Annotated in this window: 55 protein-coding genes, 4 pseudogenes and 1 other annotated feature (1 of these 60 running past the window's edge); of the genes and pseudogenes, 30 read left to right on the top strand and 29 right to left on the bottom strand. The window is 65.4% G+C overall.

What is annotated here, in order from left to right:
• From L632_RS0102195 to L632_RS0102150, 10 genes are all read left to right on the top strand, one after another.
• Positions 1–89: the end of an NAD(P)-dependent oxidoreductase gene (locus L632_RS0102195; protein ID WP_232220948.1), read on the top strand. 730 nt of this gene lie to the left of the window's left edge; 89 of the gene's 819 nt are visible here — the last part of the coding sequence; its start codon lies beyond the left edge, outside the window; it ends in the stop codon at positions 87–89.
• Positions 86–1600 (top strand): aldehyde dehydrogenase (NADP(+)), encoded by a 1515-nt coding sequence (locus L632_RS0102190; RefSeq protein ID WP_028716288.1) that lies wholly within the window; start codon positions 86–88, stop codon positions 1598–1600. The genes L632_RS0102195 and L632_RS0102190 overlap by 4 nt, the downstream gene beginning before the upstream one ends.
• A gap of 65 nt (positions 1601–1665) precedes the next feature.
• On the top strand, positions 1666–2415 hold the full coding sequence (locus L632_RS0102185) for a FadR/GntR family transcriptional regulator (RefSeq protein WP_028716287.1): 750 nt from the start codon (positions 1666–1668) through the stop codon (positions 2413–2415).
• A gap of 42 nt (positions 2416–2457) precedes the next feature.
• On the top strand, positions 2458–3540 hold the full coding sequence (locus L632_RS21940) for a dienelactone hydrolase family protein (protein WP_051476360.1): 1083 nt from the start codon (positions 2458–2460) through the stop codon (positions 3538–3540).
• A gap of 40 nt (positions 3541–3580) precedes the next feature.
• Positions 3581–4321 (top strand): FadR/GntR family transcriptional regulator, encoded by a 741-nt coding sequence (locus L632_RS0102175; protein WP_084648046.1) that lies wholly within the window; start codon positions 3581–3583, stop codon positions 4319–4321.
• 65 nt (positions 4322–4386) lie between these two features.
• Positions 4387–4701 (top strand): cupin domain-containing protein, encoded by a 315-nt coding sequence (locus L632_RS0102170; protein WP_028716285.1) that lies wholly within the window; start codon positions 4387–4389, stop codon positions 4699–4701.
• Between the two features lie 109 nt (positions 4702–4810).
• On the top strand, positions 4811–5833 hold the full coding sequence (locus L632_RS0102165; RefSeq protein WP_028716284.1) for an ABC transporter permease: 1023 nt from the start codon (positions 4811–4813) through the stop codon (positions 5831–5833).
• Positions 5830–6708: an ABC transporter permease gene (locus L632_RS0102160; protein ID WP_028716283.1), complete on the top strand. Its 879-nt coding sequence runs from the start codon at positions 5830–5832 to the stop codon at positions 6706–6708. Before L632_RS0102165 ends, L632_RS0102160 begins: the two co-directional genes overlap by 4 nt.
• Before the next feature lie 4 nt (positions 6709–6712).
• Positions 6713–7552, top strand: a complete 840-nt coding sequence (locus L632_RS0102155) for an ABC transporter ATP-binding protein (RefSeq protein WP_028716282.1) — start codon at positions 6713–6715, stop codon at positions 7550–7552.
• Positions 7549–8298, top strand: a complete 750-nt coding sequence (locus L632_RS0102150; protein WP_028716281.1) for an ABC transporter ATP-binding protein — start codon at positions 7549–7551, stop codon at positions 8296–8298. The genes L632_RS0102155 and L632_RS0102150 overlap by 4 nt, the downstream gene beginning before the upstream one ends.
• 147 nt (positions 8299–8445) lie before the next feature.
• Here the strand turns inward: L632_RS0102150 and L632_RS0102145 are convergent, their stop codons facing one another.
• The 3 genes from L632_RS0102145 to L632_RS0102135 form a co-directional block, all read right to left on the bottom strand.
• On the bottom strand, positions 8446–10044 hold the full coding sequence (locus L632_RS0102145; protein ID WP_028716280.1) for an ABC transporter substrate-binding protein: 1599 nt from the start codon (positions 10042–10044) through the stop codon (positions 8446–8448).
• A gap of 73 nt (positions 10045–10117) precedes the next feature.
• Positions 10118–10747 (bottom strand): SGNH/GDSL hydrolase family protein, encoded by a 630-nt coding sequence (locus L632_RS0102140; RefSeq protein WP_028716279.1) that lies wholly within the window; start codon positions 10745–10747, stop codon positions 10118–10120.
• A 15-nt stretch (positions 10748–10762) separates the two neighbouring features.
• A complete protein-coding gene (locus tag L632_RS0102135) occupies positions 10763–11911 on the bottom strand; it encodes a mandelate racemase family protein (RefSeq protein ID WP_028716278.1) in 1149 nt (382 codons plus the stop codon).
• 550 nt (positions 11912–12461) lie between these two features.
• On the opposite strand from L632_RS0102135, the gene L632_RS23400 reads away from it, so the two are divergent.
• Positions 12462–13082, top strand: a complete 621-nt coding sequence (locus L632_RS23400) for a TetR/AcrR family transcriptional regulator (RefSeq protein WP_051476359.1) — start codon at positions 12462–12464, stop codon at positions 13080–13082.
• Between the two features lie 63 nt (positions 13083–13145).
• Here L632_RS23400 and L632_RS21930 read toward each other — a convergent pair whose 3' ends face one another.
• Entirely contained in the window at positions 13146–14390 is a 1245-nt protein-coding gene (locus L632_RS21930) for an MFS transporter (protein WP_198021791.1), read from the bottom strand.
• A 351-nt stretch (positions 14391–14741) separates the two neighbouring features.
• Between L632_RS21930 and L632_RS0102120 the strand changes: the two genes are divergently transcribed.
• Positions 14742–16241: a GMC oxidoreductase gene (locus tag L632_RS0102120; protein WP_028716277.1), complete on the top strand. Its 1500-nt coding sequence runs from the start codon at positions 14742–14744 to the stop codon at positions 16239–16241.
• Between the two features lie 47 nt (positions 16242–16288).
• Here the strand turns inward: L632_RS0102120 and L632_RS0102115 are convergent, their stop codons facing one another.
• Positions 16289–16681, bottom strand: coding sequence for a DUF6379 domain-containing protein (locus L632_RS0102115; protein WP_028716276.1), 393 nt, complete (start codon positions 16679–16681; stop codon positions 16289–16291).
• Between the two features lie 11 nt (positions 16682–16692).
• Complete coding sequence (locus L632_RS0102110) at positions 16693–17691, bottom strand: sugar phosphate isomerase/epimerase (RefSeq protein WP_028716275.1); 999 nt, start codon at positions 17689–17691, stop codon at positions 16693–16695.
• 120 nt (positions 17692–17811) lie between these two features.
• On the opposite strand from L632_RS0102110, the gene L632_RS0102105 reads away from it, so the two are divergent.
• The 7 genes from L632_RS0102105 (at position 17812) to L632_RS0102075 (ending at position 26066) form a co-directional block, all read left to right on the top strand.
• A complete protein-coding gene (locus L632_RS0102105; RefSeq protein WP_051476357.1) occupies positions 17812–19215 on the top strand; it encodes an MFS transporter in 1404 nt (467 codons plus the stop codon).
• Positions 19216–19329: 114 nt separating this feature from the next.
• A complete protein-coding gene (locus L632_RS0102100; RefSeq protein WP_028716273.1) occupies positions 19330–20451 on the top strand; it encodes an LLM class flavin-dependent oxidoreductase in 1122 nt (373 codons plus the stop codon).
• On the top strand, positions 20448–21041 hold the full coding sequence (locus tag L632_RS0102095; protein ID WP_028716272.1) for an NADPH-dependent FMN reductase: 594 nt from the start codon (positions 20448–20450) through the stop codon (positions 21039–21041). The genes L632_RS0102100 and L632_RS0102095 overlap by 4 nt, the downstream gene beginning before the upstream one ends.
• Positions 21041–23407 carry a glycoside hydrolase family 3 protein gene (locus L632_RS21925; RefSeq protein WP_051476356.1) on the top strand — a complete coding sequence of 789 codons (2367 nt, stop codon included), beginning with the start codon at positions 21041–21043 and terminating at the stop codon, positions 23405–23407. The genes L632_RS0102095 and L632_RS21925 overlap by 1 nt, the downstream gene beginning before the upstream one ends.
• Positions 23408–23572: 165 nt before the next feature.
• Entirely contained in the window at positions 23573–24556 is a 984-nt protein-coding gene (locus tag L632_RS21920) for a VOC family protein (RefSeq protein WP_051476355.1), read from the top strand.
• Entirely contained in the window at positions 24553–24939 is a 387-nt protein-coding gene (locus L632_RS0102080; protein ID WP_230376552.1) for a Rieske (2Fe-2S) protein, read from the top strand. Before L632_RS21920 ends, L632_RS0102080 begins: the two co-directional genes overlap by 4 nt.
• Positions 24936–26066 (top strand): FAD-dependent oxidoreductase, encoded by a 1131-nt coding sequence (locus L632_RS0102075; RefSeq protein ID WP_028716270.1) that lies wholly within the window; start codon positions 24936–24938, stop codon positions 26064–26066. The genes L632_RS0102080 and L632_RS0102075 overlap by 4 nt, the downstream gene beginning before the upstream one ends.
• A 256-nt stretch (positions 26067–26322) precedes the next feature.
• Here the strand turns inward: L632_RS0102075 and L632_RS0102070 are convergent, their stop codons facing one another.
• From L632_RS0102070 to L632_RS21910, 5 genes are read right to left on the bottom strand one after another with little or no spacing between them, the layout of a single operon-like run.
• The gene (locus L632_RS0102070) at positions 26323–27459 is read right to left on the bottom strand and encodes a Gfo/Idh/MocA family protein (protein WP_028716269.1); all 1137 of its coding nucleotides are present in this window, start codon (positions 27457–27459) and stop codon (positions 26323–26325) included.
• Positions 27456–28529: a sugar phosphate isomerase/epimerase gene (locus tag L632_RS0102065; protein WP_028716268.1), complete on the bottom strand. Its 1074-nt coding sequence runs from the start codon at positions 28527–28529 to the stop codon at positions 27456–27458. Before L632_RS0102065 ends, L632_RS0102070 begins: the two co-directional genes overlap by 4 nt.
• Before the next feature lie 51 nt (positions 28530–28580).
• Entirely contained in the window at positions 28581–30209 is a 1629-nt protein-coding gene (locus tag L632_RS0102060) for a GMC family oxidoreductase (RefSeq protein WP_028716267.1), read from the bottom strand.
• Positions 30210–30218: 9 nt separating this feature from the next.
• Positions 30219–31220, bottom strand: coding sequence for a sugar phosphate isomerase/epimerase (locus L632_RS21915; protein ID WP_051476354.1), 1002 nt, complete (start codon positions 31218–31220; stop codon positions 30219–30221).
• A 1-nt stretch (position 31221) separates the two neighbouring features.
• On the bottom strand, positions 31222–31596 hold the full coding sequence (locus tag L632_RS21910) for a DUF6379 domain-containing protein (RefSeq protein WP_051476353.1): 375 nt from the start codon (positions 31594–31596) through the stop codon (positions 31222–31224).
• Positions 31597–31789: 193 nt separating this feature from the next.
• Between L632_RS21910 and L632_RS23395 the strand changes: the two genes are divergently transcribed.
• A complete protein-coding gene (locus L632_RS23395; protein WP_051476352.1) occupies positions 31790–32497 on the top strand; it encodes a TetR/AcrR family transcriptional regulator in 708 nt (235 codons plus the stop codon).
• Positions 32498–32529: 32 nt separating this feature from the next.
• Here L632_RS23395 and L632_RS0102040 read toward each other — a convergent pair whose 3' ends face one another.
• From L632_RS0102040 to L632_RS0101990, 12 genes are all read right to left on the bottom strand, one after another.
• Positions 32530–33303 (bottom strand): cyclase family protein, encoded by a 774-nt coding sequence (locus L632_RS0102040; protein WP_028716266.1) that lies wholly within the window; start codon positions 33301–33303, stop codon positions 32530–32532.
• Positions 33300–34259 carry a fumarylacetoacetate hydrolase family protein gene (locus L632_RS0102035; RefSeq protein ID WP_028716265.1) on the bottom strand — a complete coding sequence of 320 codons (960 nt, stop codon included), beginning with the start codon at positions 34257–34259 and terminating at the stop codon, positions 33300–33302. Before L632_RS0102035 ends, L632_RS0102040 begins: the two co-directional genes overlap by 4 nt.
• Positions 34256–35416 carry a S9 family peptidase gene (locus L632_RS0102030; protein WP_028716264.1) on the bottom strand — a complete coding sequence of 387 codons (1161 nt, stop codon included), beginning with the start codon at positions 35414–35416 and terminating at the stop codon, positions 34256–34258. Before L632_RS0102030 ends, L632_RS0102035 begins: the two co-directional genes overlap by 4 nt.
• 190 nt (positions 35417–35606) lie before the next feature.
• Entirely contained in the window at positions 35607–36683 is a 1077-nt protein-coding gene (locus L632_RS0102025) for a hypothetical protein (RefSeq protein WP_028716263.1), read from the bottom strand.
• Between the two features lie 109 nt (positions 36684–36792).
• Positions 36793–37701 carry a LysR family transcriptional regulator gene (locus tag L632_RS0102020; protein WP_028716262.1) on the bottom strand — a complete coding sequence of 303 codons (909 nt, stop codon included), beginning with the start codon at positions 37699–37701 and terminating at the stop codon, positions 36793–36795.
• A complete protein-coding gene (locus tag L632_RS24810; protein WP_232220947.1) occupies positions 37677–38114 on the bottom strand; it encodes a DUF2200 family protein in 438 nt (145 codons plus the stop codon). Before L632_RS24810 ends, L632_RS0102020 begins: the two co-directional genes overlap by 25 nt.
• A 28-nt stretch (positions 38115–38142) precedes the next feature.
• Positions 38143–38505: a hypothetical protein gene (locus L632_RS0102015; RefSeq protein WP_028716261.1), complete on the bottom strand. Its 363-nt coding sequence runs from the start codon at positions 38503–38505 to the stop codon at positions 38143–38145.
• 174 nt (positions 38506–38679) lie between these two features.
• Positions 38680–38811 (bottom strand): plasmid pRiA4b ORF-3 family protein, encoded by a 132-nt coding sequence (locus L632_RS24805; RefSeq protein ID WP_232220946.1) that lies wholly within the window; start codon positions 38809–38811, stop codon positions 38680–38682.
• A 30-nt stretch (positions 38812–38841) separates the two neighbouring features.
• Positions 38842–39357, bottom strand: coding sequence for a hypothetical protein (locus L632_RS0102005; protein WP_028716260.1), 516 nt, complete (start codon positions 39355–39357; stop codon positions 38842–38844).
• Positions 39358–39536: 179 nt separating this feature from the next.
• On the bottom strand, positions 39537–40019 hold the full coding sequence (locus L632_RS0102000; RefSeq protein WP_232220945.1) for a bifunctional 2-polyprenyl-6-hydroxyphenol methylase/3-demethylubiquinol 3-O-methyltransferase UbiG: 483 nt from the start codon (positions 40017–40019) through the stop codon (positions 39537–39539).
• Positions 39977–40387 carry a VOC family protein gene (locus tag L632_RS0101995; protein WP_028716258.1) on the bottom strand — a complete coding sequence of 137 codons (411 nt, stop codon included), beginning with the start codon at positions 40385–40387 and terminating at the stop codon, positions 39977–39979. Before L632_RS0101995 ends, L632_RS0102000 begins: the two co-directional genes overlap by 43 nt.
• A 401-nt stretch (positions 40388–40788) precedes the next feature.
• Positions 40789–40986: a DUF1127 domain-containing protein gene (locus L632_RS0101990; protein ID WP_028716257.1), complete on the bottom strand. Its 198-nt coding sequence runs from the start codon at positions 40984–40986 to the stop codon at positions 40789–40791.
• A 363-nt stretch (positions 40987–41349) separates the two neighbouring features.
• Positions 41350–41407 (top strand) — a sequence feature (sul1 is cis-regulatory element that is thought to sense ions involved in sulfur or methionine metabolism; They are found in Alphaproteobacteria).
• 74 nt (positions 41408–41481) lie between these two features.
• Here L632_RS0101990 and L632_RS0101985 point away from each other — a divergent pair.
• The 7 genes and pseudogenes from L632_RS0101985 to arsH all read left to right on the top strand — a co-directional run bounded on the left by L632_RS0101985 (position 41482) and on the right by arsH (position 46766).
• Positions 41482–42972, top strand: a complete 1491-nt coding sequence (locus L632_RS0101985) for a SulP family inorganic anion transporter (protein ID WP_028716256.1) — start codon at positions 41482–41484, stop codon at positions 42970–42972.
• 11 nt (positions 42973–42983) lie between these two features.
• Positions 42984–43362 (top strand): annotated as a pseudogene (locus L632_RS23730) (universal stress protein).
• A gap of 305 nt (positions 43363–43667) precedes the next feature.
• Positions 43668–44030 (top strand): helix-turn-helix transcriptional regulator, encoded by a 363-nt coding sequence (locus L632_RS0101975; RefSeq protein WP_028716255.1) that lies wholly within the window; start codon positions 43668–43670, stop codon positions 44028–44030.
• Positions 44023–44520 (top strand): annotated as a pseudogene (locus tag L632_RS24570) (arsenate reductase ArsC); the annotation flags it as partial. The gene L632_RS0101975 and the pseudogene L632_RS24570, both read left to right, overlap by 8 nt.
• A gap of 30 nt (positions 44521–44550) precedes the next feature.
• Positions 44551–44976, top strand: a complete 426-nt coding sequence (arsC, locus tag L632_RS24565; protein ID WP_028716364.1) for an arsenate reductase (glutaredoxin) — start codon at positions 44551–44553, stop codon at positions 44974–44976.
• A gap of 12 nt (positions 44977–44988) precedes the next feature.
• Complete coding sequence (arsB, locus tag L632_RS0101960; protein WP_028716254.1) at positions 44989–46062, top strand: ACR3 family arsenite efflux transporter; 1074 nt, start codon at positions 44989–44991, stop codon at positions 46060–46062.
• Positions 46059–46766, top strand: coding sequence for an arsenical resistance protein ArsH (gene arsH / locus L632_RS0101955; protein WP_028716253.1), 708 nt, complete (start codon positions 46059–46061; stop codon positions 46764–46766). Before arsB ends, arsH begins: the two co-directional genes overlap by 4 nt.
• A gap of 213 nt (positions 46767–46979) precedes the next feature.
• On the opposite strand, the pseudogene L632_RS24170 reads toward arsH, so the two are convergent.
• Positions 46980–47389, bottom strand: a pseudogene (locus L632_RS24170) (transposase).
• Between the two features lie 469 nt (positions 47390–47858).
• Complete coding sequence (gene ampC / locus L632_RS0101935) at positions 47859–49031, bottom strand: class C beta-lactamase (protein WP_084648042.1); 1173 nt, start codon at positions 49029–49031, stop codon at positions 47859–47861.
• A gap of 126 nt (positions 49032–49157) precedes the next feature.
• On the opposite strand from ampC, the gene L632_RS0101930 reads away from it, so the two are divergent.
• A complete protein-coding gene (locus L632_RS0101930) occupies positions 49158–50033 on the top strand; it encodes a LysR family transcriptional regulator (protein ID WP_028716251.1) in 876 nt (291 codons plus the stop codon).
• Positions 50023–50358 (top strand): con, encoded by a 336-nt coding sequence (locus L632_RS21885; RefSeq protein WP_232220944.1) that lies wholly within the window; start codon positions 50023–50025, stop codon positions 50356–50358. Before L632_RS0101930 ends, L632_RS21885 begins: the two co-directional genes overlap by 11 nt.
• 224 nt (positions 50359–50582) lie before the next feature.
• Here the strand turns inward: L632_RS21885 and L632_RS0101920 are convergent, their stop codons facing one another.
• The 4 genes from L632_RS0101920 to L632_RS0101905 form a co-directional block, all read right to left on the bottom strand.
• Positions 50583–51656 carry a serine/threonine-protein kinase gene (locus L632_RS0101920; RefSeq protein WP_028716250.1) on the bottom strand — a complete coding sequence of 358 codons (1074 nt, stop codon included), beginning with the start codon at positions 51654–51656 and terminating at the stop codon, positions 50583–50585.
• The gene (locus tag L632_RS0101915) at positions 51653–52705 is read right to left on the bottom strand and encodes a serine/threonine-protein kinase (protein ID WP_028716249.1); all 1053 of its coding nucleotides are present in this window, start codon (positions 52703–52705) and stop codon (positions 51653–51655) included. The genes L632_RS0101920 and L632_RS0101915 overlap by 4 nt, the downstream gene beginning before the upstream one ends.
• On the bottom strand, positions 52689–53795 hold the full coding sequence (locus L632_RS23710) for a PP2C family serine/threonine-protein phosphatase (protein ID WP_232220943.1): 1107 nt from the start codon (positions 53793–53795) through the stop codon (positions 52689–52691). Before L632_RS23710 ends, L632_RS0101915 begins: the two co-directional genes overlap by 17 nt.
• 72 nt (positions 53796–53867) lie before the next feature.
• Positions 53868–54191: a DNA-binding transcriptional regulator gene (locus tag L632_RS0101905; RefSeq protein ID WP_028716247.1), complete on the bottom strand. Its 324-nt coding sequence runs from the start codon at positions 54189–54191 to the stop codon at positions 53868–53870.
• A gap of 1076 nt (positions 54192–55267) precedes the next feature.
• On the opposite strand from L632_RS0101905, the pseudogene L632_RS21875 reads away from it, so the two are divergent.
• Positions 55268–55466: pseudogene (locus L632_RS21875) on the top strand (IS21 family transposase); the annotation flags it as partial.

The raw sequence follows: 55466 nt of genomic DNA, 5'->3' as shown, positions 1-55466 counted from the left end.
TGCCCCGTCCCGCGCCCGACGAGGCGGTGGCACTGTACCAGGGCGGCATATTCACAGAATATCCCATTTATCAGGAAAAAGACGCATGACCTTCACCCCCCACGGCAAGCATCTGCTCGCGGGCGAATGGATCGCCAGCGAGCGGCGCTTCACCAGCGAACCCGCCCACGGTCCGGCGCATGAATTCGGCATCGGCACCCCCCATCTGGTCGCCCGCGCCTGCGAGGCTGCCGAGGACGCCTTCTGGACCTACGGCTATACCTCGCGCGAAACCCGCGCCGCCTTCCTCGACGCCATCGCCGACGAGATCGAAGCCCGCGCCGAAGCCATCACCGAAATCGGCAGCCAGGAAACCGGCCTGCCCGAGGCACGGTTGCAGGGCGAGCGCGGCCGCACCACCGGTCAGCTGCGGCTGTTCGCCGACCATATCCGCAAGGGCGACTACCTCGACCGCCGCCACGATCCCGCCCAGCCCGACCGCCAGCCCGCACCGCGTCCCGACATCCGCATGGTGCAGCGCCCCATCGGCCCGGTCGCCGTCTTCGGCGCCTCGAATTTCCCGCTGGCCTTCTCGACGGCGGGCGGCGACACCGCCGCCGCGCTGGCCGCCGGCTGCCCGGTCGTCGTCAAGGGCCACTCCGCCCATCCCGGCACCGGCGAGATCGTGGCCGAGGCGATCCATGCCGCCATCGCCGCCTGCGGCATCCATCCCGGTACCTTCAGCCTGATCCAGGGCGGCGACCGCCAGGTGGGCGCGGCGCTGGTCACCCATCCGCTGATCAAGGCCGTGGGCTTCACCGGCAGCCTTGCGGGCGGGCGGGCGCTGTTCGACCTCTGCGCCGCGCGACCCGAGCCAATCCCGTTCTTCGGCGAGCTGGGCTCGGTCAATCCGATGTTCATCCTGCCCGAGGCCGCCCGCACTCGCGGCGCGGAAATCGGCAAGGGCTGGGCGGGGTCGCTGACCATGGGCGCCGGCCAGTTCTGCACCAATCCCGGCATCGCGGTGATCGGCACCGGCGAGGCCGGCGACGCCTTCGTCAAGGCGGCAGCCGACGCGCTGGCACAGGTCGGCCCGCAACTCATGCTGACCGACGGCATCGCGCGCGCCTATCGCGACGGCCAGCAGCGGTTCGAGACTCGCAATGCCGTGAAACCGCTTGTTTCGACGCAAAGCGAAGGCCGCGAGGCACGCCCGAACCTTTATGAGACCGACGCCGCCAGCTATCTGCAGGACCACGCATTGGGTGAGGAGGTCTTCGGCCCGCTGGGTCTGGTGATCCGGGTTTCCGGCGCGGACGAAATGGCGCGGCTCGCCCGTGGCCTCAACGGCCAGTTGACCGCGACCCTCCACATGGACGATGCCGACCTGGCCGAAGCGCAATCCCTGCTGCCCGTGCTGGAGCGCAAGGCCGGCCGCGTGCTGGTCAACGGCTTTCCGACCGGGGTCGAGGTCTGCGACGCCATGGTCCATGGCGGCCCCTACCCCGCCAGCACCAATTTCGGCGCCACCTCGGTCGGCACCCTGTCGATCCGCCGTTTCCTGCGCCCCGTCAGCTACCAGAACTTCCCGGTGGAGCTGGTGCCCGAAGTCGAAGCGTGACAACATCGTGCCGCGCCCGGACCGGGGCGCGCCATTCCTAGCCCGCAACCGCACCGGACCCGCGCATGACCCAGCCTCCGTCCTCCCCTGCACCGACCCCGGCACCAGCGCCGCCGGGCCAGACGCTGGTTACCCAGGTACGCGAGGCGATCCGGGCACAGATCGCCAAGGGCAGCTACAAGCCCGGCGACCGGCTGCCTTCGGAGGCGCGGCTGACCCAGGAATTCGGGGTCAGCCGGACGGTGATCCGCGAAGCAGTGGCGGCGCTGCAATCCGAACGGCTGCTGGAGCCGCGCCAAGGCGCCGGAGTCTTCGTGCTGGAACCGCCCGCGCCCGAGGGGCTGGCCTTTCGCAACCTCGACCTGGCGCGGGTCTCGTCGCTGATCGAAATGCTGGAACTGCGCACCGCCGTCGAAGGCGACGCCGCCGGCTTTGCCGCCCTGCGCCGCTCGCCCGCGCAGGAGGAAAAGATCATCGAAGCCTTTGACGAGCTGCGCACCCGCGGCCGCGCCGGCCAACCCACGGCAGAGGCCGATTTCCGCTTTCACCTGGCCATCGCCGAGGCGGCCAACAACCCGCGCTTCCCCGAATTCCTGCAGCTGATTGGCACCGCGGTCATTCCACGCCGCGCCATCAGCAGCGAAGGCGAGATGCTGACGCCGCCCGATTACCTGGCTGTCCTGGACCGCGAGCATGAAGAGATCCTCTCTGCGATCCAGGCCAATGACGAGGAGGCGGCCCGCGCCGCGATGCGGCTGCACCTGCGCAACGGCCAGCAGCGTTATCGGCAATACCTGCGCGCCCTGCGCCGCTGAGGCCAGATAATGGCAACCGGGGAAAGCGCCCGCCAGGACGCAATGCCAATCTCCCCCGGCAATCTGGTCCCCGCGCTGCTGGCCCATGCGGCGCGGCGCGGTTTTCGACGCGCCCTGGCCGCGGAGGAGGATGCAGCGGCATGGCGGGACCGCACCCTGCCCCATGTCCGCGAATTGATCCTGCCGGACCTGCCGTCCGTCGATGCCGCGCCCATCGTGCTGACCGAGGCGGATCGCGGCGACCATGTCGTGCGGCTGTTGCGGCTGACTCTGGCCGAGGGCCTGACCGCCCCTGCGCTGCTGGCCTTGCCCAAGGGGGAGGGTCCCTTTCCGGCGGTGCTGGCGCTGCACGACCACGGCTCGGAATTCCGCATCGGCAAGGAGAAATGTCTGCCCCCGCCCGGCCCGGTGCCGCCGGTGGCACAAGCGTGGTGGGACCGCTTCTTCGGCGGCGCCCCCTTTGGCACCGCACTGCTGCGGCGCGGCTTCGCGGTTCTCTCCGTCGACGCGCTGAGTTGGGGCGGGCGGCAAGGCCAGGGCTACCAAGCGCAACAGGCGCTGGCGGCCAATCTGATGAACATCGGCCTGACTCCCGCCGGGCTGATGGCTTGGGAGGACATGCGTGCGGCGGAATATCTGGCCTCGATCCCGCAAGTCGACCCGGCGCGGATTGCAGCGGTCGGCTTTTCCATGGGGGCGTTCCGGGCCTGGCAGGTGGCTGCGCTGTCGCCGCATGTCGGCGCCATGGTCGCCGCGTGCTGGATGGCCAGCCTGGCCGGCCTGTTGGTCGAAGGCAACAACCATATCCGCGGTCAATCCGCCTGGTGGATGACGCATCCACTGCTGTTCCGCGATCTGGACATTCCCGACCTGGCGGCACTGGCGGCGCCGAAACCCGCCTGCTTCCAGACCGGAACCGAGGATACGCTGTTTCCCGCCGCAGCCGTGGACCCTGCCTTCGATCGGCTGGCGCAGGTCTGGGCCGCACATGGCGCCGGGCATCGGCTGCAGGCCCGACGCTTCGCGGGCGGGCATCACTTCCGGCCCGACCGGCAAGAAGCTGCCTTCGGCTGGCTGCAGGAAACCCTGTCCCAGGGCTTGCCTGCCCGGTCCGGTTCGGGCTAGCAATGGCATAAAAGATGTCAGACAACCAGCGGGAAGCCAGATGACAGACATGGCCAAGGTGTCGATGCAGGATGGCACGGGTTCGCTTTCGGCGCGGCTGGGCGTCAAGCTGCGCCATGCGCTGGGGACGGGGCAGTATCGGCCGGGCGACAAGCTGCCCAGCGAGGCTGAGCTGACCCGGATCTATTCCGTCAGCCGCACCGTTGTGCGCGAGGCCATCGCCGCCCTGCGATCCGACGGGCTGGTCGAGGCGCGCCGGGGTGCCGGCGTCTTCGTGTTGGACCCCTCGACCCGGCCGGGCCGGGCGTTCGACGACCTGACGACGCAGCGGATCTCCTCGGTCATCGAATTGCTGGAACTGCGCACCGCCTGCGAGATCGAGGCGGCGGCCTTTGCCGCCACGCGCCGCTCGGCCGTGCAGCTCGAGGAAATCTATGACGCCCATGCCACGGTCGAGTCCTGCCTTCGCGCCGGGCAGCCGACCCGCGATGCCGATTTCGCCTTCCACCTCGCCATCGCCGACGCAACCCAGAACCGGCGCTTTTCCGAGTTCCTGCAACTGATCCGCTCGGGCATCATTCCGCGCGGAGAGTTGCAGGGCGGCGCACCGGGCGCGCGGCCCAAGGATTACAACAAGCATCTGCTGGAAGAGCATCAGCGCATCGTCGATGCCATCGCCAGCGGCGACGCCGACGCGGCGCGCGACCGCATGCGCGAACATCTGCGCGGCAGCCTGGAACGCTATCAGGAATTGCTGCGGGCCGGGCGCCGCCAGCCCTGACCAATCTTGTATGATATATTTTGATAGGTTATAGGTTCAATTATCATCCAAGAAAGGCATGCCCTATGACCCTGCCCACTTATCCCGTCCGTGAACCCGATCCCGGTGTCCGCCGCCAGGTGCTGGCCGAATCGGCGGCGCAGATGGTGGTTTCTTTTCGATTCGAGACCGGCGCCAAGGGAAAGCTGCACAGCCATCCGCATGCGCAATCGACCTATGTCGCGAAGGGGCGCTTCGAATTCTACCGCGACGGCCAGAGCTATCAGCTGTCGGCCGGCGACAGCCTGGTGATCCCCTCGGGCATCGAACATGGCTGCATCTGCCTGGAACAGGGTGAATTGATCGACTGTTTCTCGCCGCGCCGGGACGATTTTCTGTGACTTCTGCTTGACTCCCCGCATCCTGAATGACAGGTATACTTAACTTGTAGGATAAGTTGTCGTTTCTGTCAGAATCGTCCGCGCGGGCGCCATGACGCCGGGGGGAACCATGACCGCATCTCGTCTTCGCCTGAAACAGGTGACCGAGCAGGTCGCGACCATTGCGATCACGCTGTTCGGCCTGTTGCTTCTGACCTTCGTCATCGGGCGCATGATGCCCGCCGACCCTGTCAGGGCCATCGTGGGCGAGGACGCCTCGCGCGAGACCTATGAGATGGTCTATCGGCAACTGGGCCTGGACCAGCCGGTCTGGATGCAGTTCCTGCGCTATCTGGGCGATGTCTTCACCGGAAATTTCGGCACCTCGATCCGTACCGGCCAGCCGGTAATCCAGGACATCCTGCATGTCATGCCCGCGACCATCGAACTGGCGACGCTCGCCATCCTGATCGGCGCCGGCCTCGGGATCCCGCTGGGCGTGGTCGCGGCGGTGAACAAGGACAAATGGCCCGATCACCTCGTGCGGGTGTTCAGCTTGTTCGGCCATTCCATGCCGATCTTCTGGACCGGGATGATCGCGCTGCTGATCTTCTATGCCGGGCTGGGCTGGGTCGGCGGCTCGGGCCGGATGGAGCAGTTCTACATCGGCCTGGTGGACGAGCACACCGGCTTCCTGCTGATCGACAGCGCGCTGGCCGGCGAATGGGACGTATTCTGGTCGGCGGTCAACCACCTGATCCTGCCAGCAGCACTGCTGGGCTATTCTTCGTCGGCCTATATCACCCGGATGACGCGCAGCTTCATGCTTGACCAACTCGGACAGGAATACATGACCACCGCAAGGGTCAAGGGCCTGTCGCGCGGCCAGACCATCTGGCGCCACGCCTTCGGCAACATCAAGGTGCAGCTGGTGACGATCATCGCCCTGGCCTATGGCAGCCTGCTGGAGGGCGCGGTGCTGATCGAGACGGTCTTCGCCTGGCCCGGCTTCGGCCAGTACCTGACCAGCAACCTAATCATCGGCGACATGAACGCGGTGATGACCTGCGTGCTGATCGTCGGCGTGATCTTCATCCTGCTGAACCTGCTTTCCGACATCCTGTATCGGCTGTTCGATCCGAGGACGAAATGACGACCATCACCCAACGCTTGCCGGCGCCGGTGCTGGCGCTGAAGAATATCGTTGCCTTCCTGTGGCGGACGCCGACCTCGGCCTTCGGGCTGCTGGTGCTGGGGACGCTGATCCTGACGGCGCTGTTTGCGCCGCTGATCGCGACGCACGACCCCTATGTGCAGGACCTGAACAACGTGCTGCAGCCGCCCGGCAACGGCCACCTGTTCGGCACGGACGAGCTGGGCCGCGACATCTTCAGCCGGCTGGTCTGGGGGTCGCGCATCACGCTGCGGATCATCTTCCTGGTCTCGATCGTGGTCGGTCCGCTGGGCCTTCTGGTCGGCACCACCGCCGGCTATATCGGCGGCCGCTTCGACACGATCCTAATGCGGATCACCGACATCTTCCTTTCCTTCCCCAGCCTGATCCTGTCGCTGGCCTTCGTCGCCGCGCTGGGGCCCAGCCTGAACAACGCCATCATTGCCATCGGCCTGACCGCCTGGCCGCCCATAGCCCGGCTCGCCCGGGCCGAGACGTTGACCTTTCGCAAGGCCGACTATATCTCGGCCGCGCGGCTGCAGGGCGCCTCGGCCATGCGCATCATCGTGAAATCGATCATGCCGATGTGCCTGCCTTCGGTGTTGATCCGGCTGACGCTGAACATGGCGACGGTGATCCTGACCGCCGCCGGCCTGGGCTTCCTGGGCCTCGGGGCGCAGCCGCCACTGCCGGAATGGGGCGCGATGATCGCCACCGGCCGGCGCTACATGATCGACAGCTGGTGGCTGGTCACCTTCCCCGGCCTCGCCATCCTTTGCGTCAGCCTGGCCTTCAACCTGCTGGGCGACGGGCTGCGCGACGCGCTGGATCCCAAACAGGTCAACCGGAGGTAAGCCGATGGAAAAGCCGATCCTTGACGTGAAGAACCTCTCGATCCGCTATCCCGGCGCGCCTTCGGACGCCGTGCGCGGCGTCAGCTTCTCGCTGGGATGCGAGCGGCTGGGCATCGTCGGCGAAAGCGGCTCGGGCAAGTCCACTGTAGGCCGGGCGATCCTGCGCCTGCTGCCGGGGGCCGAGATCCGCGCCGACGCGCTGCGCTTTCAGGACATGGACCTACTGACCCTGACCGAGACCGAGATGCTGAAAGTGCGCGGCCGGCGCATGTCGATGATCCTGCAGGATCCCAAGTTCAGCCTGAACCCGATCCAGCGTGTCGGGCACCAGGTCGCGGAAACCTATCTGCGGCATTTCAAATGCTCCAAGGCCGAGGCCAGGGCCAAGGTGCTGGAGATGCTGGCCGCCGTGAAGATCCGCGACCCCGAGCGGGTGCATGATCTCTACCCGCACGAGATTTCCGGCGGCATGGGACAGCGCGTGATGATCGCCATGATGCTGCTGGCCGATCCAGACCTGGTCATCGCCGACGAACCGACCAGCGCGCTGGACGTGACCGTGCGGCTGCAGGTCCTGAACATCCTGGACGGTCTGGTGCGCGACCGGGGCATCGGGCTGATCATGATCAGCCACGACCTGAATCTGGTGCGCAATTTCTGCGACCGGGTGCTGATCATGTATGCCGGCCGCGTGGTCGAGGTCTTGCAGGCCCGCGCCTTCGACCGCGCCCGCCACCCCTATACCCGCGGGCTTTTGGCCGCACAGCCGCGCATCGGCGGCGGCCGGGCGCCGCTGGCGGTTCTGGACCGGCGGCCGGAATGGAAAGAGGAGCCGCTGGCATGACCGTCGCCGTCGAAATCCGCGACCTGGAGATTTCCTTCGGCCTGACACGGGTGCTGCCCGGCGTCAGTTTCGACGTGCGGCCGGGCGAGTGCTTCGGCCTGGTCGGTGAAAGCGGCTCGGGCAAGTCGACGGTCTTGCGCTGCATCTCGTTGCTGAACGATTTCTGGACCGGGCGGGTCGGCATAGGCGGCCGCGACATTCGCAGCCTGCCGGTGCGCGAACGCTGCCGGATGCTGCAGATGGTGTTCCAAGACCCCTATGGCAGCCTGCATCCGCGCCAGTCGGTCCGCACCGCGCTGGCCGAGCCGCTGCGGATCCACGGCCTGGACGACCCGCAGCGCCGCATGCGGCAGGCCATGGTGGATGTCGGCCTGCCGATCGATTTCCTCGACCGTTTCCCGCATCAGCTCTCGGGCGGCCAGCGCCAGCGCGTCGCCATTGCCCGCGCGCTGATCCTCGAGCCGCAGCTGCTGCTTCTGGACGAGCCGACTTCGGCGCTGGACGTTTCGGTGCAGGCCGAGATCCTGAACCTGCTGTCACGACTGCGCGAGGAGCGCGGCTTCACCTATATCATGGTCACCCATGACCTGGCGGTGGTCGACCACATGTGCGACCGCTTTGCCATCATGCTGCATGGCGAGATCACCGAGGTCCTGCCGCGCGAGGCGATCCCCGGCAATGGCGCAACGCATCCCTATGCCCGCGAATTGATCGCAGCCTCGCTGGAATACGAAGGCCAGGTCTGACCCCCCTCGCCGTCATGGAAAAAGGGGCCGCGCATCATGGTGCGGTCCTTTTGCCTTGCGGGGCGCCCCGCGGCAGGCCGGGCAAACGGAAAAGGGCGCAACCGTCGAAAGGGTTGCGCCCGCGATCCGGCCCGGAGGATCGAGAGATCAGCGCTCCTTGGTCACCACCTCGAAGCGGGTCAGCCAGGGATTGACGGTCAGCCCCTGCACATCCGCCTGAAAAGCCGCCGTATCCACCGTCTCCGAGAAGGGCAGGATCGACATGACAGACTGATCCATATAGGCTTGGATATCCTCGTATTTCTTCTTCTGCGTCTCCAGGTCGCGCTCCAGAAGCGCATCCTCGATCATGCCGTTGAGCTTTTCGTCAAAGAAGCTGGTGCGCCAGCCCTGGTAATTGGTCAGCTTGGCCTCATCGGAATTGTCGGGATTGAAGGCGAGCGCCCGCAGGTTGCTATCGGGATGCGGCTGCTGGCCGCCGCCGCCCCGACCAACCAGCAGTTCGAAGTTGCGGTCGCGCATGGCGCCATAGATCTGGTCGCCGGAACCGGTAATCAGCTCGGCCTGGATGCCGGCCTGCGCCAGGGTGTTCTGAATCGCGGTGCCCGCCTTCAGGAACGGTTCCTCGGACAGCACCCGCAGTGTGGTCTTGAAACCGTCGGGATAACCTGCCTCGGCCAGCAGGGCCTTGGCCTTTTCCACGTCCAGCTTGTAGCCTGGATCCGGCAATTGGCCCAACGCGCCCGTGGTGATCGGCCGCTGGTGCAGCTTGCCATAATAGGGCATCACCGCCTTGTCCAACCCGTCATAGTCGATCAGCAGACGCAGCGCCTCACGCACCTTGCGGTCGGCGAAACGCGGATCCTTCATCGAGACCGCCAGATAGTAGAACCCGGCGCCGGGTGTGGATTCGATCCTGATCCTGTCGTTGCTCTCCAGCGCCTTCAGGTCGGGGGCCAGCAGCGAATAACCGACGTCGATATCGCCCTGTTCCAGCATCAGACGCTGGGATTGCGATTCCGGCAGATGGCGCATCAGCACGCGCTTCATCGCCGGCACCTCGCCCCAGTAGTCATCGTTGCGCGACAGGATGATATATTCGTTCGAGGCCCATCTGGTCAGCGTGAACGGCCCGGAGCCGGCCGAGTTCAGCGTCAGCCATTTCGCGCCCAGATCGCCGCCCTGCTCGTTCTCCAGCACCGTCTTGCTGTCCAGGATCGAGCCGGGCCCGTTCTGCGCCAGGACCATCAGGATCAGCTTCGGATCGTCCGGCTCGGGCAGGTTCAGAACGAAGGTATGGTCGTCCTGGGCCACGAAGAGCCTGTCTGCGGCCTCGGCCGTATAGCCGCGCGATTTCAGGAAGGACGATTGCGCCAGGTTCAACGTCAGCAGGCGCTTCAGACTGAAGACCACGTCCTGCGCCGTGACCGGGTTGCCCGAGGCGAAGACCGCGTCCGGCCGCAGCCTGAAGGTGATCTTCATCCGGTCGGGCGAGATCTCCCAGCTTTCGGCCAGGCGCGGATGCAGGTCCCTGTCATCGGGCGACAGCACGACCAGCGTGTCATAGATGTTGTTGAGCACCTGCACCGTCTCGCGTCCGGTGATGGCGGCGGGGTCGAGCGTCAGGATATTGCTCATGACGGTGGCGACGATCAGCTGGTCGTCGGGCGTCTCGGCCAGGGTCGCCACGGGCGTGGCACCGCAGAACAGGGCGGCCAGCGCCACCGATGCGAAAAGATGTCTCATGCTTCCTCCCATGGACCGCGATCCAGGCTCGCGGCGTGCCGACTGCGGAAATCTCCGCAATTCCTTCCATTCGCTATTCGATCAGCGCCCGCACCGGGGCGACCAGCGCCCGGCCCAGCGCCGCCGACTGATCCGCCTCCAGGTGAACGCCATCGACCGGGGACGGTCCGACAACCTGCGCCGCATCGAAGAAGCCACAATCGAGCTGCTGCGCCAGCGCGGCATAAAGCGGGGCCAGGCGCCGCGATTCCGCGATCTCGCGCCCGCCGGCCGGCGGCAGCTCGCCCGCCATGCCGCAATGCGGTGGCGCGACGATCAGCACCTTCGGGCACGCGCCGCGGGGCTTGTAGGGGAAAGTCTCGATGATTTCGACCAGGCGTCGCATCCCGGCCTGGGCACCGACCGCCCGGCCGCCATGCACCGCCTTCAGGTCGTTGGTGCCCAGCATCAGGATAACCAGGTCCAGCGGCATGGCGGCCGCCAGCGCCTGCGGCAGCGATCTGGCGCCGTTGCGGCAGGCCGGCCCGCCATGATCGTCCCGGCAGGTGGTGCGCCCGCCGATGCCGTCGCCGATGACGCGGGCCTGGCCGCCCAGCCCTGCCTCCAGCACGCGCGGCCATTGGGCCTCCGCCGGGTGGCGCAGCCCCGTCGCCGGGTCCGCGCCCCATGTCAGGCTGTCACCGAAGGCCAGGATCTCCTTCATCTTCAGCCCTCTCGCCTAGCGCACGCGATTGTTCTCGATGAAGTCGAAGTCAATGTCCTCGCCCAAGCCGGGGCGGTCGGGGACATGCACATAGCCCTCGCCGTCCATCGGGTCCGAGAGCTGCCGGAGATAATCGAAACCGTCGTCATATTCCAGGAAGGGATGCAGCAGCCCGCGCTCGTACCAGCGGCAGTTCTTGGTGGCGGCGACGACATGCAGGTTCATCGCGGTATTACCGTGCACCTCGCATTCCATGCCAAAGGCCTCGGCCAGGTGCATGGTCTTGAGCGCCGGGGTGATGCCGCCCACGTCGTTCACGCCGGTGCGCAGAATGTCGCAGGCACCGGCCTTGATCCATTCCGCGCGGTGCCAATGCTTGCCCGCTGCGCTTTCCGGGCCGATCACCGGAATGTCCAGATTGTCGGCCAGCCACTTGTATGATGACATGGACTGCTCGTCCATAGGTTCCTCGATCCAGTCGAAGCCCAGCTTTTCCAAACCGCGGCCCAGCGCCAGCGCGTCGCTGCGCGGATACCAATGGAAGGCGTCGATCATCAGGCGGATGTCCGGCCCGACCGCCTCGCGCACCGCGGCGCAGGCCTTGAGGTCCATCTTCACGTCGGGCGCCCAGCTGACCGGGGGCATCCAGGTGTGCAGCTTGATGCCCTTGTAGCCGCGCTTGACCAGGGTTTCGGCGAAACGGCCGTAATCCTCGGGTGTGGCAAGCCCCCCCTCCATCTCGTCGCCGCACATGATGCTGCCATAGGCCAGCACCTTGTCGCGATACCCGCCGATCAGCTTGTAGACCGGCTGGTTCAGGGCCCGCCCCGCCAGATCCCACAGCGCGCAATCGACTACGGCCAGCGTCCGGTCGGTCAGCTGCGCCGCCGAGCCGCGCTGCCAGTGCGCCAGATCCTGCCACAACCGCTCCCGGTCGCGGGCATCCTGTCCGACAAGAACCTTTCGGACGAACTTCTCGATCACATGCGGGCGAACGATTTCCGGCGCGGTAAAGGAATGGCCTTCGTGGCCGTCTTCAGTGCGGATGGTCAGCATCGCCTGCTCGATCTGATGAGCCGGACCAGGATGAGCGTGACCCGCGCTATCGGAATGGCGGCGCGTGGTGGTCAGGAACACCCGAACCTCAACATCGGATATGATCATGGTCCGCCCCCGTTCTGCATGTTGCTTGATTCCGTTATGTCAAACATCTTCTAGTTTTCTATATGCTATATTGTCAATAGTTGTATTATAACTTTGCTGCAATCTGGACTCCCCGGGCGACCAGCCGCGACCTGCTGGAGGGATGGTCCCGCACCTGCTGCCCGGCATCGCGCCAGTCCAGTTGCGCGCTCCTTCCGTTATCCCGGTTGCCGGAAGGGGGGCAGCGCAGGTCGCCCGAGGATCCGATCAGATCGCCAGCGAGCCGCGCTCCTCCGCCGCCGCGTTGCTGGGCAACCAGTTATGGCCCCAGGGCGTCGGTTTGCTCATGCCCCCGACAGCCAATTCGCAACCCGAGTCCCCACTGTCTTCGGGCAAAGGGACCCGGACCGTCCCCGACCCGCACCGTTAGTTGTTGCCGGTCAATTGACCCCATCGCCGCGATCGTGCTTGAAATTGGAGCGAAGATTCCAGAGCATCTCATTTTTCTCGGATAGCCATGCCAACAACTCCCTCCGACATCGCAGCCATATCGCAAGCAGTCAGCGATGCCGTGACCAGGCGCCCGCCGCAACAGGCCCGCAGCCGGCGCTCGCAGGCCAAGGTGCTGGCCGCCGCCCGGCGTTTGCTGGAGGAAGAGGGCTATGAAGGGCTGACGCTGCAAAAGGTCTCACGCCAGTCGGGGGTCTCTATCGGTTCGATCTATGGCCGGTTCACCGGCAAGGACGAGCTGATGCACGCCGTGCAGGCGGTGGTAATGGAGGAGTTGGGGCTGGCGCATCGTTCGCTGCTGGACCCCTCGCGCTGGACCGGCGTACCGCTGCGCCAGCTGGTGCCCCAGCTTTTCGATGGCTTCGCCGATCTGTTGCGGCAATTTGCACCGATCCTGCGCCAGATGATGCTGCGCGCCACGCAGGACGCGGAAATCAGCCGTGTCGGCACCGAGGCCTATCAGTCGTTCATCACCCAGGCGATGGCGGTGCTGATGCAATGCGAAGGCGAAGTGCGGCGCGAGCCCCGCGACGAGGCACTACGCTTTGCCCTGTTCGCCGCCTTCTCGATCTATCGCAACCACCTCGGCTTCGGATCGGACAAGGGCGAGATGCCGGATATCGAATGGGCGGCGCTGAAACGCCAGACCAACGACATGGTCATCAGCTATCTTCTGGGCTGACAAACGGCCGGCATGCAAACGCCGCCGGAACGAACCGGCGGCGCGGCAGGGAAGGCATCACGCTCAGTGCGCCGCGGCCGGGGAGGCGGCCTGACGCGCGGCCTTCATGCGGCGGGTCTTGCCGATGCCGGCCAGGATCAGCGCCACTGCGATCGCCAGCGACACCGGGCCGAAGGTGCGGAAGGGCAGCAGCACGTCCCCGCCACCTATTTCGCGCACGGCGCTGAAGAACAGCGGGCTGACGAACATGCCGGCAAAGAAGGCGCTGCACCAGCAGCCCATGACCCGGCCGCGATGCTGCGGCCCGAACAGCGTCGAGACCCAGAAGATCATCGCGCTGATCGCCATGCCGGCGCCGATCTGCTGCAGGAAGGCCGAGACGCCCATCTGCACCACGTTGGTCGAGAGGCCGACGCCGATCATGCCCAGGCCGACCAGCAGTAGCACGATGCCCAGAACCTGCTCGGAAGAAATCAGCCGCGAGATATAGCCGAAGACCAGCGCACCGACCGGCACCGCAAGGCTGGCGAGCGACATCATCACGCCGATGCGCTCGGGCGATGCGCCGTCCAGCGAATGGAAGGCCGAGCCGCCGTTGATCGTGTAGATGTAATACAGCGCGGCGATGACAAAGGTCAGGACCATGACACCGATCATCCGGCCCCAGGGGAAGACGGTGTCATCGATCTCTGGCTCGTCGGCATGGCGCTCCTGCCCGGTCGGTTCATACATCCAGATATACATGGCGATGAACAGCACGAAGGCCGAGGCATAGATCCAGAACGCGCCGTTCCAGACGATGCCGGTCAGATAGCCTGACAATGCATAGACCACGGTGCCAAGTGCCGGGCCAATCACGCCCTGAACGGTCAGCCAGATGCGGCGACCGCGCATGTCGAAATAATCCAGCAGCATGGTGTTGGCCATGGTCAGCACCACCGCCTCGGACAGGCCGACACCCAGCCGGCTGATGAAGATCGGCAGCAGGCTGTCCACGTAAAGCGGCACCGTGCCGCAGATGCCGTAAAGCAGCGTCGCGCCCAAGAGCAGCGGCCGGCGGCCCAGCCGGTCGGCGAACCAGCCGGCAAAGGACGCGGTCAGCGCGATCATTAGGCCCGGCGCGGTGATCATCAGCGGGATCAATGTCCGCGCATGGGGCACATTGTCGAAATGCTGGATCAGGCTCGGCACCGCCGGCACCAACGAGATGATCGCCAGGATCGGCAGAAACGAGGTCAGCGCCATGACCAGCCCCTGCGGGATGCCGGCCTTGCGTGTAACCCCGGTCGACGGGTGTTCGGTTGACAAAACGTGTTCCTCCTCGAAAAGCGCGGGGCGGCTTACCGCCGCCGGCCGGGTCTCTGCAGGCGGCGCGTGCCGGTATAGCAGGCGGCCGCTTGAATCTGTCTGAGGATCGGCCCCGATGCTCGGCATGGCCGCGCGCGGCTGCGTCAATCGGTCGCTCCTCCTCCCTTCCGGCGGAATTACAACGCGCGGAACCGAATCGGAAATCATAACGGCACATGAGTGTATTCAGAATATGAATACTAATTTTGGTTGAGCTGGCAAGCTCATGAATACATTGTTGCACCGGATCAATTTTCCTTGGCTTCGACCTGCTTCTAGGGTGCGGCCGTCACGAATCGAAAGGGAGGTCAAGTGTCACATTTCGAAGTGCTGATCGTGGGCAGCGGGCCGGTAGGATCGGCGTTTGCCCGCCATCTCGCCGCCCGGGGCGCCGGCCGGAACATGCTGATGGTCGAGGCCGGCGCCGATCTGCAGCTCTCGGGCGGCGCCAACATGCGCAACCTGCCGCCCGCGGAACGCGAGGCCGCCTATGCCCAAGCCCGGGCCTTTCCCCTCGCCCGTGTGGGCGACGTGCCCGAGGGCGCGTTGAAGGCCCGGCCGGGCACTTTCCTGGCTCGGCCGGACGCCCTGCCCGGCGACCCGGGCATGCCTGCCGCCGCGATGTCGTCGAACCTCGGCGGCATGGGGGCGCATTGGACCTGCGCCTGCCCGCGCCCCGGCGACAGCGAATGCATCGGCTTCCTCGACCCGGAGCGGATGGACGCGGCACTGACGCGGGCCGAGGAATACCTTTCGGTAACGCAAAAGGGTTTCCCCGAGACCCGCGCCACCCGCCACGTCGTCAGCCGGTTGCGCGAAGCCTTCGGCGCCGGCCGCAGCCCCGAGCGCCAGCCGCAGCCGATGCCGCTGGCCTGTCGCCCCGACGGCGACCGGCCGAAATGGGCCGGTGTGGACATGGTGCTTGGTCCCCTCGCCACGCCCGAGGGCCGCGCCAGCGCCGGGGTCGGGCTGCGCAGCGGCACGCTCTGCCGCCGCCTTCTCGCCGAAGGCAACCGTGTCACCGGCGCCGAGCTGGTGGATCTGGCCAGCGGCCGGATCGAGAGGATCAGCGCCGGCGCGGTGATGGTCGCGGGCGACGCGCTGCGCACGCCGCAATTGCTGCATGCGTCGGGCATCCGGCCCGCCGCGCTGGGGCGCTGGCTGAACGACCAGCCGCAGGTCATCGCCCTGATCGAGCTGGACCTGGAAACCGGAACCCGCGCCGAGGAGAGGGCCCTGATGGACGGCCGCGACGGGGTTTCCGGCGTCAGCTGGCTGCCGTTCCACGACCCCGAGTTCCCGTTCCACGCGCAACTGATGCAGATGGACACCTCACCCATCGCGCTGCCACCCCTGCCCGATGGCACCACGCGGCCTGTGGTCGGGCTGGGATTGTTCCTGGCCAAGGACGTGCAGGAGGACGACCGCATCGTCTTTGACGAGGCGACAGACGCCTTGGGAATGCCGCGCTTCCGGCTGGACTATCGCCTGACCGAGCGGGACCGGGCGCGGGTCGAACTGGCGATGGACTGGGTAGAGCGCATCGGTGCCGCATTGGGCCGCATCGTGCCGGGTGGCGCGCCGATGCTGCTGCCCGCCGGCAGCTCGCTGCATTATCAGGGCACGCATCGCATTGGCCCGGCGGATGACGGCAGCTCGGTCTGCGATGCCGAGGGGCGGGTCTGGGGCTATAACAACCTCTATCTGGGCGGAAACGGCGCCATCCCGACCGCCACCGCCTGCAACCCGACGTTGACCGCCGTGGCCTTGGCGCTCCTGGCGGCGGATCGGGTCATCGAGCGGCACCTGTAAGCAAAGGCCCCGGCAGATCGCCGGGGCCTTTCTCGTTGGCGGAAGGCTCAGCCCTCCAGTGTCAGCTCGGTCTCATGCGCGGTGGTGGGTACGAAGGGCAGGTAGGAAATCCGCAGCCGCTCGGCCAGCTTCAGCTTGTGCTTGCCAGGCGCCAGGCCGCCCGGACGGGTCACCACGATCTCGGCCTTCTCGCCGAAATCCCAGCGGTCGTCATGGACGGTTTCCAGCTGGTCCAGCGTCCAGCTGCGGCCACGCAGGGACAGGCGCACGGCCTCGCGCGGCACGGCTTCGCCGTCCACGGTCACGGCCAGGTCCTCGATCATCGACAGGCCCAGGCCGCGGTAATAGGGCAGCCGCGCCAGGAAACGGAAGCCGGCGACCTCCCCGCTCTCGGTCACGTTGCGAAAGCCCTCGGGACAGATGATGTGCTGATCGAACATGATGTCTCTCCTCAGGCCGGAACGGTTTCGCCAAGCAGGCGCGCGAACATTTGCTGCTGCAGCCGGACCTGGCCGAGGCTGTCCACCTCCTGCGCGTCCTCGATCCAGCGGTTGCCCTCGTATTCCGAGCAGAGATAGCCCCGATAGCCCCCCTGCTTCAGCACCGCGACGACTTCGTCATAGGGGATCGACCATTCCTGGCCGTCCTCGGTCATCTCGTAGAACTTGGCGTGGATATTGTGGATGCGCGGCATGAACTCCAGCATCCGGCGCGGTTCATAGGCGGCGTTGTGGCGCAGTGTCTCGACCATGGCCATCTGCGGGCCCGGACCCCATCGCTGCATCACGTCCAGCACGACATATTCCGCCAGCCGCCGGTCCTCATAGGCTTTTTCGATGAAATCCGCGGCATCGCGCGGGCAGCCGTTGCGAATGAAGCGTTCCTTCCAGACGCGCGGGAAGCGGTGCAGGAACATGCCCATGTCGGGCAGGAAGCCAAGCGCCGTGCTGCCGGACTTTTCATAGGCCTCGGCGTGGCGGATGATCCAAGGGTGGTCGAAGTGCAGGGGCGCGTGGACCTCCAGCAGGATCGTCACGCCCGCCTCTTCCGCATAGGGTGCGGCCGCGACCAGAACCTCGGGTTCGACCGAGACCAGCGAGCGGATATAGGGCGCACCCAGCCGGCGGGCGAGTTCGATATCTTTGCGGACGCTGGCCACCTGTTCGTCGAAGGGCATCATCCTGCCCTTGTAACGTTTATAATCCAGCATGAAATCGTGACAGACCGGCACCGTGCCGTAAGCCGCCATCAGCCGGTGCCATTCGGCAATGCCTGCCTCGGGCATGCCGCGTTCGGGCCAACCGGCGAAGGTCTGCTCGCCCACCACCTCAATGCCCATCGCGCCCATCGCGGCGCATTCGCGGATGCAGTCCTCCAGGCTCATGCGCCCGAGGAAGGTGTCGTTCTGGAAACTGTAAAGGCTGACGCCCCGCTTGATCTGGTGCTCCATCGCGGCCCCTCCCCGGGCCTGCCGTTCACGACTGGACAAATATAAATCAGAATACTATTTCTAATAGTAATGCGGCGGACCGGCTGTCAAGCATCCGCGCCACAACCTCCGGTGAAAGAAATGATCCTGAACGAACGCCAGCGCAGCATGGCCGTCGCCGTCGTCGGTGCGGCCCTGGTGCTGGAGATCATGGATGGCTCCATCATCAACGTGGCCATTCCCCAGTTGCAGCAATCGCTTGGCGCCAGCGGACCGCAAATCGGCTGGGTGTCCTCGGGTTATGCGTTCTTTTTCGCCGCCCTGCTGATCGCGGGCGGGCGGCTGGGCGACATTCTGGGATACCGGCGCATGTTCATGGCCGGCATGACCGGATTCGGACTGGCCTCGGCCGGCTGCGGGCTGGCCGGCTCGGCCGAGATGCTGATTGCCATGCGCATCCTGCAAGGCGCGGCGGCAGCGATGATGGGACCGCAGGTGCTGTCCATCGTCCAGGTGCTTTATGCGCCGCACGAGCGTTTCAAGGTCATGGGCATCTTTGGCCTGATCGGCGGCGCCGCGGGCATCCTGGGCCCGATCATAGGCGGGCTGCTGATGCGGCTCGACCTGTTCGGGCTGGGCTGGCGGCCGATCTTCCTTGTCAACGTGCCGGTGGTCGCATTGGCGCTGGTGCTGGCCCGGCGCGTGCTGCCCAAGGGCGGCTCGGCCGAGGCTCGCGGGCTGGACGGCAAGGGGCTCGCGCTCGCCCTGCCCGGGCTGGCGGCGCTGCTGTTCCCGCTGATCGAGGGGCCGCGCCTGGGCTGGCCGCCGCCTCTGCGGCTGCTGCCCCTGCTGGCGGTCCTGCTGCTGGTGCTGTGCTGGCGTCACCTGCGGCAGAGGGCGGCCGCGAACCGGACGGTGCTGGTGCCGCCGGCGCTGTTCGGGGACGGGCTGCTGCTGACCGGGCTGGCGATGGTCATGCTGTACACCACCGGGACCGGGGCGCTGCTGCTGTCGGCCTCGGTTGCGCTGCAGCGCGGGCTGGGCGTCGACGTGCTGCAGACCGCGCTGATCCATATCCCCTTCGCGGCGGGTGCGGCGTTCTCGATCGCGCTGCTCGGGCGCAGGCTGCTGCCGATCCTTGGGCGCAGGATGATGCTGATCGGCGCCGCCAGCCAGATCTGCGGGCTGCTTTTGCTGTCGGAGGGCATGGCCGCGGCGGATCTGTGGCGCATCGGGGCCGGTTTTGCACTCTGCGGCAGCGGCATGGGGCTGATCTCGGCCCCGCTGCCGGCCTTTTGCTTCGTGCGCGTGCCGCCCGCGCAGGCCGGCGCGGCCTCGGGCCTGTTCACGACCTGTCAGCAACTGGGCATGGCGCTTGGCGTGGCGACGCTGGGCACCGCCTTCCTGGCGGCGTTGGATGGCGGCGCCGATCCGGCCCGCGCCTTTGCCACGCTGGCACTGTGGCAGATCGGCCTGCTGGTGGCGGTTGCGGCACTCAGCCGGCTGATCCCGGCGCGCGCGCACCTGGCCGCCACCACGGCCTGAGCCAATTATGGAATAAGAATATTCATTCTTGACAGAATCGCGCCCTCAAATATAGAACGACAATTCTAATTATCTGCACGGCCTTTCCCGGCCGTCCTTCGGGAGGAAAATCCAATGAAATTCTCGCTTTTCCTGAACGCCCGCGCCACGGCGCCGGACCAGGACCGCTTCGTCATGCAATCGGTCGTCGCCCATGCCCTGTCCGCCGAAGCCGCCGGATTCGAGGCCGTCTTTACCCCCGACCACCATTTCACCGGCTATGCCCCCTGGGCCTCGGACCCGATGATGTTCGCGGCCTGGCTGGCGCCGCAGTTCAAGAAAAAGACCACGCTGGGCTTTTCTGTCACCTCGGTGCCGCTGCACAGCCCGGTGCGCTTTGCCGAACGGGTGAACCTGCTGGACCAGATCAACGACGGCCGCGTGCTGATCGGCGTCGGTTCCGGCACCACCCCCGAAGAGATGATCGGCTTCGGCGTGAACTACAAGCAGGCGTCGGAAATCTCGGATCGCAACCTGGAGATCGCGGAACGGCTCTGGGCCAAGCAGCCCGAGGACCCGCCGGTCGAATACGAGAACGGCCCCTACAAGGGCCGCGTGCTGCAGCGCATCGCACCGGCCGCCTACAGCAAGGGCCATGCTCCGCTGATGCCGGTGGCGCTGAAGGATGCCTCGGCCCGGCGCGCGGCGGAGCACGGCTGGCCCGCCTTTATCCCGGCCTTCACGCCCCCGATGATCAACAACCTGGAACCGCTCAGGCACGTCACCACGCATTTCACCAAATATCGCGACCTATTGCTGGCCGCCGGCCACGACCAAGCCACGCTCGACCACGCGCTTGGCTGGACCACCCACACCTATCAATGCGTCCATGTCGCCGAGTCCGCCGATCAGGCCCGCGAAGAACTGGAAGTGATCCTGCGCGCCTATCAGGACGCCGTGAACCGCGAGAACGAATTCGCCAAGAAGGCCGAATCCAACGAGGCCAACACCAAGACCGACAAGATCTCCGACGCGCTCAGCGACGAATGGATCGCGACCTGGTGTCTCTATGGCACGCCGGAACAGGTGATCGAGCATCTGCAACCCTATGCCGACCTGGGCATCGGCAACGTGCTCTGCGGCACCACCACCGGCCCGCTGACGCAAGAGCGGCTGGACTTTGCCGAGCAGACCGTGCGCCTGATGGGCCGGCACGTCATCCCGCATTTCGCGGCCAAGCAGGCGGTGCCGGCATGATCCGGCCGCTGATCGTCGGCTTCGGCGGCACCACCCGCCCCGGCTCGTCGGGCGAAAGGCTGGTGCGCGCGGCCTTGGCCGCCTGCGAGGCCGGGGGCGCCGAGACCCGCCTTTTCGGCGGAGATTTCCTCGCCGAACTGCCGCATTACGCCCCCGAGCGGCCCGAGCGCAGCCCGCGCCAGACCGAATTCGTCGAGGCGGTCCGGCGCTGCGACGGCATCGTCATCGGCACACCGGCCTATCACGCCGGCATCTCGGGCCTGGTGAAGAACGCGCTCGACCTGCTCGAAGACCTGCACGGCGACGCGCGGGTCTATTTCGACGATCGCCCCGTGGGGCTGATCGTCTCGGCCGCGGGCTGGCAGGGCGCCGGGGTCACGCTTTCGGCGCTGCGCGACATGGTGCATGCGATGCGCGGCTGGCCCACGCCCATCGGGGTCACGGTGAACACGCTGGCCGGCCCGGTCTTTGCCGAGAACGGCAGCGTATCGGATGCGCAGCTGACCGCGACCATCGCCGCGCAGGCCGACCAGATCATGCGCTTTGCCCGCGCCTTCAAGGCGCGGCACGATATGAAGGGGGCCGCCTGATGTCCGGACTGAGCACCGATGACAAGGCTCTGCTGACCGCCGGCGGCGCCATGTGGTCCACCGCCACGCCCGGCGACGTGCCGGCGCTGACCATGGCGGACGGGCCGATGGGCGTCGCCTCGGGGCGCGTCGATGAACGCGACGTGGCGGTGCTGACCCCGGCACCGGTGGCGCTTGGCGCTAGCTGGGACCCGGACCTGGTGCGCCGCATCGGCGCCGTGGTCGGGGCCGAGGCCGCGCGCTCGGGCGTCGATGCGCTTCTGGCGCCGAACCTGAACCTGCCGCGCTCGCCGCTGTGCGGGCGGGCCTTCGAATATTTCTCGGAGGATCCCTGGCTGACCGGCGCGCTTGGCCGCGCCTGGGTCGAGGGCCTGCAGGCGCAGGGCGTCGGCGCCATTCCCAAGCACGTCACCTGCAACGACAGCGAGACCGACCGCAATCAGGTCGATGTCCAAGTGGACGAGGCCGCGCTGCGCGAGGTCTACATGCTGCCCTTCGAGATGGCCTTGGCCGCGCAACCGGCCGGTTTCCTGATGGCCTATAACAAGGTCAACGGCAGCTATTGCTCGGAAAACGCCCTGCTGATGAACCGGATCATCAAGCAGGAATGGAGTTTTGCCGGCCTTCTGGTCTCGGACTGGTTCGGGGTGCAGGATGGTCTGGCCGCGACCCGTGCCGGGCTGGACCTGGAGATGCCGGGGCCGGGCCGGCAGATGGGCAGCCATGTCGCCGCCATGGTGGCCGGGGGCAAGGTCGCGCCCGCGCGGCTGGAGGATGCCGCAAGCCGCGTCGAGCGAACCGCCCGCCGCTTTGCCGGCAAGGGCCAGACCGCGCCCCTTGACCGTGCAACGCTGGTCGAAGCCGCCGCCGCCGGCATGGTGCTGTTGAAGAATGACGGCGGGCTGCTGCCGCTGGACCCCGCGCGGCATCCGAAGGTGGCGTTGGTCGGGCCGAACTGGTTCGCGCCCTGCTATCAGGGCGGCACATTCGCCAAGATCGCCATCGACCCCGACCTGCCTACCCCCGGCCAGGCGGTGACGCAGGCGCTGGCCGGCTGCGCGGTTAGTTTCGCGCAGGGCTGCCTGCCGAAAGCGATCCTGCCGCCGATGCGCGTCACCCCGGCCCAGGACCTGCCCGACAGCCGCGGCTGCGGCATGGTGGTCAGCTATTACGACACGCAGGATTTCGACCGCCCGCCGGTGGCGCAGGAAACCCGCGACACCAATTCGCTGACCTGGTTTGCCCGCACCGGCATCGCCGCAGTGCTGGACAAACCCGCCGGCATCCGCGCCGAGGGCATCTTTACCCCCGACCATCCCGGCGCGCATGTCATCTGCGCCGGCGGCACCGGCGCCATCCGCGTGCTGGTCGACGGGGTCGAGCTGCATCGCAACGACACCACCTATGCCCCCGCCGACATCATGGGCCGGCTGAAATCGGGCGAAGCCGACCGGGTCGAGATCGACTTCCCCGACCGCGCCCCGCGCCGCATCACCATCGAGCTGCGCTATCCCCCGGCCTATGTGCAGGGGCTGTGGTATGGCATCGAGGGCCCCGAACGTGCCGAGGCCATGCTGGCCGAGGCCGAGACCGCCGCGCGCGACTCTGATCTGGTTCTGCTGATGCTGGGCGAAACCTCGGATGCCAGCGTCGAATCCAGGGACCGCGACAGCACCGCCCTGCCCGCACGGCAACTCGAACTGCTGCGCCGCGTGACCGCCGCCAATCCGCAGACCGTGGCCATCGTCAACGTCGGCCATGCGCTTGATCTGTCCTTCGCGGATCAGGTGCCGGGGCTGATGCTGGCGCTGTATCCCGGGCAGGAATTCGCCGCCGCCCTGGCGGAGGTGATCCTGGGCGCGCGCGAACCGGCCGGCCGGCTGGCCTTCAGCATCGCGGCGCAGGACGGTGACTATCCGGCCTTTGCCCTGCAACCCGACGCGCAGGGCCGGCTCAGCTATGCGGAGGGCCGGCTGATCGGCTATCGCGGCATGATGGCTGCCGGCAAGGCGCCGCCGTTCGGGCTGGGCGAGGGCATGGGCTATGCCAGCCCGGCGCTGGCCGAGGCGCGGCTGACCGGGGACGACCGGGTGGCGTTGCGGCTGACCAATGCCGCGCGCCGTGCCGGCAAGGCGGTGGCACAGCTTTACGCCCGCCTGCCGGGCGAGGATTTCGCCAGCCTGATCGGCTATGCCACCGCCACCGTCCCGGCCGAGGGCAGCGCCGAGATCGAGATCGCCCCCGACCTGCGTCCGCTGCGGCGCTGGCAGGGCGACGGCTGGCTGCTGCCGGACAGCGTCCAGCTGCATGCCGGCCTGTCCCTGCGCGAAGCCATGGGCAGACCGCCGCTGGTTCTGCGCCTCTGAACCGTCGGGGGCGGTCGCGGTATCGCCCCCGACCCATTCACGAAATCACTTTCGCAGATTTATCGAGATGATTTCATGAATGTCCCTTTTCCCCTTACAAGCCACAGCATCCGGCGGGTCGTGCCCGCCGCACCATCCCCGCAGGGCAGGCATCAGGAGGAGCACATGCGCATCATCGGACCCGACTATCTGGTCTTTGGCGTCGAGGATCTGGCCGGATCCGCGCGCTATCTTGAGGATTTCGGCCTGACCCCGGTCGATGTCGATGAAACCGGCGGCCTGTTCGAGGCGCTGGACGGCACCGGCGTCATCATCCGCCACCGCGACGACCCACGCCTGCCCGCGCCGCTGCCGACCCGCAACATGCTGCGCCAGCAGGTCTATGGCGTCGAGGATGCCGCTGCGCTCGACGAGATCGAGGCCGAAATGTCCAGGGACCGCCGCGTCACCCGGCTGGCCGATGGCTCGATCGAGTTCCAGGACTGCCTGGATTTCCAGGTCAAGTTCCAGGTCACCAAGCGCCGCACGCTGAACATGCCTGCGGAAAGGATCAACGCTCCCGGCGCCCCGGCGCAGCGCGGCCCGAACGAGCTTGGGGTGTGGGACGACATGCCGGCCCAGCCTCGCACACTCAGCCACGTCGTGCTGTTCGTCCCCGACCTGCCGAAGATGATCGACTTCTATACCCAGCGCCTGGGCTTCGTCATCACCGACGTGCTGGAAAATGCCGGGCCCTTCCTGCGCCCGCGTTCGAATGACGATCATCACACGCATTTCTTCATCCGCACGCCCGCCTACATGCAGGGCTGCGAGCACCTGGCCTTCCACATGGGAGGCCCGACCGAGCTGATGGTGGCAGGCGACCGCTTCATCCGCAAGGGCTACCAGTCCTTCTGGGGGCCGGGCCGGCACAGGTTCGGCTCGAACTGGTTCTGGTATTTCAACAGCCCGCTCGGCTGCCATTTCGAATATGACGCCGACATGGACAAGCACGACGACAGCTGGGTCGCGCGGCAGGCACCGAACGGCCCAGAGGCATCGCAGATCTTCCTGCTGCAATGGCGCGAGAAATGGGCGCCCGGCGGCGGTCCCGAGGGACAGGACGGTTCGCTGCCGGCCGGCATGTCCAAGCCCGGCGCAGGCCATTGAGGACAATCGGGGCCGAGTTCCTGCCTCTCTGTCACCGCGACGATGTGGCCATCGGCGCGGCGCGGGGCTTCCTGCCCGCACCCGGCGCACGGCGCAAGATCATCGTGCTGAACCGGGGCGAGGGGCGGTTCCTGGCCTATTGGGACGCCTGTCCGCATTACACCGGCGGCACGCCGATGGCCTGGCGGGCGGACGCCTATCTCAGCGGCGACGGACGGCACCTGTCCTGCCACGCCCATGGCGCGCTCTTCGACATCGAGACGGGCGATTGCATCGACGGCCCCTGCCTGGGGCGCAGACTGACCAGAGTTCCGCTGGTGATGGCCCCGGATGGCATGATCCATGTCCCCGCCCATCTCGCCGGCAAAGGGAGGGAGACATGACGGCAGCAAGCAAGGTTCTGGTGATCGGCGGCGGCTTTTCCGGCATGTCCGCCGCGATCATGATGGCGCGCGGCGGCATCGCGGTGGATCTGGCCGAGATCGATCCCGGCTGGCGCAGCTATGGCGCTGGCATCAGCCTGCACGGCGCCACGCTGCGCGCGTTCCGGACGCTGGGCGTGCTCGACAGGTTCTGCGAGACCGGCGCGGTGACCGACGGGCTGGTGATCCGCAAGCCGCATGATGACGAGGTGATCACCCGCATCCCGACCCCGCCTGCGCCGGGCGTGGACCTGCCGGGCAATGCCGCGATCATGCGCCCGGCGCTGGCCGCGATCCTGTCGCAGGCAACGCGCGAGGCCGGGGTGAACGTGCGGCTGGGTTGCAGCTTTGCCGGCATCGTGCAGGACGCGGATGGCGTGGACGTGAGCTTTGCCGACGGAAGCAGCGCGCGCTATGATGCGGTGATCGGGGCCGACGGCCTTTATTCGGCCACGCGCCAGGCGCTGATGCCCGACGCGCCCAGCCCCCGCTTCATGGGTCAGGCCGTGTGGCGCGCGGAACTGCCGACGCCCGAAGGCGTCGACACGCTGAACATGTGGCTGGGCCGGGGCGTCAAGGCCGGCATCAACCCGGTCGGCCAGGGCCGCAGCTATATCTTCCTGACCGAGGACAAGCCGGAAAACGACTGGATCGACGAATCCGAGCTGCTGCCGAGGATGCAGGCGCTGCTGGCGCGCTTCCCCTCGCCCATCCTGTCGGGGGTGTCGGCGGGGCTTTCGACCGACAGCCGGCTGATCTATCGCCCGCTGGAAGGGATGCTGCTGCCGCAGCCCTGGTCCGTCGGCCGCCTCATGCTGATCGGCGACGCGGTGCATGCGACCACCCCGCACCTTGGCGCCGGCGCCTGCATCGGCATGGAGGACGGCATCACCATCGCCGAGGAACTGCTGGCCCGAGCCAGCGTGGCCGGGGCCTTTGCCGCACATGAGGCACGTCGCTGGGAACGCTGCCGCATGGTGGTCGAGAACTCGGCGCGGCTGTCCGAGATCGAGATCACCGGCGGCGACCAGAGCGAACACAATGCCATCATGGGCCGCTCGGTCGTGGCCCTCACCCAAGCAATCTGAGGACGCGAACGAGAGGAAAATCCGCGAAACCAAGGCCGGCCCGGTCCCTGCTGGGGCAAGGACCTGCCCGGCCCGATCGCCGAAATCAAGCGGGCTGTGACGGAAAGGTCTGTGACGGAAAGGTCGGGGTGGCAGAGAACCTGGGCCGCTACCGACCGCGCCTGCCCTCCTCAGAAAAAGCCGCGGGGCCGACCCTGCGGCTGTTCCCGTTCCGGCCGGTCGGGAGGAGCGGGAACAGCCGGATACTCGGACCGGGTCAGATTTCGACCCAGCCCGCATCCCGGGCCGCGCTGTCCAGGCAGGCGGCGATGAAGCGCATCCCCAGCATGCCGTCGGCGATGCCCGGGACATGCGCGCCCTCGGGCGCAGGCGCGCCCGCGTCATGCGCCCGGATCAACGCAGCAGCCTCGGCATAGATGGTCGCGAATGCCTCCAGATAGCCCTCGGGGTGGCCGGCCGGCACGCGCAGGTTGCGGCTGCCTGCCGGCGTCGCCCCGGCACCGCCGCGGGTGATGATCCGGCGGGTCTCGCCAAAGCGGCTGAAGCGCATCTCGTTGGGGCTTTCCTGCGCCCATTCCAGCCCGCCCTTGTCGCCATAGACCCGCAGCCGCAGCGCGTTCTCATTGCCGACCGCGACCTGGCTGGCCCAGAGCGTGCCGCGCGCGCCCGAGGCGTAGCGCAGCATCACCTGCGCATCGTCATCGACGCGGCGGCCGGGGACGAAGCTGCTGAGCTCGGCCGCCAGATGCGTCGGCGCCTCGCTGGTGACATAGCAGGCAAGGTTCAGCGCATGGGTCCCGATATCGCCGATGGCGCCGCCGCCCGCGCGCGCCGGATCGGTGCGCCAGTCGGCCTGCTTGTTGTCCGCGCCGGCGGGTTCGGCCAGCCAGTCCTGCGCATATTCGACATGGACCGAGCGGATGGTCCCCAGATCCCCCCGCGCCACCATCTCGCGCGCCTGCCGCACCAGCGGATAGCCGGTGTAATTGTGGGTGAGCACGAACAGCTTGCCCGAACCCGCCGCCACGGTCTCGAGCTGCCGCGCCTCGTCCATCGAGGCGGCGAGCGGCTTGTCGCAGATGACATGGATGCCGGCCTGCAGAAAGGCGATGGCGGGGGCGACATGCATGTGGTTGGGGGTGACGATGGCCACGGCGTCGATGCCGTCCGGCCGGGCGGCCTCGGCCCGGGCCATGTCCGCGAAATCGGCATAGCTGCGGGCCGGGTCGATGCCCAGATCCACCGCCGATTGCGCCGCGCGCTGCGGGTCTGACGACAGCGCCCCCGCAACCAGATCCCATTGCCCGTCGATGCGCGCCGCGATGCGATGGACGCCGCCGATGAAGGCGCCGCGCCCGCCGCCGACCATGCCCAGGCGAAGCCTACGGCTCATGCGCGTCCTCCCTGCAGCAGACCCAGCATGGCGGCGATCTGCTGCCCGTCGACGCCGCTGGCGGCGAAATCGTCGAAGGTCTTGCCGGTGACCTCGATGATATGCCGCGCGATGAAGGGCGCCCCCTCGGCCGCGCCCTGCTCTGGCGATTTCAGGCAGCATTCCCATTCCAGCACCGCCCAGCCGTCATAGCCGTATTGCGCCAGCTTCGAGAAGATGGCGGGGAAATCCACTTGCCCGTCACCCAGGCTGCGGAAGCGTCCGGCGCGCTTCGCCCAGGGCTGATAGCCGGAATAGACGCCCTGGCGGCCGTCCGGATTGAACTCGGCATCCTTGGCGTGAAAAGCGCAGATGCGGTCATGATACCGGTCGATGAACGCCAGGTAATCCAACTGTTGCAGCAGGAAATGCGAGGGATCGTAGTTGATCCGCGCCCGCTCGTGACCGCCGACGGCGTCCAGGAACATCTCGTAGGTCGCGCCGTCGAAAACATCCTCGCCGGGGTGGAGCTCGAAGCCGATGGTGACGCCCTGCTCCTCATAGGCATCCAGGATCGGGGTCCAGCGGCGGCCCAGCTCGGCAAAGGCTTCCTCGATCAACCCGGCCGGGCGCTGCGGCCAGGGATAGAGATAGGGAAAGGCCAGCGAGCCGGTGAAGCTGACCGAGTTGTCGAGGCCGAGGCGGCGCGAGACCAGGGCGGCCTTCTTCATCTGGTCGATGGCCCATTCGGTGCGACCGGCCGGATTGCCGCGCAGCGCCGTCGGCGCGAAGCCGTCGAAGGCCAGATCATAGGCCGGGTTCACCGCGACAAGCTGGCCTTGCAGATGGGTCGAAAGCTCGGTGATCGCCACGCCCGCATCGGCGCAGATGCCGCGGATCTCGTCGCAATAGGCTTCGCTGTCATGGGCACGGTTCAGGTCGAAGAATCGCGCGTCGGTCGTGGGCAGCTGCACGCCCTTGTAGCCAAGGCTCGCCGCCCATTTCGTGATGCCTTGCAGGCTGTCGAACGGCGCGGCATCGCCGGCAAATTGCGCCAGGAACAGGCCCGGCCCCTTCATGGTCTTGGACATTCCATCCCTCAATTGTCGCTCAAGAGCGGCCCGGCAAGGCCGCCCGACTGGTCAGGCGCGCGCGTCCTGCAGGATCAGCTCGGCCGCACGCACCGCGATGGCCATGGCCGGGCCGTTCGTGTTGCCCGAAACCGTCGTCGGCATGGTCGAGCAATCGACTACCCGCAGCCCCCGCACCCCATGCACCCGGCATCGGCTGTCCAGAACCGAGGTCTCGGGATCGGTGCCCATGGAACAGGTGCCGGTGCCGTGCAGCCCGGGGCTGAGCATCCATTTCAGCTCTTCGGCGACGGCGTCCTCGGACTGGTATTCCGGGCCCGGCACCCGCTCCTTGCCGACAAAGGGCTTCAGCGGCTCGCTCGCCGCCATGCGGCGCAGGGTCGCGACCAGTTCGACGGCCATCTTGCGGTCGTAACCCTCGGGGTCGCTCCACCAGCCGGCTTCGACCTCGGGCGGCGCGTCCGGGTCGGGAGAGGTGATCGCCACCGAGCCGAGGCTCTTCGGCCGCAGGTGAAAGCCCGAGAACATGATCCCCGGCTCGTCCGAAATCGGGCCGCGCCCGGGTTCGGATTTCATCTCTTTCGACGAGCGCATGGCGAAGGGTCCCGCGCCCAGTTGGAAATCGGGCCATTCCCGGTCGCCGTCGGGGGCGTAGAGCATGGTGATCGGCATCCCCACCCGCGCCAGCTTGCCGGTCCGGGTCAGGAAATATTGCAGCGCGTTCTTGTAGAGGCGCCAGCCCCTGAACTCGCGGTTCATGCCCGGATCGCCATGCAGGTCATAGGTCAGAGTGATCATGGCATGGTCCGACAGGTTGCGCCCCACGGCCTTCAGGGGCGCCTTGACCGGAATGCCGTGCCGCGCCAGCAGCTCGGGATCGCCCACGCCCGAGAGTTGCAGGATCTTGGGCGAGGTATAGACCCCGGCCGAGAGGATGACATCGCGGGTCGCCTCGAAGGTGACCTTGCGGCCGTTCTGGCGGCATTCGACGCCGGTGGCGCGGCCGTCCTTGATCAGCACGCGGTCGACCAGCGTATCGGTCACGATGGTCAGGTTCGGCCGGCTCTTGCGGATCGGCGCCAGAAACGCCTCGTAGGAGGAGGCGCGCACCGCCCGGCGGTTCACGGTGAACTGCGACCAGCCCATGCCGTCGGTCCTGGGCGCGTTGATGTCGTCCAGCCATTTCAGACCAAGCGTCTCGCCCGCCTTGACGATGGCCTCCATCACCTTCGAGCGATAGGTGGACATGGTGATCTGCAAGGGGCCGTTTCTGCCGCGCGTCCCGTCGGCGCCCTTTTCGCGATAGTTTTCCATCCATTCGAAACAGGGCAGCATCTGCGACCAGGACCATTCGTGCAGGCCGCTCTGGCCCCAGTTGTCATAGTCGCGCGCCATGCCGCGCAGATACCAGGTGCCGTTCACCGCCGAAGAGCCGCCAAGGCCGCGGCCATAGGTCCATTTCTCGGCCGGGCGACCCAGCTGCGGCTTGATCGGGAAGAACCAGAAAAACCTTGGGTTGCCGAAGATCTTCATGAAACCGCCCGGCATCTTGATGAAGCGGTCCTGATTGTCGCCGCCGGCCTCGATCAGCAGAACCCGGTTGCCGGGGTCCTCGGACAGGCGATTGGCCAGCACGCAGCCCGACGAGCCGGCGCCGACGATGATGTAGTCATAGGCCATCCTGCCGCCTCACGCATGTTTCGCGATGATGTCGCGGCACATCCGGTGCCAAGCCTCGATGCGCGGCAGGGCGGCCTTGTCATTGACCATGTGGCCTTCCCATTCGCAGGACATCGTGCCGCTGAAGCCGTTGTCCAGAAACACCTTCAGCGTCTGGTCATAGTCGATGGCGGCTTCGCGCCCGTCGGCGTCGATGTCGTAGAACTTGCCATGGATGTGGAAGCATTGCGGCATGATCTCGGCCCAGACGGCCGGATCGACGCGGTTGATGATGCCAAAGATGATCATCAGCTCGACGCCGTGGCGGTCCTCGATGCCGTTCTGCGCGCACCAGCCCATGAAGACGCCGAAGCGCTGGAAGGGCTCGTAGCTGTCGTCATGCCAGATTTCCAGCGCCTTCCGGATGGCGCTTTCCGGCGTGCCGACCACGTTGCGGAAATAATCGACATGGATCTGCGGCACGTCGCGGGCGGTGGCGCCGAAATCGGGAATGAAGCCCAGCATCTCGCTGTCCACCTCGGCATACATCTCGCGATAGGCGATGATGTCGGGATGGCTGGGACTGTGCGGAGCGTGGATTTCCAGCCCCAGCCTGACGCCCAGCCTCTCGGCCAGCGGCACGCAGCGGCGGATCACGGCGGGGGTCGCGGTGTTCTGGTAGCGCACGGCGCGGAAGCCCAGCTTCGCGGCCGAGCGGATCTGGCGTTCGTGATAATCCACCATCGCGTCGTCCGTGATGGGCTGGTTCGGCTTCATGAAGCGGTCGGCATTGATGCCCAGGCAATTCGCGGTCTGCGAGGTTTCTGCCATCACCGCCCGAAAGGCGTCCGCCTCGGCGTCCGAGACATCGGGGAAGCTCCGGAAGGACTGGAAGCCCACCACCTCGATCTGCGTGCCCAGCTTTTTCTCGTCCACCAGCCGGATCATGTCCTGCCAGCTCATCTGCCGGCCGTGGCATTCATTGGTGAAGGAATAGATCGAGGTGCCGAGTTCGATATGCGCTTTGGTCATGTCAGTTGGCCTTCATCCGGGCGATGCCGCGCGACTTGCGGCGGAAATCGGCGATATAAGGGGGGTAGAAGGACAGGGTCACATCGACCTCGTGCTCCCCTCCGGCGGCGACAGCGTGATCGGCGACCAGCACCAGGCTGTCCTGCACGAACCAGTATTCCCCGGTCAGATCGGCCATCTCGGCCAGCGGGCGCAGCTTGCCGTTCAGTTCGAAACGCAGCTTTTCCCCGGGGATATCGGAACCGTCGATGCGCAGCCCGTCCAGCTGGATCACCGACAGCGGCAGGCTGCGATACCAGGGCAGCCGCAGGCCGATCGCCAACCCATCGGGCCGGGCGACAAGGCTCTGCGCCTCAAGCAGCACATTGGTCATCATGTCGGGTCTCCTCCTGCATCCGGGGACGCGGGTGCGCGCCCTTAAAAATGAGTGTGCTCATTCCTTGCGGGCAAACCCGCCGGCTGTCAAATTCAATGGATCCATTCAACAGTATTCACCAAATCAATATGGCCTTGATTCATTGCCGGTTTGACAGCACCCCACCCATGCGACAAGTTGCGCCTGATCATGAATGAGCACGGTCATCCCGATGAAGCATGAACAGCTCTCACGCACCGAGATCGGCAAGCGCGACAAGCTGCGCCGCATTCGCGAGGCATCGCGGGCGCTTTTCCTGTCGCGCGGCTATGAAGAGGCGACCATCCGCGAAATCGCGCGGCTGGCCGAGGTGGCGCAGGGCACGCTGTTTCTCTATGCCGCTTCCAAGCGCGACCTGCTGTTCATGCTGTATAACGACATCATCGAGGCCGCCGCCGCCGAAAGCCTGGCCGTGCCCCATGCCGAGCTGTCGCTGGCCGAGGCGCTGATGCACATCGCCTTGGCCAATGTGCAGGCCTATACCGCCGACATCGCCATTGCCCGGCTGGGGCTCGTCAACCTGAACCTCTATGACGATTCTGACCAAGCCAGCCGTTTCGTTGCGCTGCATGGAACCGTCACCGATCTGGTCGCCCGCCTGCTGCGCGAGGGGCGCGATGACGGCCGGCTCAGCGCCGATTTCGATGTCGGGCTGATCGCCGGCATGGTCATCTCGGTCATGGTGGAAGGGCTCAAGACCTATCTCCGCGCCGACCTCCCAGACATTGCCCGGATGATGCGCGACACGCATGGCCAGATCGCGGTGATCCTGCGCGGCCTGGGCGCCGGGCCGGAAACGCTGGTGATCCGCGACCAGCGGATCGCCGGCTGGCTGGCCAGCCCGCGCCCTGGAGGGGCATGAGAAAGCCGCCAAGCCCCGAGCCCTCTCGGGGTTCAGTCCTCGATGATCGCCACAGGGCGGCACCAGCCGGCCGAACCGCGCTCGACCTTGACCGGGAAACACATGACCTGAAAGCCGTGGTCAGGCAGCTGGTCGAGGTTCGCGAGTTTCTCCATGTGGCAATAGATCGTCTCGGCCCCGGCCTTGTGGCCCTCCCAGAACAGCTCCCACTGTCCGGTGGCGATGGCCTTCTGCGCCACGCCCATCAGCGGCGCGTCCCAGCTCCAGGCGTCGGTGCCGCAGACGCGCATGCCGCGGCTGGTCATCCACAAGGTCGCCTCGCGACCGATGCCGCAGCCGGCGGCGATATAATCGTCCCGACCGTAAAGCGCGCCGGCGCGGGTGTTGACCAGCACGATCTCGCCCGGTTGCAGCACATGGCCGATGCGCTGGAATTCGGCCTCGATCTCGCCGGCGGTGACGACATGGCCGTCGGGCATGGCACGGAAGTCCAGCTTGACCCCGGGCCCCATGCACCAGTCCAGCGGGATCTCGTCGATGGTCAGGGCGCGCTCGCCGCGGTTCATCGTCGGGTGATAGTGAAAAGGCGCATCCAGATGCGTGCCGTTGTGCGTGGTCAGGGTCAACCGCTCGATGGCGGCGCCCTTGCCGTCCAGCTGGTGCTCGACCGGGACGCCGAACATCTGCTGATATTCCAGCGCGCCGGCGTCATGGTCCTTGTATTCGATCCTGGGTCCCAGCCCCGGCGGATCCGAGCGGAAGCGGTCGGTCAGGGTCACGGACAGGTCGACGATACGCCGGGTCATGGCTTCACCACCTTCTGGTCGATCACGCCGAACAGCGGCGTGCCGTCGCGCAGGGTGCATTCCATCCGCACCCGGTCGCCGAAGCGCATGAAGCCGGTCTGCGGCGCGCCCTGGTCCAGCATCTCGATGGCGCGGCGCTCGGCGATGCAGGAGGAACCGACCTTGCGGAAATCCGGGTTCGAGACCGTGCCCGAGCCCAGAACCGTCCCCGCCACCAGTTCGCGAGTGCGGGCGGCATGGGCGACCAGTTCGTCGAAGCCGTAGGTCATGGCATGGCCCTCGGCCCGGCCGAAGCGCGCGCCGTTCCAGTCGACCGCCAGCGGCAGGTCGACACGGTGGTCGCGCCAAGCCCTGCCCAGTTCGTCCGGTGTCACCGCGACGGGCGCCATGGCGCTGGCGGGCTTGGCCTGCACCCAGCCGAAGCCGGTTTTCATCTCGATGGGCGCGATGCTGCGCAAGGACCAGTCGTTGATCAGCACGATCAAGCGGATATGCGCCGCCGCGGTCGCCGCATCGGCGCCCATCGGCACGCGCGACAGGATCACGCCGAATTCTCCCTCGAAATCGATGCCGTCCTCCTCGGAGGGCAAGGCCACATCCTCGGTCCCGGAGAGGAAACGGTCCGACAGGCCCTGATATATCAACGGCCGGCCCTTGGGATTCGGCGGCAGGTCGAAAACCTGCTGCAACAGTTCGCCATGGCTTTCATAGGCCGAGCCATCCAGCCATTGCCAGGCGCGCGGCAAGGGCGCCAGCGCGGCGGCCGGGTCGAAGGGCTGGCCGCCGCCGGCATTCAGCGCCTCATATTGCGCGATCAGGGCGCCGGACAGCCCCTCCCAATCCTCGATCAGCGCCTGAAGCGTCGGAACCTCGGCCGGGGCGCAATGCGTCAGGTCGCGGCTGACCACATGAAGCCGCCCGTCCCGGGTGCCGTCGGGCAGGGTCGCCAGCTTCATGCCAGCCGCCCGCCCAGCGTTTCCGCAAACCAGTCGGCGATGAAATTGCGGCCATAGGTCATGTTGTCGGCGCCGACATGCTCGATCCCGCCCTCGCGGTCGGTAAAGATCTTCAGCGCGCGACGCGGCGCGTTGGTCAGCTGGTCATAGGCCTGATGCGCATATTCCAGCCCGATCTGGCGGTCGTTGGCGCCATGGGTGACCAGGAAGGGCACGCGGATCTTTTCCATCACGCCGTTCAGGTTGAAGCCTTCGGCCTTGGCCAGGAAGTCCTCCATGTCCCCGGCGCCGAATACCCACATGACATGGTTCCAGTAATGCGGCACCGGGTTCTCGCCCTCGCGCTTCAGGCGCTTTTGCTGCACCTCGGCCCAGTTGTGGTTGGCGCCCCAGACCGCGCCCGAGGCGAAACGCGGCTCGAACGCGCAGACGCGGGGGGCATAATAGCCGCCCAGCGAGATGCCGGTGATGCCGATGCGGGCGGCATCCACATCCTCGCGCGCCGCCAGCCAGTCATAGACCGCGCTGCCCCATGTCTCGCTGTCGAAATGAGCATGCATGCCCTGCAGGCGCAGGCTTTCGCCAGTGCCGGGCTGGTCGACGCAAAGCGTGGCGATGCCGCGCCTGGCCAGCGCATGCGGCAGCCGCGACCAGTAGAGCAGCTCCTTGCAGCTATCGAGCCCGTTCAGATAGACCACCGCCGGCGTCGGGCCTTCGACGCCCTCGGCGGGGGTGTAGAGCACCGGGATCACCTTGTCGCCATAGGGCACCTCGAAGCGGGTCACCTTGTCCCCGGCATATTGCGTCCCGCGCTGGAAGGCGTCGAGCCCCTTGCGATAGGTCTCCATCCGCCCGGGGGTGCCCTGACCCTGCATGCGCTCGGCGAGGATGTAATACAGCGCGGCGCGCTGCAGCTTGTCACCGGCCGAGAGCAGCCGGCCTTGCCCCTCCTCCTCGGCTGCGATGCCGGCAAGACGATCCGCAACCCGCACCCATTCGCGCATGAAATCGGCGGTGCCTGCATCCTCGCCGGCCTTGGCCTTGTCCAGAAGCGGCTGGCACATGTCCATGATCTCGCCGATCTCGGCCCCGCTGGCCAGCGCGATCGAGATCGTCAGGTTCCAGACATAATTCGGGAAATAATTGAACATCGCCATTGCGCGCTTCCTTCCGTGGCTGATTTGCCAGGGCCGCGAGACCCTTGGCGAACACGGGCCGGTGCTGGAGGCCGGCCCGTGGTGTTTCTTCATATGCTGGCGGATGCTGAGACGCCGCGACAAGCCATAGCGACCGCCACCATATTTCTGAAATTGAATTCAGAAATTCCGTGCATTCACATGGAAAATGCTAGAACCGGTAGCGCATGGCCAGTTCGAAGGCCCCGCCCCGCTCGGGCACCGAGACCGGCGGCTCATAGGCATCGTCGAAGCCTTCATAATAGCCGTAGCCATTATCCCAGCCCGCAAACAGGTCCAGCTTCTCGGTCACGCCATAGCGCCCTTCCAGCGCCAGCCCGCCCTGGGTGTCGGCACCGAATTTCAGCTCCCACTGCTCGGTGCCGAAGTTCAGGCCGAAGATGCCGATGTGGTCATGCAGATAGGGGTTGCGCATGTCCGAGAAGCCCATGCCGATGCTTTTCAGCCGCAAAGCGTTGCCCTTGGGCGCGTTGTAGAAGGCCAGGTACTGGTCGCGATACCAGGTCCATTTGCCCTCGCGCATCTGGCGCAGCCCCATCAGCATGAAGTCGCCGGCCACCACCCGCGCGCCCAGCACCAGGTCGCCCAGGTTGTTGCCCTGCAGGAAGACGCCGTTCCGTCCAAAGCCGTATTCCAGCTTGGCGTCGCCCCAGGGTTGCTCGTCCAGCATGTCGTCGGCATGGAAGGGGCCATAGCGGCGCAGCGGGTCCAGGGTGACCGTCAGCCCGACCGGACCCAGCTTATTGTCATAGCGCAGATAGGCATCGGGAAACACCTTGTAGACGGTGCCGTCCGAGGCCCGGGCCGCCTTGCTGGCGAAAACGTCGCGATAGGCGGGCGCCGTGCCCATATAGACGTTGAAGCCGCCGCGGTTGAACCAGTCGCCATCCGCGAAAGGACGGTTTTCCCAGGGCTTGAAGCTGCCCGCTTCGAGCTTGCCCCATTCCTTCATGTCCAGCCTGGCGCGGAAATCGACATGGTTGTCGTCGAGATAGTCGATCTCGTCCTGGAACGAACGCAGGTTCAGCCGCAGCAACCCCTCCAAGTCCCAGCCATTGTCGAATGTGGTGCTATAGGTGCCATCGAGCGTCCCCAGCCCATAGGCGCCATCCTCGACCCCCGCGCTGCCCCAGCCCAGAATGACCTCGCCGCCGAGCTTGAATTCGGCATGAGCGGATGTGGTCGCGGCCATCGCAATGACGGCCGCGGCAAAGAGATGCCGATCCAAGTGTTTCTTCCTCCCTCAGAAAACTTGACTGTTGCCAAGAACAACAAGCGGTCCGGAAAGGAAAATTTACTTTGAAGCCTGCGGGTATTTATAGAATCAATATTCTATTTTATGGGCACATGTCATCGACGCAGGCCCGCACCAACCCCCGCAGCCAGACCAGCCCCGGATCGCGTTCGCGATGGCCCAGCCATTGCATGGTCTGGCTGAGCCGCGGCAGGGCGACGGGCGGATCGAACAGCACGAAATCGCCGCTTGCCGCCGCCTTCTGCCCCAACCGCCTCTGCAAAAGCGCGATACGGTCAGTGCCGCGCACGAGATCGGGAATGGAGTTGAAGGCATAGGTCGTCACCACCGGGCTCAGCTTCAGCCCGGCCTCGCGCGCCGCGATGACGGCAAAGCTCTCCTGCCCCGAGAAGGGTTCCATCACCACATGCGGCGCGCCGGTGATGCGCTCCAGGTCCATGACCTTGCCGGCATGACTGCTGCGGGCGCAGGCAATGACGCAGATGTCATCCTGATACAGCGTCTCGCTGACGCTGCTATCGGCGGCGGTGAAATCGGGGGCGATCAGCAGGTCGATCTCGCCCCGCTCCAGCAGCTTGCCGGGCGTAGCGTGCTGCGGACGAAAGTTCACCCGCACCAGCGGCGCCTCATCGGCCAGGCGCTGCACCAGCGCCGCGCCCAGCACCGCCAGGGAATAGTCCGACAGCGCGATCGTCAGCTCGCGCGTACTGGTGCGGGGATCGAATTGCGGGCTGGTGATGACGGTGGATTCGATGCGCAGCATGACATCGCGCAACGGGTCGCGAATGGTCTCGGCAAAGGGCGAGAGCTCCATCCGCCGCCCGACCTGGATCAGCAGCGGGTCATCGAAATAGGTGCGCAGACGGGCCAGCGCATTGCTCATCGCCGATTGGGTGATGAACATTTCCTCGGCGGCTTTCGACACGTTGCAGGTGCGCAGCAGCACGTCCAGCGCGGCCAGCAGATTCATGTCGAGCTTCTTGAACCGCATTTCTCTCCTCCTCGCGTTGACCACCTGGGCCAGTGCGACCGGATATTGCTGACGTGAATACTCCCTCGGCTCTTAGCTAGCCCATGGCGATGGGCAGATACAAGAATATCTGTTCTTGTTTTAGCGCAAGCTGCTGAAGAAGTCGGGGAGTCGGAAGGGGGGCCTCGCGAGTGGTCGAGCGAGGTGCCTTTGATCAGGGAGCGCGCCGGGTACATGCGCAGGGCCTCGGCGAAGAATGTCTTGAAATCCGTCCGGTCTTCCAGCCGGGCTGCCAGTTGCTCCGGGCCGTAGCCGGTCAGCCAGCAGATGATCTCATCGACCTCGGCCCGGCTCCGGCCCTTCTTCTCTGCCTTGGCCACGTAATGCGGATGGACGCTGGCAAAGCTGGTGGTGAATATCCTGTGCCTGGTCATCCTGTCTCCCGGGTTCCGGCGATGCGCATCATCCCTCACCGAACCGTCCCTGCGCGTCGGGCCAGGTCCAGATAGTCTCGTCGGCGAGGATCGCATCCACGACCGCTTCCGCCCTCGGTCGGGCGCTCGGGCTATCGGCCATTCCCATGTGTCGGGTCTCGATCTCGACCAGAAACGCGACGACCTCATCGCGGGGCGTTCCCCGGCGCAGCTGAGAGGCAGCCGCGATCAGATAGCTGTCGTATTCGTTCGCGAAGGACAGGTTGGCCTCGTCGTCCCACCTGCCCGGCCGGCTTTCCGGGTCCAGCAAGCCGATGGGATCCCAGAGCGTCCAGCCGATATCGCGCAGCTTCGACAGCTTGATCCTGGGTTGCGGTGCGATCTCGGTCATGGGTCTGTCGGGGCAAGGGTTGAGGGATGGACCAGCTTCGCACAGGCTGACGATGGGTCGCAACGGGAGGCACTGCCAACCCTTCGGCGCCTTCGGCTTCGGCTGATGCAGCCGGCGCCGCGCGTTCGCACGCAAGGCATTGCGCAGATCCTTGTTGATCAGATCGAGATCGAACTATTCCAGATGGAAATGCCCGCCCGCCCATCGCAGCGTGGAGCGGTGCTCCTCGTGCGCCGGGTCGCGGATGATGTCGAGGAAATCCTCATAGCCCCGCGGCCTGCCGACGTCCTCGGGCGGTCTCGCCAAAGATCACTCGAACAATCCGCCGACCCTGGTTTAGACCTTCTCCACGAAAGCCGCTGTCCGCCCAGCATCGGTCTTGTATTGCTTTCCCAAGATCTGCCGGTGCTCGATGATCCGGCTCACCGTCAGGCGGCAGGCCGCGTCGGAGGGATGCAGGGGCCGCGCCGCCCGTTCCTCCAGCTTGGCCATCGCCCCGGACAACGAAAAAACCTTGCGGATGGCGATATGGCCGAGCGGCTGGTTCTCAAGCAGGAACATCTCGAGCCAGGCGCCGTTATACGCGTTCTCGAAGCCGATGACGGATCGGTTGGCACCGAGGGCATAGATTGTGACCAGGCCACCCTGTGCCATCGGATCTATCGTCTCAGGGATTAACATATCCGCAATCTCGTAGCGCCCGAGCAGCCAGCGCATGACCAGATCCGGCTCACCGCGCAGGGCCGCGGGCAGATCCTCGGCGCGGCCCGACCGGAGGTCGGGAAGCAGCGCGGTATCGAGGCAGCGCCACTGGCCGGTCGCCACGCAATGGAAGGTCAGCAGGAAACGCATCGTCCGCATGCCCCTTGTTCTGTTTTTCGCCGCCGGTCGGTCACGAGCCGAGCTAGGTACAGGGGCTTTGGCATGCAAGGGAGCGCGGTGACGCTGCGACAACCTGCCCGAGGGGCGCCCCCTGCCCCCCGTCATGCACCGGAACGCGAAACGCGTTTCCGGTAGCACAAGCCGAATCGTCACCGCCCTCGCAGCCCGATCTCCCGAAGCGGATGCCCCGTGTCGATGAACAGCCGCCCCGTCGGTTTCAATACCGCCCGCAATCGTTCAAGGGCGCGTCGCTCGATATCCGGGTGACGACCGTCCAGCGCCCCGACACGCATCGCGAAGGCAATGTCGAAAGGCTCTTCACCCGGCGGCAATGCGAAATCCTCGATCGCCGCTCGCAGGAACCGCAGGCGGCCGGTGGCGATTTCCGCCCTCGATCCGGCCACCGCGCTGTCGATCGCCCTGGCCGAGCGGTCGATGGCCAGGACGAAGCCGTTCCCGACACGGCGGGAAACCTCGCGGGCCGCCACCCCCGGGCCGCAACCGATCTCCAGCACCCTCAGGCCCGGCGCCAGCGGCAGGGCGTCGATGAAGGATGCGATCCGGTTCGAAATCCGCGGTGCCATGATGCTCAGGTCTTGTCGGTCACCTTCGGCCACCAGGTGCCGAAGCACCACAGGTTGCCTTCCGGGTCGCGGCAGATGAATTCGCGGCTGCCATAGTCGCGGTCGGTCGGCCCCTCCTCGATCACCGCGCCGGCGGCCTGGGCGCGGGCGAACATCGCATCAGCGTCATCCACGGCGATATAGAGCGACTTGCCGCCCTGCGCCGAGGGCGGGCCCACCATCTCGCCATAGGCGTCGTCCCTGTCGTCGCCGCACATGATCATCGACGAGCCGAAGGCCAGTTCGGCATGGGCGACCTTGTCGCCATCCATATATTTCGCGTGGATGGTGAAGCCGAAGGCCTTTTCCAGCCAGTCGATCATCGCCGCCGCGTTGCGGAAGCGGAAGGTCGGGTAGATGCGTGGAGCCTCGAGCATGCTGTCCTCCTGTCCTTGACGGCCTAGGGTGCCATACCGTCTTCGGCACCGGTCAAGCCGTCGGCCTCGATGGGGCGGTAGTTCACCGGCATCCGGTCCATCGCCGGATCATAGCCGGAAACGCCCTTGCCGTCAGGTGTGCGATGCGGCGCCGGACGCCGTCTGCGCCATGACATCCCGGAGGATCTCCGAATGCGACAGCGCGCGGCGATTGGCTCAGGGTGCTACCGCAGAGCGACCGCCATCTCCTCCGTTTCGCCGATCGCCCGGCCTTGGACATGATGGCGAGCGTTTATCGCATGACCGGGATTCCGAGCATGCCGAACCTCGATTTTCCATCACTCGCGCATGAAAAAACCCCGCAGCCACCGCCGCGGGGTCCGTTCATCGATGGGATGGCCTCAGAGGCCGCGGGCGACGCGCTCGATATCGCCGCGGGTCAGGCCGATATCGGTCAGTTCCCGATCCGTCAGCCGGTGCAGTTCGCGGCGGGTGATGCGGGCGTCGTTCCATGCGGCGACCATCGCGATCACGCGGGCAAAGACCTGACCCAGGCCACCGGCAGCGGCACGGCTATGGCTCATCTCGACAGTGGACATCCTGGCACCTTTTTCATCTTGCCCATCCGGCGGGCATGTTTCGGACAAGGCGGATATAGGCCGGGCACCTGACGGGAAGTAGCCGCGATCCCGGCAAACCAGCCATGCATTCCGCGCTGCAGCATGGGCGGCGGACGGGCGGGCAGAAATCACGTCCCGATCCAAACCGGACATTTCTACCTGCTCTGTTGCCGATCGGCATTTTCCGCGACGACCGCCCAGGCGGGGCGCGGGGAAAGCGCCTTCGCCAAAGCAGCGGCGGAGACAGGGCCGAAGTGTCGGCAGGATCGCTGGCCTCCGCTCGGGTTTTGCTGTTCCGGGTTGCAAATGCGCGATGTTTGCGCATAACAGCCACCCGAAACGCATGGAGCCGGGTGCAACTCCCGGCTGGCTCTTCCGGCCGCCGATCCGCCGGACAACCCGAACCTACACCCCAAGATCGAAAACTCGACATGCGGCCCCATTCCGGGCCCTGATCGGTCAGGAACGGATGACATGATTTCACTTGATGCCTACCGGACCCAATGGTTCGGCAATATCCGCGGCGACCTGCTGGCCGGGCTGGTCGTGGCGCTGGCGCTGATCCCCGAAGCCATCGCCTTTTCCATCATCGCCGGCGTGGACCCGAAGGTCGGGCTTTACGCCAGCTTCTCCATCGCGGTGCTGGTCGCCTTCACCGGCGGGCGGCCGGGCATGATCTCGGCTGCCACAGCGGCAACGGCGGTGCTGATGGTCACGCTGGTGCGCGACCACGGGCTGCAATATCTGCTGGCCGCCACCGTGCTGGCCGGGCTGATCCAGATCGGAGCCGGGCTGCTGCGCCTGGGTTTCGTCATGCGCTATGTGTCGAAATCGGTGATGACCGGCTTCGTCAATGCGCTGGCGATCCTGATCTTCCTGGCGCAATTGCCGGAACTGGACCCGTCCAGGGTCACCTGGCTGACCTATGTTCTGGTCGCGGCCGGGCTGGCCATCATCTACCTGTTTCCGCGGCTGACCAGGGCCATCCCATCGCCGCTGGTCGCCATCGTCGTGCTGACGGCGCTTTCGATGGCCTTCGGCTGGGACGTGCGCACGGTGGGCGACATGGGGGCGCTGCCCGACACGCTGCCGGTCTTCATGATCCCGCAGATCCCGCTGACGGGGCAGACGCTGCTGATCGTCCTGCCCTATTCGCTGGCCATCGCCGTGGTGGGCCTGCTGGAAAGCCTGATGACGCAGAACCTGGTCGATGAGCTGACCGACACCAAATCGGACCGCAACCAGGAATGCATCGGCCAGGGCATCGCCAATGCCGCCACCGGCTTCATCGGCGGCATGGCCGGCTGCGCGATGATCGGGCAGAGCATGATCAACGTCAAATCCGGCGGACGCGGGCGACTTTCGGCCTTTACCGCCGGTTTCGTGCTGCTGATCCTGGTGGTCTTTCTGGGGGAATGGGTGGCGCAGATCCCGATGCCCGCGCTGGTGGCGATCATGATCATGGTGTCGGTCGGCACCTTTTCTTGGTCGTCGCTGAAGAACCTGCGCACGCATCCGCGGTCCTCCTCGGTGGTGATGCTGGCGACCGTGGCCACGGTGGTCTGGACCCACAATCTTGCCATCGGGGTGCTGGTGGGCGTGCTGCTGTCGGGCATCTTCTTTGCCGCCAAGATCGCGCAACTGTTCAAGGTCACGACCCATGTCACCCCCGATGGCCGGCTGCGCAGCTATGTGATCGAGGGGCAGCTGTTCTATGGCTCGGTCGAGGATTTCATGGAAGCCTTCGACTTCAACGAGGCGGTCGAGAAGGTGATCATCGATGTCAGCCGCGCCCATATCTGGGACATTTCCTCGGTGCAGGCCCTGGACATGGCGGTGCTGAAGTTCCGCCGCGACGGGGCCGAGGTCGAGATCTTCGGCATGAACGAAGCATCGGAAACCATCGTCGACAGGCTTGCCATCCATGACAAGCCCGGCGCGACGGACAGGCTGATGGCGCATTGAGGAAGGAAAGCATGAGCGAAGAACCGCAGAAGATCGTCGCCTTTGTCGATGGCTCGGCCTATTCGGCCAGCGTCTGCGACCACGCCGCCTGGCTGTCGGGCCGCACTGGCGCGCCGGTCGAGTTGATCCATGTGCTGGGCCGCCGCGAGGCACCGGCAAGGCCGGACCTCTCGGGGGCCATCGCGCTTGACGCCCGCACCGCCTTGCTGGAGGAACGCGGCAGGGATCATGGCCGAGACCGCGATCCTGCCCGGCCAGCCGGAAACCGCGCTTGGCAAGCTGGTGGATCAGGCGCCCTTCGACCTGCTGGTCATGGGGGCCTACGGCCATTCGCGCATCCGCAGCCTGATCATCGGCTCCACCACCACCGCCATGATCCGGTCCTGCTAGGTGCCTGTTCTCCTGATGCGCTGACCTCGTTCCCCGGCATCATTCCGCCTCGGCAAGAGTAGGCGGGGGCATCCGAACCGAGTTGCAATGCGGCACTGCCGCATCCGGACGGCCGTTTTACGACGCCTCTCCTATAGAAGCCGGCACACCGGCTCTGCACGAGGGATGCAAACCTGGGTCTGTGTCTCGTCACCACGAACGATGCGGGGCCGTTCCGAAGCGGCACGGATATCACCCCGCCATTTCAACTTGCGTTGACTTGTCTCATTGCGTTATATATCAACATATCTTGAGGGATTGATTCGATGGAAGAGCCACGCGCCCTTGCCGGCTTCGCGGCGCTGTCGCAGGAGACCCGGCTGCGTATCGTCCGGTTGCTGGTCAAGGCCGGACCCGACGGCATGGCGGCCGGGGCGATCGGCGAGGCCCTGGGCGGCGCCAGCACCTCGCGGCTGTCGTTTCACCTGACCCATCTCGAACAGGCCGGGCTGATCCGGTCCCGGCGCGAGGGGCGCTTCATCATCTACAGCGCCGTCTTTGCGACACTGGCCGGGCTGATCGCATTCCTGATGCGCGATTGCTGCGACGGCCACCCGGACATCTGCGCGCCGGTCGCGGCCGCGCTGTCCTGTTCCTGTGAACCCGGCAAGGATGCCCTGCATGGCTGACGCCTCGCCTCGTGTCTTCAACGTGCTGTTTCTCTGCACCGGCAACTCCGCCCGCTCGCTCATCGCCGAAAGCGTGCTGCGCAAGGAGGGCGGCGCGCGGTTCCGCGCCTTCTCGGCCGGCAGCCAGCCAAAGGGAGAGGTGCATCCGCGGACCCTGAAAATCCTGCAGAACTACCATTACCCGACCGAAGGGCTGCGCTCGAAAAGCTGGGACGAATTCGCCGGGCCCGACGCGCCGGTGATGGATTTCGTCTTCACCGTTTGCGACGACGCGGCGGGCGAGGCCTGTCCCTATTGGCCGGGCCAGCCGATGACGGCGCATTGGGGCCTTCCAGACCCGGCAGCCGCGACCGGCAGCGAGTTGCAGCGCGACATGGCCTTCATCGAGACGCTGCGCTACATGAAGGCGCGCATCCAAACCTTTGCCGCCCTGCCGATCGGCACCCTCGATCGCGCCAGCCTCGCCTCCAGGTTGCACGAGATCGGACGCTCCGAAGGCGCGGCCGGGGCGGGGGCCGGCATGGACGTCGTGATCTACCACAACCCGGATTGCAGCACCTCGCGCAACGTGCTGGCCATGACCCGCAATGCCGGGATCGAGCCGCATGTGGTGGAATACCTCAAGACGCCGCCCTCGCGCGCGATGTTGGAACAGCTTATCGCCCGCATGGGCATCGCGGCGCGCGAGCTGTTGCGGGAAAAAGGCACGCCCCATGCGGAGCTGGGCCTGGACGATCCGGCGCTGCCCGACGCCGCGCTGGTCGAGGCGATGCTGGCGCATCCGGTGCTGATCAACCGCCCCATCGTGGTCAGCCCCAGGGGCGTGCGGCTTTGCCGGCCCTCGGAACAGGTGCTGGACCTGCTGCCGCCGCAGCGCGCCGCCTTCAGCAAGGAGGATGGCGAGCAAGTCGTGGATGCCCAGGGCAACCGCATTCGCTCGGCCTGAAAGGATCTGATGATGACCCCCGACAGCCCGGCCCGCCGGCTTTCCTTTCTCGACCGCTACCTGACCTTGTGGATCTTCGCGGCCATGGCGCTCGGCATCCTGCTGGGCACGCTGTTCACCAGCCTGCCGGATGCGCTGCACGCCATGTCGGTGGGCTCGACCAACATTCCCATCGCCATCGGCCTGATCCTGATGATGTATCCGCCGCTGGCGAAGGTCCGCTACGAGGACCTGCCCCGGGTCTTTGCCGACAAGCGGGTGCTGGTGCTGTCGCTGGTGCAGAACTGGCTGATCGGGCCAGTGCTGATGTTCGCCTTAGCGGTGATATTCCTGCGCGATCATCCCGAATACATGACCGGGCTGATCCTGATCGGCCTGGCGCGCTGCATCGCCATGGTGCTGGTCTGGAACCAGCTGGCGCGCGGCCACGGGCAATATGTCGCCGGGCTGGTGGCCTTCAACTCGATCTTCCAGATCCTGTTCTTCTCGACCTATGCCTGGCTGTTCCTGACCGTGCTGCCGCCGCTGTTCGGGCTGCAGGGCAGCGTGATCGAGGTGGGCTTCCGGACCGTGACCGAGGCGGTGCTGATCTATCTGGGCATCCCCTTCGCCGCCGGGTTCCTGACCCGGCGTGTGCTGATCCGGCGCAGGGGAGAGGAATGGTATCGCGAGGCATTCCTGCCGAGGATCGGCCCGATCACGCTGGCCGCGCTGCTTTTCACCATCGTGGCGATGTTCAGCCTGAAGGGTGGCGATGTCGTGCGCCTGCCGCTCGACACCATCAGGATCGCTATCCCGCTGGTGCTGTATTTCGCCATCCAGTTCGTCGTCAGCTTCGCCATGGGCCGCCTGATCGCCCGGGACTACCCACGCAGCACCGCCATCGCCTTCACCGCCGCCGGCAACAACTTCGAGCTGGCCATCGCCGTCGCCATCGCCGCCTACGGCCTCGCCTCACCCGTGGCCTTCGCCGCGGTCATCGGCCCGCTGGTCGAGGTGCCGGTGCTGATCCTTCTGGTCAACGCCGCCCTGTGGCTGGGCCGCCGCTGGTTTCCCGAAGCAACCCCGCAAGAGGCCCGCGCATGATCCCCGACCTGCCGAACCTGTCGCCCGACTGCCTGCGCGCGCCCGCGGTCCCCGACCTGCCACGTGCGACGCATCCGCCGCGCATCCTGCTGCTCTACGGCTCGCTGCGCGAACGCTCCTACAGCCGCTTCGCCACGCTGGAGGCCGAGCGCCTGCTGCGGCATTTCGGTTGCGAGACGCGGGTGTTCCACGCCAACGGCCTGCCGCTGCCCGAGGATGCCGACCCGTCGCATCCCAAGGTGCAGGAGCTGCGCGATCTGTGCCTGTGGTCCGAGGGCCAGGTCTGGACCAGCCCGGAACGCCACGGCGCGATGACCGGGGTGATGAAATCGCAGATCGACTGGATCCCCTTGTCGATGGGCGCGATCCGGCCGACGCAGGGCCGCACGCTGGCGGTGATGCAGGTTTCGGGCGGCTCGCAAAGTTTCAACGCAGTGAACCAGATGCGGGTGCTGGGCCGCTGGATGCGGATGCTGACGATCCCCAACCAGTCCTCGGTCGCCAGGGCGTATCAGGAGTTCGACGAGTCCGGCCGGATGCGCCCGTCGAGCTATTACGACCGCATCGTCGACGTGATGGAGGAACTGGTGAAGTTCACCCTGGCGACCCGCGACCTGTCGGCCTTCCTGACCGACCGCTACAGCGAGCGCAAGGAGACGGCCGCAAAGCTCGGGGAACGGCTGAACCTCAAGGCTGCCACATGAAGCTGGAGAGGCCCGATATCGGGGGCAGATCGCGAGATACAACCGGATCGTGCCGTAAAGGGCAACCGAACCGGGTATGGGTGAAGGTTCTCCAACGCTGCATTCCCAGTTTGGAGCCGCGGCGCCTATCATCCGGGGGGTATCCTGAATTCTGTGTATCTGGCCCGTCCCATGGGGTTTCAGATACTCAAGCGGCGAAGCGCTCGCCGAACATTATGGCGAACTGGTTGCGGGCGGCAAACCATTCCCGGACGTTGCGGCCATCTTTCTGAAGCTGCGGATCGCCAGGTAGATCAGCCTGGTGGCGGCCTCCTCGGTCGGGAACGAGCCGCGTGTCTTGATCGATTTCCGGATCACGCGGTTCAGGCTCTCGATGGCGTTGGTCGCATAAACCACCTTTCGGATTGCCGGATCGAAGGCAAGAACGGGATCACCTCCTGCCACGACCGCCGCCAGGCCGGGGCAATGGAGGCGTATTTCGCGGTCCATTTTCCCTCGAAAGCATCGCGCTCGGCGGCGACCATGTCGGCGGTCGTGGCCCCGTAGATCCGGCGCAGGTCGGCCGCCACCGCCTTGCGGTTCTTCCATGAGCAGAAGTTCAGGCTGTGGGTCACCAGATGCATCGAGCCATGGGAACGCCACTGGTCCGAAAGACCATGGCGAGGGCAGGTCTGGACCCATGGCCTCCGGAAAGGCAGCGGTGATCGCCTCAGGAAAGCCCTTCAGCCCGTCCACGACCGCGATCAGGATGTCCTGGAGCCTGCGGTTCTTCAGCTCGTTCATCACCGAGAGCCAGAATTCCTTCGAGATCGTCATGCATGCTTCCTTTCCGTAAAGCATGGAACGGATCGGCTATACACAGAAAATCTGACACTCTCATCATCCGTCAGCTTTGATCTGTCCCCAAGCAGAGTCGGCCCAAAGCTTACGGTCACCCCGAAGTCCCTCAATGCAGCGACCAGCATCAGGCGGCCGAAGGCAAACGTCGCTCTTCAGCCTTCATGGCAACGCCCCAAGCTCGACCTTGAGGTTGCATGCTCCGACTTACATGCCCTTCGATACGGTCCGAAGGCTGGCAAAACCAAGAATACATCAAGGCTGGTTTTGCTGTCCTGTCTCCAGAACGGCCTCGATCAGGGCCAGTCCGGCATCCACGCGGGCGGGATTGGGAATGTTGCGATTGGCCAGGATGACCAGGCCCAGGTCCGCGTCCGGGATGAAGGCGACATAGCCCCCGAAGCCGTTGGTCGATCCGGTCTTGCTGAACAGCACTGCCTGATCGGACAGATCGGGCTGGTCCAACCGGGTCGCGGGCTGGCTTTCCATCACCATCTCGGCCGCATTCCCGGCCAGCAGCTGATCGCGGGAAACCGGCCAGGGATAGCGTTCCCAGATCATCGCCTGTTGGAAATGCTGTGTTCCCGTCCGGCCCGCATGCGCCTGCGCCACAGCCTCGCGCAGCTTAGGCGGGACGTCCGCGTCGCCCAGGTTGATCCGCAGGAAGCGCAGCATGTCCTGCAGGTCCGACTTCAGACCATAGGCCTCGTCGTCGAGCATCCCGGGATTGACCCGGATGGCGCTGTCGTCCCGGCGCGAATAGCCCCAGGCATAGCGCCGCATTTCTGCCTCCGGCACATCGACATGGGTGCTGTCCAGCCCCAGCGGCTGCAGGAGATGGGCGCGCAGCGCCTCGGAATAGGGTTCGCCGAAGGCCCGGGCGGCGATGCGTCCCAGAAGGCCAATGCTGACATTCGAATAGGACCGCTCGCCCTGGCCCGGCACCGGCTGCCAGTCCTGAAGCCAGCGCATCAGCGTGCCGTCGTCGCCGGCCTCATCCGGCACCTGCAGCGGCAGGCCGCCGGTCTGATGGGTGGCGAGGTCCATCAGCGAGACCGAGCCGATCGCGCTGCCTTTCAACTCCGGCAGATGCGCGGCGACCGGATCCGCCAGCGACAGCCGTCCCTCTTGCGCCGCCAACGCGGCCAGCGTCACGTTGAGGGTCTTGCTGATCGAACCCAGTTCGAACAGCGTCTCGGCCGTGACGGGCACGGCGGCCGCGCGGTCGGCCATGCCGGCGGTATAGACATAGTCCTGCCCCCGCCAGGTGATGCCTACGGCAAGGCCGGGAATGTCATGCTCGGCGATGACGGGGGCGAAGATCCCGGCCGCCATCTGCCGGAACTCGGCCTCGCTCATCGCCGAGGCCGGCATGGCAAGGCCCACTGCGATCAGGCCAAGGCCCGCGCATCCATAATTCATATTCATGTTTCTGCTCTGCTCATATCGGGGCGGCCCGGCTGCGGCCGCCATGCGCCGAGTTAAGGCGAAGCGGTAACAGGACACAAACGATGATATTTCACTTCTGCCATGAGATAATCTAATTTCGGCCGCATGGATCGCCCGCAACTTCCCCTGAACGCCCTGCGCGCCTTCGAAGTGGCCTCGCGCCATCTGAACCTGACCCGCGCCGCCATCGAGCTTTGCGTGACGCAGGCGGCGCTGAGCCACCAGATCCGCGGGCTGGAAGAGCGCCTGGGGGTCACGCTGTTCCGCCGCGTCCCGCGCGGGCTGGTGCTGACCGAAGAGGGGATCATGCTGGCCCCGGTCCTGACCCGGATCTTCGACGAGATGTCCGGGACGCTGGACCGCTTTTCCGCCGGGCACTATCACGAGACGATCAATCTGGGCGTCGTCAGCAGCTTCGCCACGGAATGGCTGATCCCGCGCCTTGCGGATTTCCAGCGGCTCCACCCCTTTCTCGACCTGCGCATCCACACCAACAACAACCGCGTCGACCTGGCCGGCGAAGGGCTGGATCTGGCGGTGCGGTTCGGCGACGGCAGCTGGCACGGCGTGGCGGCGACCAGGCTGATGGGCGGCGCAATGATGGCGGTATGCAGCCCCGACCTGGCCGGGCGCGTGCGCCGGGTCGAGGATCTGCTGTCGGTTCCCCTGCTGCGATCCTATCGCGCGAATGAATGGGAGCGGTGGTTCGCCAGCCAGGGGCTGCCGGCGCCGCAGCTGCGCGGCCCGGTCTTCGACAGCTCGCTGGCCATCGCTGAAATGGCCGCCCGGTCCCATGGGGTGGGGCTGGTGCCGGTCGCGCTGTTTTCGCCCTGGCTCCAGGCCGGACGGTTGGCCCGACCGTTCGAGGCCGAGCTTGCGGCGGGCGATTACTGGCTGACCCGCTTGCACGCCAGCCCCGAAACCACCGGGCAAGGCGCATTCCGGGAATGGCTGGTGGCGCGTTGCGAGGATGTCGCGTGACTGGATTGACGAGGCCGAAGACAGCATGATCACTTCCTTCGCCCGTGGCCTCAGGAGGGATTACGCCGCCATCGCAGCCGCATTGCGCGTCGGTATCGTGTTGGTAACCCCGGCTATGTTGCGACGCCTCCCGGCAGAAGGCATCGCAGACAAAGAGCTTTCAGCGCTCCTCAGACGTGAGCGGCTCGTTCCGGTTGTTCACGGAACGACCTATGAACAGCTTGAGCAAGTCAGCCTCCTGCTAGCCTCCCGAGCCGGGCTGAGCACTGCCGAGGAATCGATGGCGGAAGTCGCGGCCAAAATCGCCGAACTGGTCGCTATTTAGTCACGCCGGGGTCAAACCTGACGCTGAGCGGAGTTCTTCGGCTAGTACCGCAGGTTTTCTGCGTCGGCTTGGCTTCCTACTCCACTTCTCCGCGGTACTCCGCGTCTGGAGGTGACATTTCTAGATTGCCGCAACCTGAGGCCCTTCAAATCTGTTGCAACACCAGTTATGGCGCGTTTCCGATCTCGACGCACCTGTGAGACTGTTACGTCTCGCCAGCGGATTTAGTCGATGACAACGATCGGATGCCCCCTATGCTGCGGCAAGCCTGGAAAGCGGGAGTAGCAGATTTGACTGTTGCTGGACGCGTCGGGGCGACGCGCTCCGTAGACGCTTTCCATGCTGAAAAATGTTTGCCCATGGGCGTCGTTCGCAAAACCGCTATACCCGTTCTGGATAAGCCGATGGACGTGCCCCTCCGTCCGATCAACGTTGATGTAACAAAGCTTGGCGCACTCACCCACGAGGTCGTCAGCGGATGGTCTGGCGGCTGGATCGTAGTCGAGGCAACTTTCCACAATCGCCTGAAGTTCAGATGCCAGAGGCTTGAACTGCGAGTTCGAGGTCATAAACGCTGGCCAAGGGTTTCGGGTGCGATTCTTGACATTGACAGCCGCGTCCAGAAAGACGCCGAACGGGAAATCTCCCGCTAGAATCCGAAACATCAAGGCGCCGAGCGACCAGATATCAGCCTCTTGGCCGGGGTGGTCACCCTTGCGGCGGAACATCATTTCAGGGGCCATATAAGGCAGAGCCCCTTTGATCGTCCCCGATGTCGAGCGCGTTAGGTCCCCGCCGTCTTGCGCCGCCAGTGCGAACACTTCCTCGGTCAAGGTGGCTATGCCGAAGTCCGTGATTTTCAACTCGTGGAGATTGACGCCCATCTCGACGATGATGTTGCTGGGTTTGAGATCCCGATGCACCACCCCGGCGTGGTGGGATGCTGCCACACCCTTCGCCAGGTGACTGAAGACGCGTGCGCCCAGATGAGGATCGACGGCCCCGAACCGCGCGAGCTTTTCCTCGAGAGTTTGCCCTTCGACATACTCTTCGACCAAAAACGGCTGATCGCCGTGTTCGAAGTAGTCATATGTCTTCGCGACGTTGTGATGATTGACACGAGCTGCAATCACTGCGCTCTGGCTGAACCGCTTTGCCTGCTGACCAGGCTGCGGCGTTTTCACCGCCACATCGATATCCAGCAAGGTATCGCGTGCAAGATAGACGTCCTGCATCCCGCCACGGCCGATGTGCCTGACAATCTGATAGCGGCCAGCAACTACGTCGCCTGGTTTCACGGCATTACCTCCGGGGTCGATACGTCGAACGTTACAAACCGCCGGGCCTGCCCAGGGTTACCGAATGTGATGACGCAGCATCCTGGCACAACGTGCCCGACCTTCGCGACCGCGTTGTTGAGGAAGACAGCGCCGGACGCGCTGATCACGACGAACGCGGACCCATTGTATTCGACACCAAGAGATCCGACCGGGCCGGCATTCACGTTGATCTTGCGGTTCTTACGATTGAGATGATGGGTCGTGCCGCCAAAGACAACAAGTGCTCGATGTTGGTTTTCGAGAAGCTGCTGCTGCAAAACGGATTGGACCTCTACCATTCTCGGTCGTTGGGCGGGCCGAGGGTCGAGGCATTTGTGTAAAAGGGCGACCGTTGGCGCTGAGACACCTGGTAGACTCGCAGAAAGAGCGGGAAGAGAGATCGGCACCGGCGGCTGTTGCGCCAATTCCCTCGGAGCATTCGTACTTAGCAACGCCAGCGCTGTTGCGCCAAAAGCATACACGTCTATGGACGCGTCAAAGCTTATCGTTTTGTCGCTCCACAACTCGGGAGCCATGAAAACCGGCGTACCAATAATGCTCCTGGTCTTTGCGGCGTCCTGCGACCGCGCAAGGCCGAAATCGATAATCTTGATGACGCCTTCCTTGTCCAGCCGAATATTGTTCGGCTTGATGTCGCGATGAATGACGCCTGCTTCGTGAATATCGCGCAGCCCGCAGGCAATCTGCCATAGCGTATGAATATACTTGCGGTTCGGCTTGAAGGAGCCAACTTCGAGGTTTTCGCCATCAATAAACTCAAGCACGATGGCGGTCTCAGGCTGGCGCCTATCTGATAATTGCACAACATCGTACAATTGGACGACATGCTTGGAACGCAGCTTCGCGAGGGCCTTCTGCTCGTCAAGCAGCCTCCGCTCCTCGATGCCCTTCTGAAGGCGCTTAATGATGACCGGGCGTTGCAGGTGAGTGTCCATGCACTCTATGATCTCGCCCATGCCGCCAGCGGCCGTGCCCCCCGTGAGCGTGTATCTACCTGCTATCGTCATCGCCGTCCTTCACATCCGCCGATTGTTCGATCTGGATTTCGAGTTGAACGTCGTCTTGCGGTGGCCTCGGGCTCTTTTCCGCTTTTTTCGACGTCCGACGGGTGCCCTTCCGGCTCTTGTTGGGGCTGCTCGGTGGGTCCAGGTTCTCTTTGAGAGAGGCCACCTCGGGTGCTGCCGCTGCCTGCGGTCTGGGAGCTTCTGTGACATCACGAAGCCAGCTTATGGCCATCGTGCCAAACGGGTCCCAGACTTGGATTCCCCCTTCCTGATTTCTTGCAGCCGGCGACGACAGAGCCTTCAAATCCACCAGCGCAAGGGAGGCGTTGTCGTGGCCACCGCACCAGCGCGCCAGCGCTGTCAATCTATCGACGGCTGCCTTTGGATCAGACGCGTGGTAGAGAACACTGGCGAGAGTATCTGGCTCGATATAGTGGATCCCGTCAGTGGTGAGGGCCAGCTCCGACACGTGCGACGGAACTGTTCGGATATGGGGCTTTATGCCGGTCCCCATTCCGACAAACTGAAGCAAGTCGCGACCATGACCTCCTACGGCTTCTTCGAGAGAGTCGTCGACCGTCAGCCGCTCGACCTTCACACCCTTCCCGCACGCGTAGATTCTGCTGTCGCCGAGATTGATAATGACGGGCGGAACGCCTGTATCGAACAGCAATGCGGAGAGCGTGGCTCCACCTCGACCACCGGCAAACGCGTAGACAGCATCATTGGCGTGGGCGGCGGCGGCGGCCGCACGTTGCTCCAACCCCTGGTGTCTGTGACGCACTAAGGCGTGGAAAAAGGATGAAACGGCCAAGGTTGCGCATTTTGCGCCATCTCTCATGCCGCCCATGCCGTCGGCGACCACTACCGCGATGATTGGCTGGCTGCTCTGCCTCGCACTGAGGCGCAGCGCCGCCACTCGGTCCTGGTTCTCTTCGCGCTGCAGTCCGATGTCGGTAGCGAGAATGGCAGGTAAGTCAAAGCATTGGTTTAGCGCCCGATCCGGAACGGCTCTCGATAACCAATTTGCAACGATGTCCTGAAACGCGTCGCCTCGACTGCCAGGCGGGGTTTCTGAAATATTCTGCGTCATCAATAAACTCGCTTCCTCCCGGCCTGTTTGAATCATCCTTGCAGCGTCATGTGCTCTCACGACAGTCTGCGGCTACGCGAGGACTTTAAGCCCATGCTTTTGAACCACAGTGAGAAGCTTGAGCGCCATGCCACTCGGCCTTTTGGCACCGGTCTCCCACTTCTCCACCGTACTTTCGCTGGTGTTGAGATAACGGGCGAATACGGGCTGACTGACATTGTTGGCTTCGCGCAGCTGCTTGATCTGCGCAGGCTCGATCTCTGTCGGGACGACCAGGTGGCGCGCATCGAAACCGCGCATAGTTGCCTTGTCGAACGCACCGACCTTGTGAAGCATAGCCGCAGACGAATGGATCGCCTCAGACACATCGCTTTTGAACCTACTTTTCGTTGCCATGACAAATCTCCGTCAGGTCCTTGTCCACCAAAAGCCGAGGAATCTGCTGAGCGTTCAGCGTTGAATAGCACTTTGCCAGGGCGCGAAAATCCTCCAGATCCTCGTCCTCGATGTTGGCTCGATCCATCCTTGATGGTGCACTTTGCGAGCCACCTTGGAAAACCAAACGGTCTTGAACGTCCGCATGGATTCTTCAACATCGGCCATAGCATTATGTAGCACTAGGTGCTATCGAAATCAATGGAGATGTTGCCGGGCATCGCAATTAGCGCACCGTCGGAGGATGACCGGAATAGGTGACGTAACCGTTCCCGCCATCGGTCTGCGGGACAATCACCGGCGGCAGCACGATGCCGACAACCTTGAGCATCGCGAGGAGCAGTAGTCTGCCTGCGGCGTCGATTTGATCTGGCGCGAACGATCGGGATTCTCGTTCAGCGCACGCGGGTTTCATGACATTTAACGTCTGACATGGTACAAAGCCGCTTCGCTGCGTGGCTGAAACCGCTTGTCACTCGCACGACCCGCATATGACCTACGGAATTGTCGGTACGAGAGACATGCCAAGGCCGCTACCGCTCCGAAGCTGTGCGAACCTGATTTGAACCTATTTATTCCGGAGGATAGCGTGTCGTGAGGAATCGTAAATTAAGGTGGTCTAGCGTGCTGTAGAGTGGTTGCGGGGGCCGGCGTCGATCATAACTTGCAATCGACGCCGGTAAAGATGGTTGCGGGAGCCAGCAACCATCTTTACTCGCTATTCCGCGCGGCCGCGTAGTTTGTCGCATAGCACCCAAGGCTCGTCGGCTATCGGCATATCGAGTCGTTCTGCAAAATGCGCACTCACGCTTGATACCGCAATTTGTCGAGAAGAAGAGTGAGCGCCAAGGAGTGATGTCGTCGACCGGGATAATAGGCTCGAACGCACCGTCCGATCCAAGGAGGTTTCTCCTTTCGGTGTTGACCGGCGTGGAATAAGGACCCCGCTTCTGGGGTGATCGGCGTCCAAAAGGGACCCCACCGACCGGGGGTTGGGTCCATTGTGCTTCCGAGGATTATCGGAGGCCGAGCGCGGGATGCTGATCGTGGAGACAATCGCAAAAATCAGGCGGCTGCATTTTACCGAGGGCAAGGGGATCAAGACGATCTGCCGCGACCTGAAGCTGTCGAAGAAGGTGGTGCGCAAGGTGATCCGCACCGGGATAACGGAGTTCACCTATAGCCGGACGGTTCAGCCACGCCCGAAGCTGGGCGCCTGGCTTGAGGAACTGAGCC

Origin of the sequence: Paracoccus sp. J39 (assembly GCF_000518925.1) — a bacterium.
In the GTDB taxonomy this organism is placed as follows: domain Bacteria; phylum Pseudomonadota; class Alphaproteobacteria; order Rhodobacterales; family Rhodobacteraceae; genus Paracoccus.
This window is presented reverse-complemented; position numbering and strand designations above follow the sequence as displayed.

Coding starts and splice junctions, on each gene's coding strand:
- L632_RS0102190 (WP_028716288.1), top strand. CDS start 86: ATGACCTTCACCCCCCACGGCAAGCATCTGCTCGCGGGCGAATGGATC.
- L632_RS0102185 (WP_028716287.1), top strand. CDS start 1,666: ATGACCCAGCCTCCGTCCTCCCCTGCACCGACCCCGGCACCAGCGCCG.
- L632_RS21940 (WP_051476360.1), top strand. CDS start 2,458: ATGCCAATCTCCCCCGGCAATCTGGTCCCCGCGCTGCTGGCCCATGCG.
- L632_RS0102175 (WP_084648046.1), top strand. CDS start 3,581: ATGACAGACATGGCCAAGGTGTCGATGCAGGATGGCACGGGTTCGCTT.
- L632_RS0102170 (WP_028716285.1), top strand. CDS start 4,387: ATGACCCTGCCCACTTATCCCGTCCGTGAACCCGATCCCGGTGTCCGC.
- L632_RS0102165 (WP_028716284.1), top strand. CDS start 4,811: ATGACCGCATCTCGTCTTCGCCTGAAACAGGTGACCGAGCAGGTCGCG.
- L632_RS0102160 (WP_028716283.1), top strand. CDS start 5,830: ATGACGACCATCACCCAACGCTTGCCGGCGCCGGTGCTGGCGCTGAAG.
- L632_RS0102155 (WP_028716282.1), top strand. CDS start 6,713: ATGGAAAAGCCGATCCTTGACGTGAAGAACCTCTCGATCCGCTATCCC.
- L632_RS0102150 (WP_028716281.1), top strand. CDS start 7,549: ATGACCGTCGCCGTCGAAATCCGCGACCTGGAGATTTCCTTCGGCCTG.
- L632_RS0102145 (WP_028716280.1), bottom strand. CDS start 10,044: ATGAGACATCTTTTCGCATCGGTGGCGCTGGCCGCCCTGTTCTGCGGT.
- L632_RS0102140 (WP_028716279.1), bottom strand. CDS start 10,747: ATGAAGGAGATCCTGGCCTTCGGTGACAGCCTGACATGGGGCGCGGAC.
- L632_RS0102135 (WP_028716278.1), bottom strand. CDS start 11,911: ATGATCATATCCGATGTTGAGGTTCGGGTGTTCCTGACCACCACGCGC.
- L632_RS0102115 (WP_028716276.1), bottom strand. CDS start 16,681: ATGTTCGATCAGCACATCATCTGTCCCGAGGGCTTTCGCAACGTGACC.
- L632_RS0102110 (WP_028716275.1), bottom strand. CDS start 17,691: ATGGAGCACCAGATCAAGCGGGGCGTCAGCCTTTACAGTTTCCAGAAC.
- L632_RS0102105 (WP_051476357.1), top strand. CDS start 17,812: ATGATCCTGAACGAACGCCAGCGCAGCATGGCCGTCGCCGTCGTCGGT.
- L632_RS0102100 (WP_028716273.1), top strand. CDS start 19,330: ATGAAATTCTCGCTTTTCCTGAACGCCCGCGCCACGGCGCCGGACCAG.
- L632_RS0102095 (WP_028716272.1), top strand. CDS start 20,448: ATGATCCGGCCGCTGATCGTCGGCTTCGGCGGCACCACCCGCCCCGGC.
- L632_RS21925 (WP_051476356.1), top strand. CDS start 21,041: ATGTCCGGACTGAGCACCGATGACAAGGCTCTGCTGACCGCCGGCGGC.
- L632_RS21920 (WP_051476355.1), top strand. CDS start 23,573: ATGCGCATCATCGGACCCGACTATCTGGTCTTTGGCGTCGAGGATCTG.
- L632_RS0102075 (WP_028716270.1), top strand. CDS start 24,936: ATGACGGCAGCAAGCAAGGTTCTGGTGATCGGCGGCGGCTTTTCCGGC.
- L632_RS0102070 (WP_028716269.1), bottom strand. CDS start 27,459: ATGAGCCGTAGGCTTCGCCTGGGCATGGTCGGCGGCGGGCGCGGCGCC.
- L632_RS0102065 (WP_028716268.1), bottom strand. CDS start 28,529: ATGTCCAAGACCATGAAGGGGCCGGGCCTGTTCCTGGCGCAATTTGCC.
- L632_RS0102060 (WP_028716267.1), bottom strand. CDS start 30,209: ATGGCCTATGACTACATCATCGTCGGCGCCGGCTCGTCGGGCTGCGTG.
- L632_RS21915 (WP_051476354.1), bottom strand. CDS start 31,220: ATGACCAAAGCGCATATCGAACTCGGCACCTCGATCTATTCCTTCACC.
- L632_RS21910 (WP_051476353.1), bottom strand. CDS start 31,596: ATGATGACCAATGTGCTGCTTGAGGCGCAGAGCCTTGTCGCCCGGCCC.
- L632_RS23395 (WP_051476352.1), top strand. CDS start 31,790: ATGAGCACGGTCATCCCGATGAAGCATGAACAGCTCTCACGCACCGAG.
- L632_RS0102040 (WP_028716266.1), bottom strand. CDS start 33,303: ATGACCCGGCGTATCGTCGACCTGTCCGTGACCCTGACCGACCGCTTC.
- L632_RS0102035 (WP_028716265.1), bottom strand. CDS start 34,259: ATGAAGCTGGCGACCCTGCCCGACGGCACCCGGGACGGGCGGCTTCAT.
- L632_RS0102030 (WP_028716264.1), bottom strand. CDS start 35,416: ATGGCGATGTTCAATTATTTCCCGAATTATGTCTGGAACCTGACGATC.
- L632_RS0102020 (WP_028716262.1), bottom strand. CDS start 37,701: ATGCGGTTCAAGAAGCTCGACATGAATCTGCTGGCCGCGCTGGACGTG.
- L632_RS24810 (WP_232220947.1), bottom strand. CDS start 38,114: ATGACCAGGCACAGGATATTCACCACCAGCTTTGCCAGCGTCCATCCG.
- L632_RS0102015 (WP_028716261.1), bottom strand. CDS start 38,505: ATGACCGAGATCGCACCGCAACCCAGGATCAAGCTGTCGAAGCTGCGC.
- L632_RS0102005 (WP_028716260.1), bottom strand. CDS start 39,357: ATGCGTTTCCTGCTGACCTTCCATTGCGTGGCGACCGGCCAGTGGCGC.
- L632_RS0101995 (WP_028716258.1), bottom strand. CDS start 40,387: ATGCTCGAGGCTCCACGCATCTACCCGACCTTCCGCTTCCGCAACGCG.
- L632_RS0101990 (WP_028716257.1), bottom strand. CDS start 40,986: ATGTCCACTGTCGAGATGAGCCATAGCCGTGCCGCTGCCGGTGGCCTG.
- L632_RS0101985 (WP_028716256.1), top strand. CDS start 41,482: ATGATTTCACTTGATGCCTACCGGACCCAATGGTTCGGCAATATCCGC.
- L632_RS0101975 (WP_028716255.1), top strand. CDS start 43,668: ATGGAAGAGCCACGCGCCCTTGCCGGCTTCGCGGCGCTGTCGCAGGAG.
- arsC (WP_028716364.1), top strand. CDS start 44,551: ATGGACGTCGTGATCTACCACAACCCGGATTGCAGCACCTCGCGCAAC.
- arsB (WP_028716254.1), top strand. CDS start 44,989: ATGACCCCCGACAGCCCGGCCCGCCGGCTTTCCTTTCTCGACCGCTAC.
- arsH (WP_028716253.1), top strand. CDS start 46,059: ATGATCCCCGACCTGCCGAACCTGTCGCCCGACTGCCTGCGCGCGCCC.
- ampC (WP_084648042.1), bottom strand. CDS start 49,031: ATGAATATGAATTATGGATGCGCGGGCCTTGGCCTGATCGCAGTGGGC.
- L632_RS0101930 (WP_028716251.1), top strand. CDS start 49,158: ATGGATCGCCCGCAACTTCCCCTGAACGCCCTGCGCGCCTTCGAAGTG.
- L632_RS21885 (WP_232220944.1), top strand. CDS start 50,023: ATGTCGCGTGACTGGATTGACGAGGCCGAAGACAGCATGATCACTTCC.
- L632_RS0101915 (WP_028716249.1), bottom strand. CDS start 52,705: ATGACGATAGCAGGTAGATACACGCTCACGGGGGGCACGGCCGCTGGC.
- L632_RS23710 (WP_232220943.1), bottom strand. CDS start 53,795: ATGACGCAGAATATTTCAGAAACCCCGCCTGGCAGTCGAGGCGACGCG.
- L632_RS0101905 (WP_028716247.1), bottom strand. CDS start 54,191: ATGGCAACGAAAAGTAGGTTCAAAAGCGATGTGTCTGAGGCGATCCAT.